Below are 41211 nucleotides of genomic sequence, written 5' to 3'. Positions count from 1 at the left end.
ACTGCCCAGGAAAAGTTGCGGTCTGGATCGGGGGAGATTCGCTTGTCTGACTATATGATCACTCTGTTCAGGAGTGGATCCTGGTGCCGCCCCGTCCCGCGCAGTGGGCGCCTCACACTGGAGACGAATGCCATGGGGAACTCCCTGCATTGGCGGACCATCACCTCGGTCCTGACCACCACCGTTCTGGCCGCCGCTCTGCTCGGCGCCTCCGCCCCACCACCAGAGCCGACGACGCCGCTCAGCCACTCCGTGTTCAGCGCCCCCGCGCCGAGAACCTCTGCACCGGCAGCGGTCCAGCTGGCGAGCGCTCCGGCGTCGTCCACGGTCTCCGTCGGATCCTCCGCGTCACCCGGCGTCGCGGTGACCACGAGCCGCTCCACGGCGAAGACGCTTCGCGCCCCCACCCCGAAGATCTCCGGCGCCGCCGCCGTGGGCGCGAAGCTCACCGCGAAGCCGGGCACCTGGACCAGCGGGACCTCGCTGAGCTACCGCTGGCATGCCGACGGCAAGGCGATCAGCGGCGGGTACCGCAGCACCTTCACCCCGACCACAACGCAGCAGGGCAAGCGGATCACGGTGCAGGTCACCGGGAAGCGCACGGGCTACGCCACGGCGTCGAAGACCTCGGCGGCCACGCTGAAGGTGGCGCGATCCTCCACCCCGAAGATCAGCGGCTCGGCGACGACCGGAAAGACCCTCTCGGCCAGCGTCGGGACCTGGACCTGGGCGACGTCGTTCTCCTACCAGTGGCGCGCCAACGGGACCTCGATCAAGGGGGCGACCAGCCGCACCTACAAGGTCGCCACTGCGCATAAGGGCAAGCGGATCTCGGTGGTGGTGACCGGAAAGAAGTCCGGGCACACCACGCTGACCCGCACCTCGGCGTCGACCGCGGCGGTGAAGTCGCCCGCACCGGTGAAGAAGCCGACCCGGGTGACGATCACGTCCTCGACCTTCAACTGCCCGAAGGGCTACCCGGTCAAGGGCAACGCGGACTCCGGGATCTACCACGTGCCCAGCGGAGTGTTCTACTCCCGGACCAAGCCCGAGGAGTGCTTCGCGACGACGTCGGCCGCCAGGAGCGCCGGGTACCGCGCGTCCAAGCGCTGACCCACCCCTCCTGGGTGGTTGCGGTATCCGGTCGGAACGTCACCGCCGGATACCGCAACCGCCCAGGAAGAACGTCAGCGGGCGCGGGGGACCAGGCGTTCCAGCTGGGTCACGTGCTTGGGCTCGAGCTCCGCGAGGTTCGGAACCTCCAGGAGCTTCATCGTGCGCTCGACCTGATCCGCCAGGATCTCGATGGTGCGGTCCACCCCGGCCCGGCCTCCGGCCATCAGGCCGTAGAGATAGGCCCGCCCGATCAGGGTGAACTTCGCGCCCAGTGCCATCGAGGCCACGATGTCCGCGCCGTTCATGATTCCGGTGTCGATGGTGACCTCAAGGTCCTCACCGACCTCGCGCACCACCTCGGGCAGCAGATGGAACGGCACCGGCGCTCGGTCCAGCTGCCGGCCTCCGTGATTGGAGAGCACGATCCCGTCCACCCCGAGGCTGGCGAGCTTCTTCGCGTCCTCGACGTTCTGCACGCCCTTGACCACGAGCTTGCCCGGGAAGAGGTCACGGATGATCTTCAGGTCATCGAAGCTGATCGAGGGATCCATCGCCTTGTCCAGCAGCTCCCCCACGGTGCCCCCGGTCGAGGACAGCGAGGCGAACTCCAGCGGTGGGGTGGTCAGGAAGTCATACCACCACCAGGGCCGCGGGATCGCGTTGACCACGGTGCCCAGGCTCAGCTGCGGCGGGATCGAGAACCCGTTGCGCTTGTCCCGCAGCCGGGCCCCGGCCACCGGGGTGTCCACGGTGAAGAAGAGGGTGTCGAACCCGGCCTTGCCGGCCCGCTCGGTCAGCGCATAGGAGATCTCGCGGTCCTTCATCACGTAGAGCTGGAACCAGTTGCGCCCGTGCGGATTCGCCTCCTTGACCGCTTCGATGGACGTGGTGCCCAGCGTGGAGAGGGTGAACGGGATTCCGGCCGCCCCGGCCGCGGTGGCCCCGGCGATCTCGCCCTCGGTCTGCATCAGCCGGGTGAACCCGGTCGGGGCGATCCCGAAGGGAAGCGCGGAGCGTCCGCCGAAGATCTCGCACGAGGTGTCGACCTCGGAGACGTCGCGCAGGATCGAGGGGTTGAACTCGATGTCCTGGAACGCCTCCCGGGCGCGGGTCAGCGAGAATTCGCCCTCTGCGGCGCCGTCGGTGTAGTCGAACGCGGCCTTCGGGGTGCGCCGCTTGGCGATCTTGTGCAGGTCCTCGATGGTCAGCGCCGAGGAGAGCCGGCGGCGGGAGGCGTTGAAGTCGAACTTCTTGAACTTCATCAGCGGCGCGATGTCGCGCGGCTTGGGCAGTTGACGCTGAACCATGTGATGCTCCTAGACCGGTGACTTCTTCGACTGGGGAATTTCAGAACTGTGCAATTTCAGAACTGCAGAAATTCAGGACTGTGGACGGTACGTGATGGGGGAATGCGTGCGGCGGATCAGCTCGCGCAGGTCCTCGAGGCTGCCCGAGAGCGTCCCTGCGGTGCGCGCCTGGATGAGCAGGTTTCCGATGGCGGTGGCCTCCACGGGCCCGGCCACCACAGGATATCCGCTGCGATCAGCGGTGGCCTGGCAGAGCAGCGCGTTCAGCGACCCTCCACCGACCATATGGACCACGTCGACCCGCCGATCAGCCAGCTCACCGGCGGTCCGCAGCGCCGCGGCGAACCCATGAGCGATGGACTCCACGATGCTGCGCACCAGCTCCGCCTTGCCCGCAGGGATCGGGGCGTCCTGCTCGGCGCAGAGCTGCGCGATCCGCGCCGGCATGTCCCCGGGTGCCACGAACCGCTCATCCTGGACATCGAAGACGACGACGGCCGGGCTCACCTGGGCCGCGGCGTCGAGCAGCCCGACCAGGTCCTGCGCGCGGCCCTCTTCGCGCTCCCAGGTGCGCAGCGTCTCGGAGAGCAGCCAGGTACCCATGACGTTGGTGAGGAACCGGGTGCGCCCGTCGACTCCGCCCTCGTTGGTGAAGTTCGCCGCGCGGGAGGCGTCGGTGACCACCGGGGTCTCGAGCTCCAGCCCGACGAGCCCCCAGGTGCCGCAGGAGATGTAGGCGGCATCGGGGGTGGAGAGCGGGGTGCCCACGATCGCGCTGGCGGTGTCGTGTGAGCCGACCAGGGTGACCGGCAGCCGGTGCCCGCCCAGCAGCGGGGCCAGCTCGGACCGGGTGCGGCCCAGCGTGGCGCCCGGGGCGGCCACCGGGGCGAAGAGGTCCTGGTCCAGGCCGAGCGTGGAGATCAGCTCGGTGTCCCAGGCCTTGGTGCGCACGTCGAGCAGACCGGTGGTCGAGGCGTTGGTGACCTCGGTGAGCTGCTCGCCGGTGAGCCAGTAGCCCAGGAGGTCGGGCACCAGCAGCAGCCGATCTGCATGCGGGGCCAGGCCCTCCTGGGCCAGCTGATAGAGCGTGTTGAAGGCCAGGAACTGCAGGCCGTTCCGCCGGTAGAGCTCCTCGAAGGGGACTCTCCCGTGGACCTTCTCCACGCCGGCCGCGGTGCGTTCGTCCCGGTAGTGGAACGGGGTGCCCAGCAGCTGCATCCGGTGCGGATCGGCGCCGGTGAGCAGACCGTAGTCCACCGCCCAGGAGTCGATCGCCACCGAGGCCAGCTCGCCGTCGGTCTCGCGCACTGCGGCGCCGAGCCCGGCGAGGGCCTGTTCATAGAGTCCCACGAGGTTCCAGTGCAGCCCGTCGGGCATGGGGACCACGCCGTTGGAGAAGCGCGCGGCCTCGTGGAACTCGAGCGTGTCCGGCCCGACCCGGCCGAGCACCACGCGCCCGGAGGAGGCGCCGAGGTCGACGGCGGCATGCGTCGTCGTCCTCGGCGCTGCGGTTCTCCGCGTTCCCGTGCTCGTCGTCTGGGTCATCAGCGCAGGAACGCGGCGGCCACGCCGGCGTCGACGGGCACGTGCAGTCCGGTGGTGTGCGAGAGCTCGGGTCCGACCAGGGCGAACACCGCGTTGGCCACATTGCGGGGCAGCACCTCGCGCTTGAGGATCGTGCGCTGGGCGTAGAACGCGCCCAGGTCCTTCTCGTCGATGCCGTAGGTGGCCGCGCGGTTGGCGCCCCAGCCGGAGGCGAAGATGCCCGAGCCCTGGACGACCCCGTCGGGGTTGATCCCGTTGACCCGGATCTGGTGGGCGCCGAGCTCGGCGGCGAGCAGCCGCACCTGGTGGGCCTGGTCGGCCTTGGTCGCGGAGTAGGCGATGTTGTTCGGCCCCGCGAAGACGCTGTTCTTCGAGGAGATGTAGATGACGTCTCCGCCGAGGCCCTGGTCGATGAGCACCCGGGCGGCGGCCTTGGAGACCAGGAAGGAGCCCTTGGCCATCACGTTGTGCTGGAGGTCCCAGTCCTTGGCGGTGGTCTCCAGCAGCGACTTCGACAGGCTGAGCCCGGCGTTGTTGATCACGATGTCCAGGCCGCCGAAGGCCAGCAGGGTCTCGTCGATGGCCTTGGCCACGGCGTCCTCGTCGGAGACGTCCACGGCGATGCCCACGGCCTTGTCTTCTCCGCCGATCTCCGCTGCGGCCTCCTGCGCCTTGGCAAGGTTCAGGTCCGCGATGGCGACGACGGCGCCCTCCTCGGCGAGCCGCTCCGCGATGGCCTTGCCGATGCCCGAGGCGGCCCCGGTGACCAGGGCGATCCGGGTGGCCAGCGGTTTCGGCGCCGGCATGCGCTGCAGCTTGGCCTCCTCCAGCGCCCAGTACTCGATGCGGAACTTCTCCGCCTCATCGATCGGGGCGTAGGTGGAGAGGCCCTCGGCGCCGCGCATCACGTTGATCGCGTTGAGGTAGAACTCTCCGGCGACCCGGGCGGTCTGCTTGTCCTTGCCGAAGCTGAACATCCCGACGCCGGGAATCAGCACGATGGCCGGGTCGGCGCCGCGAAGGGCCGGGCTGTCGGCGGTGGCGTGACGGTCGTAGTAGGCCTGGTAGTCCCGGCGGTAGGCCTCATGCAGCTCGCGCAGCCGGGAGATCGAGTCCTCGACGGTGGCGTCGGCGGGAAGGTCGAGCACCAGCGGCTTGACCTTGGTGCGCAGGAAATGGTCCGGACACGAGGTGCCCATCTCGGCGAGCCGGGGGTGCTCGGCGTGGCCGAGGAACTCCAGCACGGCGTCGTCGTCGGTGAAGTGCCCGACCTGGGGCTTGTCCGCGCTGGCGATGGACCGGATGGTCGGGATCAGCGCGGCGGCCTTGGCCCGGCGCTCGGTCGCGGGCAGCGCCGCGTAGCCCTCGAGGGCCGGGCCGAAGGGCTCGGCGCGGGAGTGCTGCGCGATGTAGTCGGCGGCGGTGTCGATGATCCACAGCGAGTTCTGCTGGGACTCCTCGGAGGTCTCGCCCCAGGCGGTGATGCCGTGGCCGCCGAGGATGCAGCCGATGGCCTGCGGGTTCGCCTCCTTGATCTCGGCGATGTCCAGGCCGAGCTGGAAGCCGGGGCGGCGCCACGGCACCCAGACGACCTTTTCGCCGAAGATCCTGGTGGTCAGCTCAGGGCCCTCCGCGGCGGTGGCGATCGCGATGCCGGAGTCCGGGTGCAGGTGGTCCACGTGGGCGGCCTCGACCAGTCCGTGCATGGCGGTGTCGATGCTCGGAGCGGCCCCGCCCTTGCCGTGCAGGCAGTAGTCGAAGGCGGCGACCATCTCATCCTCGCGCTCGACTCCCGGGTAGACGTTCTTCAACGCACGCATCCGGTCCAGCCGCAGGGTTGCGAGGCCGGTCTCCTTCAGGGTCCCGAGATCGCCGCCGGAGCCCTTGACCCAGAGCAGCTCGACCTCTTCCCCGGTGACGGGGTCCTTCTCGGTGCCCTTGGCGGAGGTGTTGCCGCCGGCGTAGTTGGTGTTCTTCGGGTCCGCGCCGAGGCTGTTGGACCGGGTGATCAGGTCGTTGACCGTGGGGTTCATGGGGGTCTCCTTCACCAGCTGAGCTGGGTTCCGCCGACGCGGTCGGCCTCGATCGTCTCTTGGTAGCCGGATTCGGCGTAGGCGCGCATCGGCGACGCCGGGAGTCCGCGGGACTCGCGCCAGGCGGCCAGATCAGGTCGCACGTCGGTGTAGAAGGCGTCCATGAAGACCTCGTGGGCGCCGAGCACGTCACCGGCCTGCTGGGCGGCGGCGAGCGCCTCGGTGTCGACCATCAGCGCGCGGGCGGTCATCTCCTGGACGTTGAGCACGCTGCGGATCTGGCCGGGGATCTTCTTCTCCACGTTGTGGCACTGGTCCAGCATGAAGGCGACGCCCGAGTCGGCGGCGTAGCCTCCGCCGCGCACGACCTCGAACATGATCCGGAAGAGCTGGAACGGATCGGCCGAGCCCACGATGAGGTCGTCGTCGGCGTAGAACCGGGAGTTGAAGTCGAAGGAGCCGAGCCGTCCGAGCCGCAGCAGCTGCGCCACGATGAACTCGACGTTGGTGCTCGGCGCGTGGTGCCCGGTGTCCAGGCAGACCATCGCCTTCTCACCCAGCGCCTGCACCTGCACCAGCGCAGTGCCCCAGTCGGGGACATCGGTGTGATAGAAGGCCGGCTCGAAGATCTTGTACTCCAGCACCAGGCGCTGATCGTCCTTGAGCTCGGCGTAGATCGTGGCCAGGGACTCGGCGAGTCGGTCCTGGCGGGAGCGCATATCGGCCTGCCCGGGGTAGTTCGAACCGTCGGCGAGCCAGATCTTCAGGTCCTGAGAGCCGGTGGCGTCCATGATCTGCAGGCATTCGAGGTGGTGATCGATGGCTTTGCGCCGGATGGCCGGGTCGTGGTGGGTGAGACCGCCGAGCTTATAGTCGTCGTCCTGGAAGGTGTTGGAGTTGATGGTGCCGATCTGCACGCCCTGCTCGGCGGCATAGGCGGTGAGTCCGGCGTAGTCCTCGACCTTGTCCCAGGGGATGTGCAGCGCGACCTTCGGCGCCAGGCCGGTGAACCGGTGCACCGCCGCGGCGTCGGCGATCTTCTCCTGAACGGTGCGCGGGGTTCCGGCGGAGCCGAAGACCTTGAAGCGGGTCCCGGAGTTGCCGTAGGCCCAGGAGGGGACCTCGATGGCCTGGTGGTCCAGCTGGTGGGAGATCTGCTCGAAAGTAGGCATGGTTCCTCTAGTTCTGCGGGGTCTGGGTGGTGGACGGCTCGACGGTGGCCAGCTGGTCCTCCAGGTGGAAGACCTCCTGGAGCTCGAGGAAGCCGGTGTCCGGCCGTGCCCCCTCGAGATCGACGAAGAATTCACCCATCTGCTCCTGCCAGGCGGCGTTGATGTCTTCGGCGTCCATCGCGGCCTGCGCGACGGCGAGGGACTCGACCTCCACGTAGCCGATAAGCAGCCCGTCCTCGCGCAGGAACAGCGAGTAGTTGTGCCACCCCGAGCGCTTCAGCGCCTGCAGCATCTCGGGCCAGACGGACCGGTGCCGGGCGGTGTATTCCTCCAGGCGCTCGGGCTTGACCTGGAGCTGGAAACAGACTCGTTGCACGGGATTCCTCTCGGCCGATCGGCCAGCATCGCGGGAGTATTAAATCGTTTCAATCACTACGTATGATGGTATGACTCTCGTCACAAAGTGTCAATCGTCGCCCCGGAGCTGAAAGCCCGGACCGAGGTGTGGCCCCGAATCACGGGAGGACACACCTCGGCTGGCCTCAGACCTCGAGCAGCGCGTCCACACTCGGGGTCTCGTCCCGTCGGACGCTCAGCCGGTGCTCACCGGAGCCCAGCGTCTGCGGTTCGACACCGGGGATGTCCACCACTGCCGTCACCCCGGTGGGGACCACCAGCTCCACGGCGAGGGTCGCATCCCGCAGCGTCCACCGAAGCGAGATGTCTCCGTAGGCGGTTGCGTGCACGGCAGCGGCATGGGTCAGCCCACCCCCCGGGCGCGGCGCGACGAGCACTTCGCGGTAGCCGGGCGCCAGCGGAGAGAGCCCGGCGATGACCCGGTGCATCCAGTCAGCCACCGAACCCAGCGCGTAGTGGTTGAAGGAGGTCATCTCACCGGAGTTGACGCTTCCATCGGGCAGCATCGAGTCCCAGCGCTCCCAGATGGTGGTCCCGCCCTGCTTCACGGTGTAGAGCCAGGATGGACATTCCTCTTCCAGCAGCAGTCCATAGGCGGTCTCGAGGTGTCCGGTGGCGGTGAGCGCATCAGCGACGATCGGGGTTCCCACGAATCCGGTGGAGATCCGGTTGCCGCTGCCGCGCACGAGGGCCGCCAACCGGTCACCGGCCTGGTCGCGCAGCTCGGCGGGCAGCAGATCAAAGACGATCGCGAGCGCGTACGCGGTCTGCGAATCCGAGGTCATCGCCCCGGATTCCTGGACGTGCTCGGTCACGAACGCCTGCACGATCTCATCCGCGAGCGCCGAGTAGCGCTCGGCATCCTCGTGGCGCTCCAACGCTTCGGCGGTGCGCGCCAGCGTCCTTGTGGACCAGGCGAAATAGGCGGTTGCCACCAGGGCGGACTCCGTCTTGCCCGCGGCAGGATCCGTGGGCGGTGCGTCAGGATCCAACCAGTCCCCCAGCTGTTTGCCCGAGTTCCACAGGTGGCTTTCTCCGGAGAGCCTGTCGAGGAGATCGACCCAGGCCTTGGCGCTGGGGTACTGCTGCTCCAGGATGCCGAGGTCCCCGAATCGTTCGTAGAGCGTCCAGGGCACCAGCACGGCGGCATCGCCCCAGGCCGCCCCGGGCTGAATTGGGGTCCACTGCTCGCCGCCCGGGATGACGGGGACGTACCACGGCACGGTGCCGTCCTGAAGCTGCTCTTCGGCGAGATCGCTCAGCCAGGAGCTCAGCATTCCGGCGCAGTCATAGAGGAACGAGGCCGTGGGCGCGAAGACCTGGATGTCTCCGGTCCACCCCAGCCGCTCGTCCCGCTGCGGGCAGTCGGTGGGCACGTCGACAAAGTTCCCGCGCATGCTCCAGCGGACGTTCTCGTGAAGCTGGTTCAACAGGGGGTTGGAGGACTCGAACCATCCCGTGCGCTGCATATCGGTGTGATAGACCCGAGCGACGACGGGCGAGTCGGCTCCCGCGTCGAGCTCCCCCGGCCACCCTTCGATCTCGGCGTAGCGGAACCCGTGATAGGTGAACCTCGGCTCCCATTCACGCGCGGGACCTCCATCGAGGACCAGGGTGTCTGTGGCGGATGCCTGCCGCAGCGGACGCAGAGCGAGCGTCCCATGCTGGAGCACTTCGGAGTGCCGCATCGTGATCGTGGCCCCTGCCGGCGCCTCGACTCGAAGCCGGAGTCGGCCCACCAGGTTCTGGCCGAAGTCCAGCAGATGGCGCCCGTTCGACAGGCGCGTCACGGTCTCGGGAGTGCGCTCCTCGGTGCACCTGATCGGATCACCCTGTGGGGCCACGAGCGTCGCCGGGTCGCGCTGGCCCAGCCGAACTGGACTCCAGGTGGAGTCGTCGAACCCAGGAGATGACCACCCGGGCTGTTCGTCGGCGGCCACGTAGGTCTCGCCCTCGTAGAGGCCGGTGAAGCGGATCGGTCCGAAGCAGGCGGTCCATCGCTCGTCGGTGCCGATGACCTCTCGAGTCCCGTCGGTGTAGGTCACCTCCAGCTGCGCCAGCAGAGACAGGTCCTCGCCGTAGAGATTGCGGTAGCCTCCGCCGAAGCCGAGGCGTCCGCGATACCAGCCGTCGGCCATCCAGGCGCCCAGAGCGTTGGCGCCGGCACGCAGATGTTCGGTGACGTCGTAGGTCTGATAGCGGAGCCGGCGGTCATAGACGGTCCAGCCGGGAGCCAGGATGTCGTCTCCCACCCGGACACCGTTGATCTCGGCCTCATAGACTCCGTGGGCCGTGGCGTAGAGCCGCGCGGAAGAGATGTCGCTGCGCAGCGTGAAGTCCCGACGCAGCAGCGGCGGCCGCCGATCGGTGTCGGGATCTTCCGACCAGGGTGCGCCGACCGGCGTCGCCGACCAGTCCGCGACGTCCAGAAGACCGGTTTCGAGGACGGCCTCCTCACTCCATGTCGAGTCCGCGCCATCCTCGCCGAAGACTCGCACACGCACCGTCGCGCGCGCACGCGACTCCAAGGGGCGTCCGGGCCAAGGCACAAGCACCTGCTCGGCGGAGTCGACCGCGTAGATCTCGCGCTCCTGACCCCGACAGATCTCCAGCTCATAGCGACGCTGTCTCCAGCCGGGCTGGGCAGAGGTCTTCCAGGAGAGGCGCGGCGTGCGCTCTCCGATTCCCAGCGGCTCTCTGTGGTGCTCAACCCTCACCGCTCCATCGATGTGCGTCATCCCTTGACCGCTCCTCCAACCATTCCTTTTTGAATTCTTTGGTTCATGACCAGGTAGAGCGCCAATGTCCCCACCACGGTGAGACTGATCGCGGCGAAGAGCGGCCCATAGTCGGTGGCGCCGAAGCGGCCGCTGAAGTTCAGCAGCCCCACCTGGATCGTGCGCAGATCGTCGCTCTGCGTGAACGTGAGCGCGATGAGCAGGTCATTCCACAAGAAGAAGAACTGCACCAAGGCAACGGTGAGGACGCCGCTGCGCACCATCGGCAGGCCGACCAGGAAGAAGGTCCTGATGATCCCGGCGCCGTCCAGGACAGAGGCCTCAAAGACCTCGCGGGGGACGGACCTGAAGTACATGGTCATCATGAACGTCGTCAGGGGCAGCCCGATCGCCGTGTAGGTGAGGATCAGGGGCCAGAGCGTTCCGGTGAGACCGGTCTGGAAGTACGCGGTGAACAGCGGCAGCAGGATCATCTGCGGAGGCACCATGATGCCGACCAGGAAGAGCAACAGTGCGGAGTTGCGTCCCTTCCAGACCATGACCTCCAGCGCGAAGCCGGCCGCCGCCCCGAGGATGACGATGAGGATCAGCGCCGGTACGACGGCGACCAGGCTGTTGACCGCGTACTGTCCGAGGTTTCCTGTGGTGAGCGCCTCGGCGTAGTTCTCCAGCGAGAAGCTGGAGGGCAGGGACCACACGGGCTCCTCCAGGAACTCCCGGTTGGTCTTGAACGAGCTGAGCACCATCCAAAGCATGGGATAGATCACCAGGAAGAGCATGATGCCCACAGTGATCTGCAGCGGGAGCTTCTTCAGACGCAGGCTCAGCGGAGGCCGCGAGGTGGTGGGCCGCTTCGGCTCGGCGCCTTGCGCGGCGCGGGTTGTGGTCGTGGTCATGGCAGGCTACTTTCCGAGGTCGCGACGGACGGAGCGGAAGATGACGAGAGTCACGAGCAGACACAGGATCGAGAGCATCAGCGCGATCGTGCTGCCGTACCCGTAGGCACCGTTGGTGAACGAGGTCTGGAACATGTAGAGCGTGAGCGGGCTCGTAGTGGTCCCCGGACCGCCTCCAGTGAGGGCGATGATGCTGTCGAAGACCTTGAGTGTGCCGTTGACGCTGAAGATGATCGCGGAGATCAGGACCGGCAGTGACATCGGAATCACCATGAAGCGGATCATCTTCCAGCCCCCGGCACCATCGATGCGTGAGGACTCGATGACCTCTTCGGGGATGTCGATCAGGCCCGAATACAGCAGCACGGCGTAGAAGCCCATCGAACGCCAGATGTCCATGAGCGCGACGACGAAGAACGCCGTCCCGGGACTGCCGAACCAGTCGATGGAGTCCATGCCGATGACATTGAGGAACTCGTTGACGATGCCCTGACGGGGCGCGATGGCGAAGAGCTGCTGGAACAGGAGCGCCACAGCGACCGTGGGCAGCACGATCGGGAAGAAGAAGAGCGTGCGGATCAGCGCGGAGGCCCGCTTGAGGTGAAAGAAATACAGCACCGCGAGGCCGTAGCCGACGACGACCTGCCCCACCGTCACCACCGCCGCGTACTTCACGGTGAACCAGAGCGCGTCGATCGCTCGATCATCGGTGAAGAAGGTCTGGAAGTTCGACAATCCGGTGAACTCAAAGCCGATGATGGCGTTGCCTTCGAAGAAGGTATAACCGGTGGACCAGAGGATGGGGATGAGCATGATCGCTGAATACACCAGCAGCGCGGGACCCAGGAGGAAGAGGATCGCCCGGCGATCCCCGAGGACTTTCTGCATCAGTTGTCTTCCGATCGGTGGTGTGGACAGGACCTGGGCCCGGCCCGGCGACTGCCGAGCCGGGCTCAGATCAAGTGAGCTCAGAGGTCGTTCTGGACCAGCTCCATGAACTCTTCGGGAGTGATGGCTCCGGTCACGAGCTGCGCGGCGTTCTGCTGGCTCGTGGTCGTGGCGGCAGTGGAGAAGAGCGCCTCGAACCAGAGCACTGTCTCATCGGTGGACCCGATGCGCTCCTGCACGGTCTCGACGAGCGGCTCCACCTCGACGTCCTCGTTGGGCACGAATCCTGAGACGCGGTTGGCCTCTTCCAGCGCGGTAGAGCCGTAGTTCTCGCTGATGCAGCTGATCCACTCGGAGGTGGCGTCATCGTAGGTGTTCGCATTCACGGCCACCGACAGGCCGACGTTGGCGGCAATCTGATCGCTGGTGCCCTCGCCGCCCTCGACGTTCGGGAAGGGCATGAAACCGATGGCGTCCTCGCCGATCTGGTTGCGCTCCTCGTCTGCGAAGTCGCCCAGCGCCCAGCTGCCCATGTAGAACATCGCGGCATTGCCATTGAGGAACTCGTTGGTCGAGGTGTCCATATCGATCGAGCCGACGCCCTGGCCGAAGTAGCCGGCCTCGCCGAGTTCAGCAACGGCTGCGGCCGCCTCCACGTACTCCGGGTCGGTCAGTGAAGCCTCTCCGGATTCGACGCGCTCGAGCGCATCAGGGCCGATGGTGCGGAAGAGGTAGTTGCCCACCATGCGGGTCAGCGGCCAGCCCTGCTCCCCCGAGGCAGAGAACGGCTGGACCCCGGCGGCGTCCAGCGTCTCGGCGGCTCCGACCAGGTCCTCCCAGGTCTCGGGCACCTCGATGCCGTTCTCCTCGAAGACGTCCTGGTTGTACCAGATTCCCTCGATGTTGTACTCGAAGGGCATCGTCCGGAAGCCTCCGTAGAGCGCCTCGATGGTGGAGATGGCAGCAGGTTCGACGTTCTCGATCGCGCCGTTCTCCTCGAGCGCCTCCTCGAGATCGAGGACATCTCCGGCGTCGGCGAGTGTGCGCGTCAGGGCCGGCGCGTTGCCGGCGACGAAGAGGTCGGGCAGACCTCCCTGCCCTGAGAGCAGCTGCAGCTGCTGGTCGACGTTGGTCTGCGGCACGGTCTCGACGTTGAGCGCACTCGCCTCGTTCTGTTCAGAGCACTGATCCCCGGCAAGAGACTCCAGCACCGCGGGAAGTTCGTTGTTCTCGGTGTTGATCAGCGCGCTGAAGTCGGACGACTCGCCTCCGGCTTCGCCGTCGCCACCTCCTCCGCCGCCGCAGCTGGTCAGGATGAGTGCTGCGGCGCCGGTGATGGCGACGGCAGCCAGGCTGTTCCGATGGGTCGATGTAGGACGCACCGTTCCTCCTTGAAGGTGAGAGTATCTGCGAATGGACCGAAATTGAAGCGTTTCAATTTCTTGTCGAGATTGATCCTAGGGCAGTAACACAGATCACACAAGACGGCAGAGGGGCGGTCTTGAAGTCTTTCGAAACAACAAAAAACCGGGGCAGATCGCGCCTGTGGTCAGCCGCCGGTGCTCTGTCTCACGACAAGTGAGGGATCGAGGACGATGCGTCGGTGCACATGGTCCACGCCTCGGATCTCCTCGAGCAGAAGCTCCACGGCGGCCTCCCCCATGCTTTCGCCATGCATGCGCACGCTGGTCAGCGGAACCGAACCGCCCCAGGCATTCACGTTGTAGTCACAGCCCATCACCGCGAGATCCTCGGGAACACTCAGCCCCTCGGCGGAGACCTGTTGGATCATGGCCATGCCGAGCATGTCGGTCACCGCGATGACGCCGTCTGGTCGCTGATCTGCCGGGAGCTCCAGAAGGCGACGCCCGGCGGCGACTCCGCCTGCCGCGTTGAGGTCATCCACGTGGATCTCCGTCAGTGAGGCTGAACCGGCCTCGGCGATCGCGCGGTGCACTCCCACCCGCCGGTCGCGCACGGGCTGATACTCGTCTTTGCCTGCGACGAACGCCAGGTGGCGGTGCCCCCTGCTGAGCATGTGCTGCACCGCCAGATAGCCGGCCTTCTCGTTGTCGATGAGGACCGAGCAGTGGTCGTTCTCGGTCCAGTTGTAGTTGAGCACGACGACGGGCGTGCCGAGCTTGCGCACTCTGGCCATGGCCGCCCGCGGATCCTGCATCGGAGCCAGGAGGATCCCCGCGACACGAGCTGAGTTGAACGCGTCCAGGTGACGCTCCTGGAGGTCCTCGTCGTTGTCGCTGTGACCGACCTGGAGGATGAGTCCCTCGCGCTGCGCGCGGAGCTGAGCCCCTTGAGCCATGTCCACGAACAGGCTGTTGCCGATATCGATCGCGACAAAGCCGACGGTGCGGTTCTTGCGCCCCGCAAGGCTGCTGGCATTGGAGTTGGGCACGAAGCCGAGCTCTTCGATCGCCTGCTGAACCCGCTCTCGAGTACCGGGGCGTACTCGGTCAGGATGGTTGAGGACATGCGAGACCGTGCCGATCGAGACCCCGGCGCGCTCGGCGACCTTGGTGAGGCTCGGCCCGGTCCTGCGCTGCTGCTTGTTCACCTCGGGATCCATGTCAGTCGAGTCTAGTTCGGGACCAGGGCGAAACGGCTCGGAACCAGTGACATCGAGGACCCTCTGCCCGGAACAGCATCAGAAGCTTCTCGGCATCGCGTGATGCGGCTCAGGCATTGGGTGCGCCAGCGGTTCCTGCCGCCTCCGCAGCCGCGAGCCGGGCGTCCAACCAGCGGGATCCGAATGCGGCCCCGGCACCGATCATGATGATCCAGCCGATCTGCGCCCAGGCGGCGAGCGGCGCCCAGAGCAGCCCGAATGTGGCCATCGCTCCGACGCCGACGGCGGTGATCCCGGCCAGCATCGCCGTTCCGCGCGGTCGCGTGGCCGTGGACCAGCGCGAGTAGGCACCCACGCCGCCGCCCAGCGCCCCGGCGAGCGCCGCCACCGGGACCATCGCCACCGCATAGCTGCCGGCTGCGCGGAGCAGGTCTCCGCCCTCGAGGAATCCCTGGATGACGTCGACGGGCAGCGCGACGAGCAGAACCAGCGCCGCGCCCAGCGCGGCACCCGCCGCGCAGAAGAGAACTCGGCGGCCGGGAGCTGGGGGCTGAAGTGGTTCATCCATGGCCCTCATGATGCCTGAACCCGCGATGTATTCTGAATCGCATGGCATTGGCTCAGGTACGCGACGTGGCGGCACGAGCCGGCGTCTCCCCCGCGACCGTCTCCAATGCGCTGAATCATCCGGACAAGGTCTCCGAGGCGACTCGGGAGCGCGTCCAGGAGGCCATCGCCGAGCTCGGCTACGTGCGCAACGACGCCGCCCGCCAGCTCCGGCAGCAGCAGAACCTCGCCGTGGGCATGATCGTGCTCGACATCGGCAACCCCTTCTTCGCCGACGTCGCCCGTGGAGCGGAGAACAGCCTCGAGCTGCTCCACCGCCCGCTGCTGCTGGGAAACTCCAGCCAGAGCTCGCAGCGCGAGCTGACCCAGCTGCGACTCTTCGAGGAGCAGCGCGTGGCCGGGATCCTGGTGACCCCGGTGGGTGACATCATCGAACGGCTCCGCCAGATCCAGCAGCGCGGAATCGCCGTGGTCATCGTCGACCGCGACGCCGGCGCCGACGCGATCCCCTCGGTCTCCACCGATGACGTGCTCGGCGGCCGCCTGGCCACCGATCACCTGCTGAAACTGGGGCGACGTCGGATCGCGGTGGTCGGCGGGCCCCGCCGCATCCGGCAGGTGGCCCACCGCCACCAGGGCGCGCTGGCGGCGGCGGAAGAGTTCGACGACGCGCAGGTGCGCCTCGTCGACACCGGGGCCATGGACTCAGCATCCGGTCGGGAGGCCACCCGGGCCCTGCTCGAGCTTCCCGAGGCGCAGCGCCCCGACGCCATCTTCGCCACCAACGACCTGGTCGCCCTCGGCGCCCTGCAGGAACTCTCCCGCGCGGGAGTCCGAGTGCCTGAGGACATTGCGCTCATCGGGTACGACGACATCGCCTTCGCCGCCTCGGCCACCGTGCCGATCAGCTCCGTCCGGCAGCCCGCCGAGGAGATGGGGGTCCGCGCTGCCGAGCTGCTGGTCGCGGCGATCGAGGACCCCGCGGCCCCGGTGGAGCACCAGGTGTTCACCCCGTCGCTGGTCAGCCGGGAGTCCACCCTGGGCCGCTGAGGCTTCGCCGCCCACCCTTGTATAACAAGTGATCAACTTGTACGATCACCACATGTCCTACGCCCCAGACGCCATTCGGCACATCACCCTCTCCGCCGCCACGCTGCCGCTGGCCGGCCCGATCTCCGACGCCAAGGTCTTCACCGGGCGACAGAAGCCCATGACCGAGGTGGAGATGCTCTTCGCAGAGATCACCACGGAACAGGGCTTCGAGGGACTCGGATTCTCCTACTCCAAGCGCGCCGGAGGACCTGCGCAGTACGCCCACGCCAAAGAGGTGGCCCAGCTGGCCGTCGGCGAGGACCCCAGCGACATCGCGAAGCTGTATGACAAGCTGCTCTGGGCCGGCGCCTCCGTGGGCCGCTCGGGAGTCGCCACCCAGGCGCTGGCGGCGATCGACATCGCTCTGTATGACCTCAAGGCACGCCGGGCGGGCCTGCCGCTGGCCAAGCTGCTGGGGTCACACCGCGACTCGGTACGCACCTACAACACCTCCGGCGGGTTCCTCCAAGCCTCCATCGAGGAGATCCAGCACAACGCCTCCCGTTCCCTTCAGGCAGGCATCGGCGGAATCAAGATCAAGGTGGGACTCCCCGACACCCGCGAAGACCTCCGCCGGGTCACCGCGATCCGCGAACACCTCGGCCCCGATGTGCCGCTGATGGTCGACGCCAACCAGCAGTGGGACCGCGCCACCGCCCTGCGCATGGGCCGGCGGCTCGAAGAGTTCGACCTGGTCTGGATCGAGGAGCCGCTGGACGCCTACGACGTCGAAGGCCACGCCACCCTCACCGCCGCCCTGGACACCCCGATCGCCACCGGCGAGATGCTCGCCTCGGTCGCAGAGCACGAGAAGCTCATCGCCGGGCGCGCCTGCGACATCCTGCAGCCCGACGCCCCCCGCGTCGGCGGAATCACGCAGTTTCTCCGGCTCGCCACCCTCGCCCATCAGGCAGGCCTCGCGCTGGCACCGCATTTCGCCATGGAGATCCACCTGCACCTCGCCGCGGCCTACCCCACCGAACCCTGGGTGGAGCACTTTGACTGGCTCGACCAGCTCTTCGAGCAGCGGCTGGAGATCGCTGACGGACGGATGCTCGTCCCGCAGCGCCCGGGACTCGGGATCTCGCTCAGTCCTCGGGCCCGGGCACTGACCCACGCCACCGCCGAGTTCGGCCGCGCCTGAGGATCCCAGGCCCTAGGCTGGTCGGTGACGAAAGCAGGCCATGAACCGCACCGAGAACCTCACCGCACAGCTGCGCCAGCAGATCCTCGATGACACGCTGACCCTCGGCACCAAGCTGCCCAGCGAATCCGAGCTGATCAATGCCCACGGCGTGAGCCGCACGGTGGTGCGCGAGGCGCTCACTCAGCTGCGCGCCGAGGGCCTGATCCACACCCGGCGCGGCACCGGCAGCTTCGTGCTGGCCGCCCCAGCCGAGACGCAGACTTCACCGACCCCCACTCCCCGGACCGCCCAGGACCGGGCGCTGCTCATCGAATACCGGATGGCCATCGAATGCGAGGCGGCCGCACTGGCCGCCTCCCGGCGCACGGAGCACCAGCTCGCCGCCATGACTGCGGCACTTCAGGCCTTCGCGGCCGCCGTCGAACATCCCGCCACGGCCGTGGAGCAGGACTTCGCGTTCCATCACGCCCTGGCCGACGCCGCGGGGAACCCGCACCTGATCGAGGCGGTGAGCCGTCTGGGCCCCACCATGATCTCCATGCCGCGGACCCGTTTGGAAGCCAGCGCCGCCAGGCATCAGCTGGCCGCCCTGGAACACCGGGCGATCCTCGATGCCGTCCGTGAGGCCGATCCGGCGGCGGCATCGGCGGCGATGCGCGTGCACCTGGCGGCCTCGCGCCGACGAGTGCTCGGGCTCAGCTGACCTGTCCACCCGCTCCGCCTGCCGGTCGAGCACCGGGCCGCCCTGCTCGTTGAGCACCGCACGATCCCCATCGGGCATCGCGGCCGCCTGTACTTGAGCTGGTGTGACCCCCATGACACGATGATGCTCAAACGCTCATCTAGACCAGCTACTGATACTCGGAGTGCATTGTGTTCACTTTGGACCAGACCCGCAGCTTCGTCGCCGTGGCCGAAGAGCTGCATTTCGGGCGGGCGGCGGAACGCCTCAACATGACCCAGCCGCCCCTGAGCCGTCAGATCCAGAAGCTCGAGAAGTCCGTCGGGGTGCGCCTGATCGAGCGGGACAACCGCAAAGTCGCGCTCACCACGGCCGGTCGGGCCTTTCTCGCCGACGCCCGCAAGCTGCTCATCGCCGCCGATCAGGCCCCGCTGACCGCTCGCCGGATCGCCCGCGGGCGCGCCGGAGTGCTGCGCATCGGCTTCACCGCCACCTCCGCGGTGAGCATCCTGGGACAGGTGCTCAGCACCGCCGCCGAACACCTCCCCCAGGTCGACGTCGATCTGCGCGAGATGGTCACCCGAGAACAGCTGGCCGCGCTGAACAGCGGCGGCATCGACCTCGGCCTGGCTCGTCCACCCATCGACCCGGACCATTTCGAGTCCAAGCTCGTCCAGACCGAATCACTGCGCCTGGCTGTGCCCACCGACCACCCGCTCACCCAGCTGGGCCGCCCGGTGGAGGCAGCAGATCTGCGCGAGACTCCGCTGATCATGCATTCGCCCCTGAAGGCCCGCTACTTCTATGACCTCGCGATCCGGCATATGCCGATCCAGCATGGGAACGTGGTCCACACGGTGAGCCAGATCCTGACCATGGTCTCGCTGGTGGGCGCCGGACGCGGCGTCGCGTTCGTGCCCGAGTCCGCCGCCCGGCTGGGGATAGCCGGCGTCACCCATCTGGAGCTCGCCGAACAGGCCCGCGACGTCGTGGAGCTGCATGCGATCTGGCGTCGGAATCACCGCAATCCGGCCCTGACGAGTCTGCTCGAGGTCCTCGGCGACACGCCGCTGCGATCGGCGCCCAGCCCGGCCTAGTTCGATGCGTATAGAGCATCAATCCATACGAAACAAAGCTTAGACGGGCATCACTGCAGGAACTTACAGTGGAAATGACTATGCCCCGAGCTGCCGCTCAGTGGCACCGCAGCGCTGAGAGTTCGCCTCCTGGAGAGGCACGCCCTCCGACCCACAACCTAGGAAGGTCTCCGTGGCCAAGTACACCCCGCATGAACTGGCGGACCAGCTCAAAGAGGGACTGCTCTCTTTCCCCGTCACCGCCTTCACCGCCGACCTGCAGGTGGACGAGGAGTCCTACCGCCGGCACCTGAACTGGCAGGCCCGCCAGGGAGTCGCCGGACTCTTCGCCGCCGGCGGCACCGGTGAGGGATTCAGCCTCTCCCCCGAGGAGAACGCCCTGGTCGCGCGGATGGCCGTGGAGGAGGCCGGCGACGTCGTCCCGGTGCTCGGATCCGCAGGCGGCGCCACCTATCTCGCGGTGGCCAACGCCCGCGCGGCCCAGGCAGCCGGCTGCGAGGGTCTGCTGCTGCTGCCGCCCTACCTGACCGAATGCGACCAGCTGGGCCTGGAGGCCCATGTGGACGCCGTCTGCTCGGCGGTGGACATCGGAGTGATCGTCTACAACCGCGCCAACGCGATCTACCGGGCCGACACGGTCAGCCGGCTCGCCGCCAAGCATGAGAACTTCATCGGGTTCAAGGACGCGACCGGAGACATCGAGGCCGTCACCCGAGTGGTCGCGACCGCCGGAGACCGGCTCTTCTACCTGGGCGGGCTCCCCACGGCAGAGACCTTCGCGCTGCCGATGCTGCAGCTGGGCATGAGCACCTACTCCTCAGCCATGTACAACTTCGTCCCGGAGTTCGCCCTGGAGTTTTACGCCGATGTGCGCCGTCAGGACCGCGTCGCGGTGACCGAGAAGCTCAACCGCTTCGTACTGCCCTACCTGGAGATCCGTGACCGGATGAAGGGCTACGGCGTGTCCATCGTCAAGGGCGGACTCAAGGCCGTGGGCCGCGACGCCGGACCGGTGCGTCCGCCGCTGCAGGACATGACCGCCCAAGACATCCAAGACCTCTCCGATCTGATCGACGCAGCCGGGATCCGGCCGGCAGAAGCACCGGCTCTGGCCAGTGCCTGAAAGGAACTCCATCATGACCACAGAGACCCTCGAGACCCAGAAACTGACCGGAGCCTCGATCATCGCCGGGGAGAGCGTGCCCGGCGCAGGTCGAACCGTCAACGGCTTCAACCCCGCCACCAACGAGGTGCTTGAGCCCGGCTATTCGCTGATCGATGAGGCCCAGCTCGCCCGTGCGACCGCAGCGGCCGCCGAGGCCTTCGACTCCTTCTCCCAGCTGGACCCGGAGACCCACGCGAGGTTCCTGGAGAAGGTCGCCGAGAACATCGAGGCGGCGGCCGAGCCGCTGACGATGCGGGTCATGGCCGAGACCGGCCTGCCCCAGGCCCGGGTGCAGGGCGAACGGGGCCGCACCGTGAACCAGCTGCGGCTCTTCGCCTCGGTGGTGCGCCAGGGCGACTTCCGCGGCACCCGCTGGGACACCGCAGACCCCGAGCGAAAGCCGCTGCCCAAGCCCGACGTGCGCCAGCGCATGATCCCGCTGGGCCCGGTGGCGGTCTTCGGCGCCTCGAACTTCCCGCTGGCGTTCTCCGTGGCCGGCGGGGACACCGCCTCGGCCCTGGCCGCGGGCTGCCCGGTCGTCTTCAAGGCGCACAACGCCCACCCCGGCACCTCCGAGATCGTCGGGACGGCCATCACCGCCGCGGTCAGGGAGATCGGTCTGCACCCCGGCGTCTTCTCGCTGATCTACGGGCCCGGCGCCTCCATCGGCCAGGCGCTGGCCAGCGACCCCGCGATCAAGGCTGTGGGCTTCACCGGCTCCCGCGGAGCCGGCGTCTCGCTCATGCAGGCCGCCGCCGCCCGAGAGGTGCCGATCCCCGTCTACGCGGAGATGAGCAGCATCAACCCGGTGTTCTTCTTCGAGCGCCTGCTCGAGGACACCGTCACCGCCGGCGAGGACGCCGTCGCGGGCCTGGCCAAGGCCTATCTCGGCTCCGTGACCGGGTCCTCCGGTCAGCTCTGCACCGCCCCCGGCCTGGTCTTCGTGCCCAGCGGCGCCAGCGGAGACGCCTTCCTGGCAGCCGTGGGCGAGGCCGCGAAGCCGGCCGCCGGCCAGACCATGCTGACCAAGTCCATCGCCGCCTCCTGGAACGAGGGCGTCCAGCAGCTCGCCGCCCAGTCCGGTGTGGAGCTGGTGGGCCGCGGCACCGACGGTGAGAGCGAGAACGCCCCGGCCCCGGTGATCTACCAGGCCGCGTCCGCGCAGTTCCGGGACAACCCTGTCCTGCATGAGGAGATCTTCGGCGCCGCCTCCCTGGTGGTGCGCTATGACTCGCCGGAGGATCTGATCTCGGCGGCGAAGAAGCTCGAAGGTCAGCTCACCGCGACGCTGCACCTGAGCGAGGCTGACCATGAGCAGGCCGCGCCGCTGATCCCGGTCCTTGAGGGCAAGGTCGGCCGGATCCTGGCCAACGGCTGGCCCACCGGCGTGGAGGTCAACCACTCGATGGTCCATGGCGGGCCCTTCCCCGCGACCTCGGATTCCCGCACCACCTCGGTGGGGACCCGCGCGATCGAGCGGTTCCTGCGACCGGTGGCCTACCAGAACCTGCCGGAGTCCCTGCTGCCCCAGCCGGTCCAGGCCGAAAACCCGTGGAAGCTGAACCGGCGCGTCAACGGCACCATCTCACTCACCGACTGAGCCCTGCTGCTGGTTCAGCCCGAGTCTGCACCCGAACACGACGTCGGCCCCGGTCCTTGAACAGGATCGGGGCCGACGTCGTGCTGTGTGCGCTGCCTGCCGCGCGGCCGGGACGCATGTCCTGCGGATCAGCCTTCCTGCACCACTGCCACGCCACCGCCCGGCACGGTCAGTCGGCCGCGGGTCTTGGCCCCGGTGAGCAGCTCGACGCCCTTCACCTTGAGGGTCGCGTCCTGTCCGGTGTGGTTCAGCACGAAGAGGAAGCTCTGGGCATCCTCGCCTTCCCCGGTCCACCGACGCACCGCGTCCACCCCCACCCCAGCATCGACCTGTTCCGGCGCAACACCTGCTTCGATGAGCACCTCCTGGACCAGCCCGTGCAGCGCCTGCGCGTCTGGTCGGGTGCCGATGTACCAGGCCACACCCTCCCCGACCTCGCGACGCGTCACGGCGGGCCAGCCGGCCAGCGTGAACTCACCGGTCGGCGCGATGCTGGGAGGCACCGACCCTGTTGTCGACCCCATGTCATCACGATGACTCAGCGACGCGAACCGGCGGATCACCTCTGCGGAGGTGCCGCTCTCCGCGGCGAGGTGGATCTTTTCGCTCCACATCTCCGCCCGGCTGCCGTCGTCCAGGCGGAGCGCCTCCTCGGCCTGCAGCGGCCAGAACTCCTCGACACGGATGCCCAGCAGCTCCCGGAAGGCGCCGGGGTAGCCGCCGAGCCGGACCGCGTCGTGCTCGTCGACGATCCCGCTGAAGCAGGTCACCAGCACCGAGGCGCCGGCCCGTGCCGCGGCCTCGATGTTCGCCGCATCGGCGTCGGTGACCAGATACAGCGTGGGCACTACGATGACCCGGTAGCGGCTGAGATCCGCCGAGGGGTGGACGACGTCGACGCTCACCCCGGACTCCCACAGGCCGCGATACCAGTGCAGCAGCTCCTGGGGATAGGAGAGGTCGTTGATCGGGTGCGAGTCCAGCTCGGCACCCCACCAGGCTTCATAGTCGAATAGCAGCGCCACCTCCGCGTGAACCTGGGAGCCCTGCACCGGGGCGAGCCGGCGCAGCGTCTCGCCCAGCGACACCGTGGAGCGGAAGACGTCGCTGTCGGTGCCGGCGTGGGGCACCATCGCGGAGTGATACTTCTCCGCTCCGGCCCGGGACTGGCGCCACTGGAAGAACATCACGGCATCCGCGCCGCGGGCCACATGGCCCAGCGAGTCACGCAGCATCTCGGCGGGTGCCTTGGTGTGGTTACGCGGCTGCCAGTTCACCGCGGAGGTGGAGTGCTCCATCAGCATCCAGGGCTTCCCACCGGCGACGCCGCGGGTCAGGTCCGCGCTGAAGGCCAGCTCGATGTGCCGGTCGGGATCATCGGCCACGGTGTAGTGATCGGTGGCGATCACGTCCATCTCCTGCGCCCAGGAGAAGTAGTCCATGTGTTTGGTCCGGGTGCTGCACATGAAGTTCGTCGTCACCGGCACTCCGGGGGTGAACTCACGCAGGATCGCCTTGATCTCGCGGAAGTAGTCCAGCAGCTCGTCGGAGGAGTAGCGGTGGAAGTCCAGCTGCTGGGTCGGGTTCACGAACATCGGGGCCGTGCGCGGCGGGAGGATCTCTTCGAAGCTGGAGTAGCGCTGGGACCAGAACGCGGTGCCCCAGGCCCGGTTGAGCTCTTCGACGCTGCCGTAGCGGGTGCTGAGCCAGGAGCGGAAGGCGGCTGCGGCGTCGTCGGAGAAGTCGTGGGCGTTGTGGCAGCCCAGCTCGTTGTCCACATGCCACAGTGCCAGCGCCGGATGGGTGGCGTAGCGCTGCGCCACCGCCCAGGTCATCCGAAGCGCGTACTCGCGGAAGACCGGGTTGGAGACCGAATAGGCCTGCCGGGCTCCGGGCCAGAGCGTGGTCCCGTCGGCGGTCTCGGGCAGGATCTGGGGGTGTTGGTGGGTCAGCCAGGGCGGTGGGGAGGCGGTGGCGGTGGCCAGGGCGACGCGGACCCCGGCGGCGTGGAGCCGGTCCATGGTCTCGTCGAGCCAGCCCCAGTCGTATTCGCCCTCGCGGGGTTCGAGCATGGCCCAGGAGAAGATCCCGACGCTGACCAGGTTCACACCGGCCTGGGTCATCAGCTCGACGTCTTCGACCCGGGTGGCCTGGGGCCACTGCTCCGGGTTGTAGTCGCCGCCGTAGCCGAGCCCGGGCACCTTGCCGGGCCAGCCCTGGGAGGTGCCGTGCCGGGTGGCGCTATCCTGGGGGGCGCTATCCTGGGGGGCGCCGTCCTGGGTGGACGGCCGGGCGTGCTGGTCCTGGGTCATGCGTGGCCTTTCGTCAGGCGTGCGGGGTACGGGGGTTATCGCGTAGCTCCTGCGGGCTGTTCGGCGCTGTGCTCGTCACAGGGTCTCTCCGGGGATGCTCAGCGTCGTCTGCGGGGTGCCGACCGGGGTCAGCGCCGGGAGCAGCTCCTCGAAGACCGCGTCGAAGACCATCTGGTGACCATCGCTGCGCTCGAAGCTGCTGCCGGTGGTGATCAGTGCGAGGTCGTGCGCGGGCAGGCACAGCACGATCTGTCCGCCGATGCCCCAGGCGAGGAACCCCTGGTGGCGGGTGCGCCAGAACTGGTAGCCGTAGCCCTGCCGGTTCTCGAGGCAGGGGAAGTTCTCATCCGCAGTGGGCGCCTGCCATCCGGTGGCCGCCGCCATGAACTCCGCCGAGAGGACCTGTCTCTCTCCGGATCGACCACCTGCCAGACAGAGCTGAGCGAAGCGGGCGAGATCACGGGCGGTGCAGAACAGCGCCGAACCGCCATGGGTGACCCCCTGTGGGTTCTCGGGGACCGGTTCCCAGCTCGGGCGTCCCCCGCGCTGTGCGGCGGTGAGGCCCAACGGGCTGCGCCGCGCCTCGAGGACCGGCTGACCGGGCACGGTGCGCGCTTCGGCGCCGAAACCGAGCGGCGCCAGGATCCGCTGCAGCAGGAAGTTCTCCAGCCGGTCTCCGCTGAGCTTCTCGACCAGTGCCGCGAGCACCACCGAGGCGGAGGTGTCGTAGGCGAACTGGGTGCCGGGCGGCTGGGCCGGCTCCACCGAGAAGAAGCTCCGCACCCAGTCGGTGTCATCGGTCTGGGTGAAGCTGGTGATCCGATGCGCGGTGCGCATGGTCAGCAGGTCCTCCACGGTCATGGCCGTGATCCAGGGGTGCACCGTGGGAGGCAGCTTCTCCGGGAAGTGCTCTGCCACGCGGTCGGTGAGCCGGAGTCGCCCGTCGTCGATCAGCGCGCCGACCGCGAGCGCGGTGAAGGACTTCGCCACGGAGTAGAGCCGGTGGGGTTCGGTGACGCTGTGGCCCGGCCGGTACCGTTCGACCACGAGCTCCCCGTGATGCACCAGCAGCAGCGCGTGCAGCTCCGGCTGCTCCGCCTCGATGCGCTGCACCAGCCGTGCCAGCGCTGACGTCACCTCGGATCCAGACTCCCGGGCGGGGCGAGGGGTGGAGAAGAGGGGGGAGCCAGCCATCGCCGCCCTTTCAGCCGATCATGCGGACAGAGCCACCGGAACACGATTCATAAATCGTTTTACAGGCTAGTGTGACGGCGCTCACCGGTCAACGCGCGTCTTCGCGTCGACCGGTGAGCGCTCCGCCACAGGGCAGTCGCAGCTCAGTCGCAGGCCAGTCGCAGCTCAGCCGACCTGCAGCTGCACCACCGACCAGGACAGCGCCGGCAGGCTCAGCCGCACCCCGGTCCCCTCCCCGGCGCGATCCTCGGAGGACTCCTCGCTGCCCAGCAGCCGGACGCTCTCCAGCGGCACCAGGCCCACCGCCTCCTGGCTCTCCAGGTCATTGGCGGTGTGCCGGTCACCGCCCTCGGGGATGGTCAGCACCTCCGCGCGCAGCACCTCGCTGGCGGTGAACCCGCGCAGGTCCAGGGTCACGTCGGCGGCATCCTCGAGCCCGCGGTTCGCGATGAACAGGGTCAGTGCCCCGGTCTCAGCGTCGTAGGTGGCGGCCGCGTCGATCACGTCGACGTCACCGTGCCGGGCTGTGGGCTGCTGGTCGGCGTCGACGACCAGGCGCAGGATCTCTCCGGTGGCCAGCTCGGCGATCCGCGCGAAGGGCCAGAAGATCGTCTGCCGCCAGGCGGGTCCGTTCTCCTCCGAGCGGATGGGCGCGATCACGTTGACCAGCTGCGCCTGGTTGGCGATCCGCACCCGGTCGCCGTGGCGCAGCAGCGAGTGCATCAGGGTGCCGACGACGACGGCGTCCGTGACCGAGTACCGGTCCTCGATCAGTCGCGGGTGGCTCTTCCACTCCTTGGCCACCTGATCCGGCTGGTCCTCGGTGTCGAGGCCCTGCTGATACCAGACGTTCCATTCGTCGAAGGAGATGTCGATCTGCTTGGTGTGCTTACCGGCGGCCTTCACCGCGTCGATGGTCGCGACCACCCCGTCGATGAAGCCGTCCATGTTCACCGCCTCGGCCAGGAACGAGGCGGCGTCGCCGTCGTGCTCCTGGTAGTAGGCGTGCATCGAGATGTAGTCGACCTCGTCGTAGGTGTGGGTGAGCACGGTCTGCTCCCAGGTGCCGAAGGTCGGCATCTGCTTCCCCGAGGAGCCCACGGCGACCAGTTCGATGTCGGGGTCCACCAGCTTCATGGCCTTCGCGGCCTCCTGAGCGAGCCGGCCGTACTCCTCGGCGGTCTTGTGCCCGATCTGCCACGGGCCGTCGAGCTCGTTGCCCAGGCACCACAGCTTGATGCCGAAGGGCTCCTCGCTGGTCCCTGCGGCGGCGGCATGTTCGCGGCGCAGGTCGGACCAGTAGGTGCCGGAGGGGTGATTGGCGTATTCGACCAGCGCCCGGGCCTCGTCCACGCCACGGGTGCCCAGGTTGATGGCCTCCATGACCTCCATGTCTGCCCGCTTCGCCCATTCGACGAACTCATGCAGGCCGAAGGCGTTGGTCTCGATGGTGTGCCAGGCGCCGTCGATCCGGACCGGCCGGTCCTCGCGCGGACCCACCCCGTCCTCCCAGTTGTAGCCCGAGACGAAGTTGCCGCCGGGGTAGCGCACGACAGTGGCGCCGAGCTCCTTGGCCAGCGCCATCACATCTTTGCGGAATCCCTGGTCATCGGCCTCGGGGTGGCCGGGCTCGTAGATGCCGGTGTAGACGCAGCGGCCCATGTGCTCCACGAAGGAGCCGAAGAGTCGCGGGGAGACATCGGCGATGGTGAAGTCACGGTCGACGATGATGCGGGCGTGGGACATGGTGCTCCTTGTGTTCGGGATGTGCGCCTGCTGTGGCGCGGATGTTGGACTGCGCTGCCGCTGAGGGTCTGCTCTTGAGGCCGATCGGGTCACTGGCCGCCGAAGCCGGTGGTCGCCACCCCCTTGACGATCTGGCGCTGGTAGAAGAGGAAGACGATGACCAGCGGCAGCGCGGCGAGCACCGCCTGCGCCATGACCTGGGAGTACTGCACGCCGTAGGCGCTGAGCACGGTCTGCAGCCCGACCGGCAGCGTCATCAGGGTGGTGTCGTTGATGATCAGGAAGGGCCAGAGGAAGTTGTTCCAGGCCTGGATGAACACGAAGATCGAGACTGCTCCGAGGATCGGACGCGAGAGTGGCAGCACCACTGAGAAGAACACCCGCAGCCGGCCGGCGCCGTCGACGCGCGCCGCGTCTTCGAGCTCCACGGGGACGGCGTCGAAGAACTTCTTCAGGATGAAGATGATCGGTGCCATCACGATCTGCGGGAGGATCAGCCCCCAGTAGGTGTCCACCATGTTGAAGGTCAACATCTGGTAATACAGCGGGATGATCAGCGCCTGTGGGGGCACGATGATCGAGGCGATGACCGCCAGGAAGATCCAGCGGCTGCCCTTGAAGTCGAGCCGGGAGAACGCATAGGCGGCCAGTGCCGAGATCGAGACCGTGATGAGCGTGATCACCGCGGACGTCCACAGGCTGTTGAGCGCCCAGACGTAGACGTTGCCCTCGGCGAGGATCGCTTCGTAGGCCTGGGTGGTGACCCCGTTGGGGCCGATGAGCTTCAGACCCCCGGAGGCGGCGTCGGTCTCGGTCTTGAAGGATGTCACGACGGCCCAGAGCATCGGCAGAAGCCAGAGCAGCGCCATGAAGGCCAGAGCGAGGAAGGCCAGGATTCGCGCTGGGCCCAGCGGCTTCTCCCCCGGCATCCGGTTGGTGCGCCTGACCTTGGTGACATCAACCGGCGCGACGTCGACCTGCGGGTCGTCGGTCCTCGTGGCGGTGGCTGTGGAACTCATGAGTTTCCCTTTCGACTCCGAAGCACGACCATCTGGAAGATGCCGACGATGAGGATCAGCACGAAGAAGATGTACGAGATGGCAGAGGCGTAGCCGAATCGGTACCCGACGAAGCCCGCCTCAAAGATGTACTGGACGATGGGACGGGAGGTCTCCGAGGAGCCGCCCTGCATCATCTGATAGGCCTGGTCGAAGAGCTTCAGCGAGGCCAGCATCTGCAGCACCAGAATCACTCCGGTGACCGGTCCCAGCTGAGGGATGGTGATCGAGACCAGCTGACGCCAGCGGCCCGCGCCGTCCACGGCCGCAGCTTCGTACTGCAGATCGGGGATGTTCTGCAGCGCCGCGAGGTAGAGCAGGAAGTTGAACCCCACGGTCCACCAGACCGTAGCGATGGCGATCGAGATCAGATCGACGTGCGCAGTCTGCAGCCAGGCGATCGGCTCGAGGCCGACGGCAGAGAGGATCTCGTTCGCCGCGCCGATCTGTGGATTGAAGATCCACACCCAGATCTGCGAGATCACGGTGGAGGCGAGCAGGAAGGGCATGAAGAAGGACAACCGCCAGAGCCACTGTCCTGGGAGTCCGGTATTGACCAGCAGCGCCATGATCAGGGCCAGCAGCACCAGTGGCACCGTGGTGATGACCGTGAACCAGACGGTGTTCCCTATGGAGGTCCACATGACCGGATCGGAGAGCGCCTCGGAATAGTTCTCGAGTCCGATGAAGCTGCCACCCGCTCCGGTGAGCGATTGGTCGGTCAGAGAGAGGTAGATTCCGTGGATCAGCGGCCAGATCACGAAGAGCAGGAAGGCCGCCATGAACGGGCCCAGGAAGGCCCAGGCGACCAGCTGTCCACGTCGGCTCGCCTGCCCCCGGGTGGGTGAGGTGCGGCGCCCCTTGGAGTCCTCTCCTGGAACCGTACTGGGCTCGGGACCCGCAGCGCTGCGACTTGCCATCACGTCGGTCATGACCGTCCTCCCTGAGGATTGGCGGGATTGGGCTGGGCGAGAAGGTTGTTGACGTAGCTGCGGAACTCCTCCAGGGCCTGGTCGTACCCGCTTCCGGAGGTGATCGCACTGCCGACGATCTGACCGAACTGCTGGACGAAGTTGGACCCTGAACCGGTGAACCAGGCCACCGGGTCATAGACCAGATAATCCGCCGCCTCCGCGTACTCCGCCTGCGGAGTGAGCTCCGCGTAGTCCTCGTTCTCAGTCACGGGAAGGTAGGCGGGGATATGCCCGGCGCCGGCCCAGGTGATCGAGTTCTTCAACAGCTCTGCGACCACGGTGTACGTGTCGCGGCGCATCTGTTCATCAGGGTTGGCCTGGTGCGGCAGGACGAACGAGTGTGAGTCCGCGTAGACAGCCTCGTCTCCGAAGATCGGAGGGATCATGGTCGCACCCAACGGGACCCCGGCCTCCTTCATCGGAGGGAGCTCCCAGACGCCTGTGAAGTGCATCCCTGTCCGCTGCGCGGCGAATTCAGCGACGGCGGCGTCGATGGTCCCGCGTTGAGAGGCGACCTCACCATCGACGAGTCGGTGCATGAACTCCAGCACCGCGACGAACGCGTCGCCGTCCACCTCGACAGATCCTCCCTGGGGGAATGTCATCTGTTGCCCGTGCTGACAGTAGAGCGTGTAGAAGAGCCGCCACATCTGGTTTCCGTCCCCGATGAACCCGTAGGAGAGTCCGTAGGTGCCGGTGACGCCGGCGATCTCCCGACCCATCTCGAGGAAGTCCTCCGGATTGTCGGGCCGCATGAGCTGCCCGTCGGAGTTCAACACTCCGGCTTCCTCACAGATCTCGGTGTTGTACAGCGTGATGAAGGGGTGCGCGTCCAGTGCGACGCTGTAGAGCTCTCCGTCCACCACGCTGGAGTTCCAGACGGGATCAGTGAACGTGGACTCCGAGACCCCGAGTTCATTCAGCTGGTTCAGGTCCCAGGGATCGAGAAGTCCACCGGGGACGTAGCCCGGCACCCGCGAGGAGTGCATGACTGCCAGATCCGGAGCCCGCCCACCCGCACCCGCCATGGCCAGCTTGGTGTAATACGGGGCGCCCCAGGCCAGCACGGTGGGTCGCACGTGAAAACCACCGTGTGCCGCGTTGACGCGGTCGATCATGCCTTGCATCGTGATGCCATCGCCACCGCTGAGCAGGTGCCAGAACTGGATCGAGTTCGCCGTGCTGCCCTGTGCCGGTGCACAGCTCGAGAGCGCCGCGAGGCCTGCGGCGGCCAGCCCTCCGGTCAGGATGCCTCGTCGGTTGATGTGTTTGTCGATCATGACTCACCACTCACGGACGTACGTGGATTCAAGCCCCGCCATCCGGAGCCCGCATCTTTTACATCGATGTAAAGATTGCGCCCATCCTACACAGATGTGGTGCGCATCACACTAGTTCTGTGAGTTTTTTCCTGAGAAACCGGCAGGGGGGCCCATGGTGCTGGTCCGGGCGAGCAGCTCGTAGGGGATCTCTTCGGCCCGCGGGGGCAGCGTGCGATCCCGCATCCGAGAGGTCAGCAGGTCAAGCGCCGCATTGGCGTAGTCCTGGTGGTCGAAGGCGATCGTGGTCAGCGGTGTTCCGGCGAAGCGGGCGTGTTCGACGTCGTCGAAGCCGCAGACCAGGACGTCCTCGGGCAGGCGAGCGCCCCAGCTGCGCAGCTCATGCATGGCGCCCAGCGCGATGGAGTCCGTGAAGGCCAGGATCGCGTCGAACTCCGCCCCCTGCTCAAGGATCTGTCGCATTCCTGCGGCACCGCCGGCGATCGTCCACTCCGGCACCTCGACCTGCAGCTCTGGACGCGCTGGAAGCTCCGCCTCGGCGAGGCCGGCGAGGTATCCGCGCAGCCGCTGCCCCTGGGTGGCCTTGTCCAGGCCCGGACCGGACTCTGCGCCGCCGAGGGCGACGATGCGTCGGGCGCCGCGGGCGACGAGATGGCGCACGGCATCGCGGGCCGCGGCGCGGGAGTTGATGAAGACCCGGTCGGTGCGATGCTGCTCCACCTCCCCGATCAGCACGACGGGCGGCAGATGATCCAGGTGCTCGACCACGCTGTCCTGCAGCCGCACTGGATTCAGGATCATGCCGTCGATGAGATGGGTGCGGGCCCGGGTGACCAGGTCATGCTCACGGCCCGGCTCCGCGGCGGTCTCCTCGACCTGCACCACCAGCCCGCGCGCGTGGGCGGCCTCGACCACGGCGTGGGTCATGCTCGCCGAGAAGGCGGCGCGCAGGTCCGGCAGGGCGAGCCCGATGACCCCGGAGCGACCGTTGCGCAGACCGCGAGCACTGAGATTGGGCACGAAGTCCAGCTCGCGCATCGCCTGCTCCACGCGGAGCCGGGTCGGCTCCCGGACCTGCACGGTCCCGGTCAGCACGTTGGAGACCGTCTTGGGCGACACGCCCGCGCGCTCAGCGACGTCGCGCATGGTGGGCCGGGAGCTGGGCTGGGTCATGACCCTAAGCCTAGGCCGACCCCACAGGACCCCGGGAAGGACCCCGGGCAGGAACGCGGCATGGGCCCGCGACAAGACCCCCGAAAGGGGCACTCATCGAGGATCCAGCGGCACCGCGCTCGGACGATCTGCGCGCGAGCTGATGGTCACCGATGCTCCGGTCTCCGCGGCGCTGAGCACCCCGGCCATCACCTCCAACACATGCAGCCCCAGGGCCCCCTGGGCACGGCCCAGCCCGGGGTTCCCGTCGAAGGCGCCTGACCACAGCAGGTCGGCCAGCCCGTAGCCGCGGGCCGCCTGGACGTAGCCGCCGGCGGCCTCCAGGGTCTGGAAATGGCCGCGGTCGCGGGTGATCTGCACGTCCCCGGCGAAGTGGTTCGGGTCCGGGACCGCCATCGAACCTTCGGTGCCGTGGACCTCGATCGGTGGCGCCTGGCTGGCGGTGCCGTCGAAGCTCATCACCAGGGTGGAAATGGCCCCGGACTCGTGGATCAGCGCCCCGGTGATGTGGCTCGGGGTGCTCACGCTCAGCTTCTCTCCGGCTCGGGGACCTGACCCGATCTCGCGCTCGGTGCGCAGCGCGCTGGCGGCGCCGATGACAGAGGTCACCGGACCCAGCAGCGTGACCAGGCTGGTGACGTAGTAGGGGCCCATGTCCAGCAGAGGCCCGCCGCCGGGCTGGTAGTAGAAGTCCGGGTTGGGGTGCCAGCTCTCATGACCGGCGGTGACCATGGTGGCCACCGCGCTCATCGGGGTGCCGATCTGTCCCGCATCCACGGCCGCTCGTGCGGTCTGCACCCCGGTGCCCAGCACCGTGTCCGGGGCGCTGCCCATGACCATTCCGGCCGCCTCGGCGGCAGCGAGCATCTGCTGGCCCTCGGCCACGGTCGCGGCGAAGGGCTTCTCCACATACACGCCCTTGCCGGCGGCGATGGCGGCCAGCGAGGTCTCCGCGTGGGCCCGCGGAATGGTGAGGTTGATGACGGCTTCCACCTCCGGGGAGGCCAGCAGCTCATCGACGCGCATGCCCTGGGCGCCGCCCGCTGCGGCGACCTCACGGGCGCGTTCGAGGTCGAGGTCCGCGACGGCGACCAGGCTCAGGTCCTGGAGCCGATTCAGCGTCTCCAGGTACTGGCCGCTGATGTTGCCGGCCCCGATGAGCCCGACGTTGAGCGTGCGCTGAGGTTCTTCAGCTGATCCCTGCGGTGACCCTGCCCCGGCGCTCATCGGCTGGCCCAGAGCATGCCGCGCTCGATCATGGTGCGCACGTTCGGGTCCTCCAACACCTCGACGCGGTGCCCGGGGGTCGAGACGAAGACTCGCCCCTGGCCCCAGCGCCGGGTCCAGATCGCCGGGTTCACGTGCGGCTTCTCCCAGTCGTCGAAGTCCCGCTTCGGCAGGGTCGTGGTGGCGAGCACGTCGATGAGCTGGTCATGGAGCACCCAGTACTGCTCGGTGACCAGGTCGAAGCTCTCGATCCCGGCGGTGATCGGGTGATCCGCGGCCTCAGGCACGATGTCGATGCGATGCGGGGTGTAGTAGTCGGACTGCTCGCCGGTCCGCTCGTCGGGGTGGACCGCCGGGTGGTGGGCGAACTGTCCGCCGATCAGCTGCAGGTATCCGTCGCTGGCCCGATAGGAGTCGGCGATGCCCCCGTGCCATCCGGCCAGTCCGGTGCCACCAGCGACCGCCGTGCGCAGGCCTTCGAGCTGGTCCTTCTCGATGGTGGACATGGTCATGCACTGCACGATCAGATCCACAGACTCCATGGTCGCGGCATCGGCATAGACCTCGGGGGTTTCATGGATCACCACCTGGTAGCCGTTGGCCTCCAGGAAGGGCCGGAACATCTCGGTGGCCTCCACGGGCTGGTGCCCGTCCCAGCCGCCGCGGACGATGAGTGCCGTCTTGGTCATGGTGTTCTCAGTCTCCTGAATCTCTGCGGTCTACGGCGGTGTATCGGCTCTCGTGGTGGGCGCTGGCCTCCACGGCGTGGAGCACGCGCTGGACGGACAATGCGTCGGCGAAATCGGGGCGCGGAGCGGTGCCCGCCTCGAGGGCCGCGACGACGTCGGCCACCTGGTGCACGAAGAGGTCCCCATAGCCCAGGCCGTGACCCACCGGCCACCAGTGATCGGTGTAGGGGTGCACTGCGTCGGTGACCTGGATGGTGCGAAAGCCCTGCGCCGCCTGGTCGTCGCGGGCGTCGAAGTACTCGAGGGTGTTCATCGACTCGAAGTCGAAGGCGATGGAGCCCAGGCTCCCGTTGATCTCCAGCCGGTTGGCGTTGCGGCGTCCCTGAGCGAAGCGGGTCGCCTCGAAGATGCCGATGGCTCCGCCGTCGAAACGGGCGGTGAAGGCCGCGGCGTCGTCGACCGTCACGGGACCACGCGGCGCGCCGGCCTCCGCGCTGCCACCGAGACCCTCTGCGGTGCCTGCCAGCGGTCGGGTCTCCACGAAGGTGTGCAGCATCGCCGAGACGCCCTCGATGAGCTGTCCGGACACCCACTGGGCGGCGTCCACCGAATGTGCCCCGATGTCCCCGAGGGCTCCGCTTCCGGCCTTGTCCTTGTCCAGCCGCCAGTTCAGCGGGGTGTCGGCGTCGCTGAGCCAGTCCTGCAGGTACTGGGCGCGCACGTGCCGGATCTCTCCGAGCCGACCCTCCTCGACGAAGCGCTTCGCGAGCGCCAGCGCGGGGGTGCGGCGGTAGCTGAATCCGCAGAAGGTGCGGACCCCCCGGGCCGCGGCGTGTTCGGCGGCCGCCGTCATCGCTTCGGCCTCGGCCACCGAATTCGCCAGCGGTTTTTCGCACAGCACGTGCTTGCCTGCGGCCAGAGCCGCCAGCGCGATCTCGGCATGGGTGTGGCCCGGGGTGCAGATGTCGACGACGTCGATGTCCTCGCGTTCGACGGCGCGGCGCCAGTCGGTCTCGATCTCTGCGATCTGCAGGCGGTCGGCCGCGGCGCGGGTGCGCGCCTCGTCGCGCCCGACGAGCAGGGCGATCTCAGGGGCGTCGCCGAGATCGAAGAATCGCGGCGCGGTCCGCCAGGCGTGGGTGTGGGCGACCCCCATGAAGGCGTGCCCGATGATGGCCACCCGCAGGGGTCGTCCGGCGGACGTGGGCGTGGGCTGGTGAACTTCGGGGGACTCGGTCAATCTGACTCCTCGGCGGCAGCAGGAATGTGATCCGCGTCAACCTTACGCCTTGTGTCGCAAAACACATCACCGCGCAACTAATTCCGGTTTGGCGTGGCGGTGTCGGCGCTCCCGCCAGTGCCGTCCCTCCAGACCAGTCCCCCGGTCCCGGCCGTCGGTCCAGTCCAGCCGGTCCAGCTCAGCCGATGTCGCGCAGGGCGGAGCCGTCGCCCAGGCTCTGCGCGGAGATCACGCTGAGCGTGCCGTTGGTCTCCAGCACGACGGCGCCGATGCTGCTCAGGTCCCCGGAGCCGCTGCTGCGGATGGCCTGGTGCACCTCGGAGGCCGAGAGCCGGTTGCGACGCAGCTGCTCCTGCTGCATCTCTCCCTGCCAGAACACCACGGCAGGCCGTGCCGTGATGAGGGTCCGGAACCTCGGCGCCCGCGCAGAGATCCAGGCGAGGATGAACTGCAGTCCCGCGAGCAGGACCAGCGCCAGCGCACCCTCAGACAAGGACACGTCACTGCTGAGCAGAATGGTCGCCAACACGGAGCCCAGCGCCACGGTGACGATGAAGTCGAAGGCATTGAGCTGACTCAGCGTCCGCTTCCCGGAGAGTCGGATCACCAGGATCAGCACGGCGTAGGCGGCCATGCCGATCAGCAGCACCCGGCCCAGATCTGACCATGTATCGAACCACATGTGTGTCTCGCTCTCCGGCGCCGGCGGCGCCCCGGTTGGGTGGGGCCTCGGCCTCGGTGATGTCCTAGTTGCGCGGCTCCCGCGGCTCCGCGCCGAAGAGCAGGTCGTTCAGGAACGCGTTGCGGAACGTCCCCTTGGGATCCAGTTCCTGCGCCAGCCGGGTGAAGTCGCCCACCCGCGGGTAGAAGCTCGCGATGTCGGTGGTGGCGAAGCGCTTGCCCCAGTGTGGCCTGGCTCCGAGCGGGAGCAGCTGCTCCTCGAGGCGCGGCAGCAGCGCGGCGACCTCCTCCTCGCGCTGCAGCCAGGTGAAGTGGAACCCGACGGTCTCTCGACCGGAGGCGCCGCTCATCCACTGGTCGTCGGCCGCCATCGTCCGGATCTCGCTGATCAGCAGCAGCGGTTCGATCTCGGAGCTGAGGGCGCGCATCCGGCGGAGTCCCTCCACCGCATTCTCCCGGGGGAGCAGGTATTCGGTCTGCAGCTCATCTCCGTTGCTGGGGGTGAAGTCCAGCCGGAAGTGCGGCAGGCGCTGGTCCCAGCTGCCCCACCGGCCACCCTGCTCGGTGGCGAACTCCGGCGGACCTCCGGCGAGGCCGATGTCCTCGCGCCGTGCGGTGACGCCGAGCACCTCGGCCGGGGGCTCCTGCGTGGACTTCATCCAGACCAGCCCGAAGTCCTCCCCGACCCAGCGGGTGAAGAGGCTGACGCTGTAGGCCGCGCCGGTGAGCTCCTCGAAGTTCTCCAGCACGCCGCCCCAGCTGACGCCGTCGTAGATGTCCTGGCGGACCTCGAAGCTGGGAACCACGTCGAGGGTCAGTGTGGTGACCACCCCGAGGGCGCCGAGGCTGACCACTGCGCCGTCGAAGTCTGCGTCGCCGCGGCGGAAGGTGCGCAGGCTGCCGTCGGCGAGGACCATGTCCAGGCTGCGCACGGAGGAGGCCAGCGGCGGGTTGCGGTCTCCGGAGCCGTGGGTGCCGGTGGCCACCGACCCGGCCACGGTGATGTGCGGCAGCGAGGCCATGTTCGGCAGTGCCCAGCCTTCGGCCTGCAGCGCCGCGGCGAGATCCCCGTAGCGGGTGGCCGCGTCGAAGGTGACGGTGCCGGCCTCGGCATCGAGGGTGAAGACCTGCGGCATGGCAGTGAGCTCGATCAGGGTGCCGGTGGTGTCGGCCACGGAGCTGAAGCTGTGCCGGCTGCCCAGCGCCTTGACCTGTTCGGACTCCGCGACCAGTCGGGCCAGCTCGTCGATCGAGCGGGGCCGTTCCAGCCGGGTGCTGGAGTAGGTGAGGTTCCCGGCCCAGTTGGCCTGCGACTCCTGGGCGGGGCTTCGCAGCCAGCTCACCGCGGGACGTCCCGCGACGCTGACCTCGGCGGTGATCACGCGACCGTCGTGGTCGGTGGGCTCCTCGAGGTTCTCCGTGGCGGAGGTGACCATCACCCGGTAGGGCGGGGCCGCGCTGAGCGCGATGGACGTGGGCTGCCGGACCGGAACGTCGATGCGTTCGAGCAGCTCGCCGGAGGGTGAGTAGCGGTGCAGGCAGGAGGCGCCCCAGACGGCGGACCAGAGGCAGTCCTCGACGTCGACGGTCATCCCGTCGGGGCCGCCCTCGCTGATGTGGATGAAATCCTCGCCGGCGTCGAGCGCACCGGTGGCGATGTCCACCCGGTAGCGGCGGATCCACCCGGTGGGGGTGTCGGCGAGGTACATGGTGGCGCCGTCGGCGCTGAAGGCCGGGCCGTTGGGGATGGCCAGGTCGTCGAGCACGATGTGGATGGACCCATCGGGGTCCAGGCGCAGCAGGAAGCCCTGTCCGGCGTCGCCGTCGTAGGCCATGGCGCCGGCCCAGAAGCGGCCGTGCGGGTCGGCCACGGCGTCGTTCATCCGCAGCGGCACCGAGGAGCGGTCGGCGGCGGGTTCGCCCAGGGTCTCCACGATCTGCAGCTCACCGGTGGCGGAGCGTTCCAGCAGGGCCAGTCCCTTGCCCAGGGCGGCCACCCAGCGTCCGTCGGGAGCTGAGCTGTGCTGACGCACCGGGGCCACTGCGCCGAGCGGCGCGTCCAGGCTGCCCTGCAGGGTCAGTCCCGAGCTGGGCTCGGCCGTGGTGGAGTACAGGGTGCCGTCCAGGATGTCGACGAGCACGAAGGGGTGCTGGGCGGTGCCGGGCTGCTCGGCGTCCAGGACCGGGCTGACGCCGGTCTCCAGGAAGCGGGCGCCCTCGCCCAGGAAGAGTCGCCGCTCGTCCACGGGGGCCCATGCGCTGCGTATCACCGATGTCTGACCAGTTGGAAGTGTATTCACCCGCTCATCCTTTCAGACCGGCCCGGTCTCCGGGCGGATGCCGCGAGATGTGAGTCACACGACTGAGGGGATGGCCTGTGCGGCCATCCCCTCAGTTCAGCGTGGTGCGGTCGAGAACCCTGGTTCCTCGCGGATCAGCCCAGTGCGCTCTCCATCTCCGGGATCATGGCCTCGGCGGCCTCCTCCGGAGTCATGTTCTCGAAGAAGACCTCTGACTCGTAGCGGTAGAGGATCTCCTGCAGGGCGGAGAAGCCCAGAGCGGGGACCGGTTCGACAGACTGCGCCTCCACCTCGGACTCGATGTCCAGGATGAAGTCCGCGGTCTTCTGGTCCGCCTCACCGGCGTCCTCCAGGACGTATTCCCGGATGGAGGCGTTGGCCGGAAGCCCGCGGTCGAAGCCGTTGAAGTCTGCGGCCTCCTCGGAGTTCACGAACCAGTCGATGAAGGTCTTGACCTCCTCGGGGTGCTCGGTGTCGCCCGAGGCGGACATCAGCATCGAGGATTTGTACCACATGCCCGATTCCATGGGGTCTCCGCTGTCGGTCGGGAAGCGCAGCAGTTCGAGGTCAGCGCCGGAGGCCTCGGCGAGGCCGCCGAGCTGGTTGGTCCACCAGGAGGCCATGGCGGCGGTGCCGGTGCCCATCATGGACTGGTCCGGACCCGCACTCTGGTTCTCCGCCAGCTCAGAGGGTGAGGGCATGCCGCCGTTGACCAGATCGAGGTGGTACTGGAAATATTCCGCGGCCTGGGACTCGTCGAATCCGAGTCCGCCGTCTTCGGTGGTGAAGTTCGTTCCCTGCTGGCGCAGCCAGACCTGGAAGGAGCCTGGCTCGTTCGGGTTGTTCGTGCCGTAGACGCCGTCGCCGCTCTCGCTGATCTCTGCGGTGATCTCGGCGAAGTCCTCCCAGGTCCAGGTGGTGTCGTCGGGCATCTCCACGCCCGCTTCTTCGAAGATCGCCGGGTTGGTGACCATCGCCAAGGAGTTGATGCCGGTGGTGATGCCGTAGAGCCCGTCCTCAGTCCGTCCGTTGTCCACGGCGCCCTCGTCGAACTCGGAGGTGTCGACGTCGGAGAGCTCCAGCAGGCTGCCGCGGTCGGCGTATTCACGCAGGTACTTGTCGTCCATCTGGATGATGTCGGGGGCGTCGCCGCCGGCGGACTGGGTGGCCAGGGAATCCCAGTAGCCGCCCCATTCGCCGAACTGACCCTCCACGGTGATGCCCTCGTGCGTCTCGTTGAAGAGGTCGATGGCCTCCTGCGTGGCCTGATGACGAGCGTCGGAGCCCCACCAGCTGAAGGACAGGGTGACGTCGCCGCCGTCCTCGCCCCCGTCGTCGCCGCCGGCGTCTCCGCCGCAGGAGGTCAGGGCCAGGGCGCCGACCAGAGTAGCGGCGGCCAGCTTCGTGTATCGGAAGGAGTGCGTCATGGTGTCCTCTTCATTGAGTGAAACGGTGCGAATGCGGCGCCAGCCCTCGTTGACGGTCCGTGCTGAATCAGGTCACTGGGATAGCGGTTGCCCTGACTGTATGGCTGTGACGCAAGACACGTCAACGCAGATCAGGGCTTCCCCGTGACCGCTTCGACATGCAGTGATACCGCACACGTATCACTTCTGCTCAAGTGATGCGCAGGGCAGGTTTCCCAAGAAGACCGGAGGCGACATCTGCGAGGGCGAGGTCCAGGGTCTGGATGCCGAAGCGAGCGCCGAAGCTCTCCTGGGACTCGGCCACCAGCCGTGGGATGCCGGTGTCGGTGGCCAGTCGGTGACTGGTCACGTTGGACACGATCAGCTGGAGCTGGTGGTTCTGCCCCGGCGTGACACCGTGGGTGAGGTCCAGGCTGTAGGGCGTCTTCCACAGAAAACCCTGATCGACGCCGTCGAGCACGACCTTGGCCACGGCCCCCACGGGTGGGAGCACCTTCGCGCTGAAGGAGGCCTCCATGAGCCCGGCCCCCTCCGGGTCCTCGAGTTCATGGGCAAGCGCCGGCCCGAGGTCCAAGGTGACGCGCCGCGCGGTGGAAGGGATCTGCAGCTCGGCCGAGTAGGTGGCCGTTCCGGAATACAGGCGTCGCGCCGGATCCTGCTCCCATCGGTGTGGCAGCTCGATAGCCTGCGACTGGGTCTGATCATCGAAGCGGACCAGCCAGTCACCGATGCTCAGCGTCCGCTCTGCGGCGTCCTGCTCTGCGGCGTCGAGCGTCTGCCCGTCGGCGCCGGGGGCGACCGTGAGTCGGGTGCGGTCGCCGTGTTCGATGAGCACCGCGGCCTCGTAGGCCTGCAGCGTGAGTCGGTCGATGCCCCGGACACGGCGGACCGCGGAGACCTCGCCGGTGGTGGGGTCCCAGCGTTCCAGGAACTGTTCCGACTCATCCTCGGACCCTCGCACCTGATCGAGCCGTGCGCGCAGCTGCAGCCCGACCTCCGCAGTCTCCTGTCCGGTATTGGCGATGAAGTGGATCCGGACCCCGCCATAGGCGCGGGTGGTCACGGCCACCGTCTGGTTGTCATCGCTCGGCGTGCTTCCCGGCTGAGCGGCTCCCGTCGCCGCGCCGGAGTGGATCAGCACCGGCGCCTCGACCGAGCTCGGCAGGAGCTCCGGGACGACGGCGGGGTCGGTCACCACGGTGCCGAGCCCGGCGGTGCCGCCGAGGTCCAGCACCACTCCCCCGGCCTGCTCCACGCGGCGCAGCCAGGCGCGGGTGGCTGCGGGCACGTCGCTGGCCCGGGGCAGCACCACCAGGGGGAAGGTGGCGGGATCGAGGAGCGCGACGGCGTCGTCGTCGAACAGATCGAAGTCCAGGCCGGCGGTGCGGATGGCGTGGGGCAGCGCATCGCCGATGTGCAGCCGACACTCTTTATAGAGGTCCACCCGTCCGGCCGCGGCGAAGCCTGCGGAGATGTCCCGGGCGGGGAGGTAGATCCCGACCTGGGAGAGCCGGCGACCCTGGCGCATCAGCCAGGAGAGCCGGTGCAGGGTTCTCCACAGCTCCGGGGCCGCCTCCCACCAGGCGTTGCGCCCATCCAGCGCGGCGGAGGCGTAGAAGACCCGGCCGAGCTCCGCGACACCCCCGGGGGCCTCAGGCTCCGGCCGCGGCGAGGTGGGCCAGCCGTGGCCCACGAACTGGTTGATCCCCATCAGCAGGTGGTCGTGGGCCTCGCCGAGGAGGTCCAGCGGGGTGGAGCGGAAGGAGGGGGAATGGTTCCAGGTCCAGGTCTCGGAGGAGATGACGTCTTTGCCGTAGAGCTGCCCGGCGGAGCTGGCCCAGCGGCAGGCGGTGATCACGTCCCA

General features: G+C 68.0%; 32 protein-coding genes (1 of these 32 cut by a window edge). 7 read left to right on the top strand and 25 right to left on the bottom strand.

Going from position 1 to position 41211, the window contains the following annotated elements; genetic code table 11:
* Positions 1-132 precede the first annotated feature (132 nt).
* Positions 133-1113, top strand: a complete 981-nt coding sequence (locus ACHAA4_RS13880; protein WP_435774767.1) for a sunset domain-containing protein — start codon at positions 133-135, stop codon at positions 1111-1113.
* Positions 1114-1187: 74 nt separating this feature from the next.
* On the opposite strand, the gene ACHAA4_RS13875 is transcribed toward ACHAA4_RS13880, so the two are convergent.
* The 11 genes from ACHAA4_RS13875 to ACHAA4_RS13825 all read right to left on the bottom strand — a co-directional run bounded on the left by ACHAA4_RS13875 (position 1188) and on the right by ACHAA4_RS13825 (position 15264).
* Complete coding sequence (locus ACHAA4_RS13875) at positions 1188-2423, bottom strand: alpha-hydroxy acid oxidase (protein ID WP_435774766.1); 1236 nt, start codon at positions 2421-2423, stop codon at positions 1188-1190.
* Between the two features lie 72 nt (positions 2424-2495).
* The gene (locus ACHAA4_RS13870; protein ID WP_435774765.1) at positions 2496-3968 is read right to left on the bottom strand and encodes a rhamnulokinase; all 1473 of its coding nucleotides are present in this window, start codon (positions 3966-3968) and stop codon (positions 2496-2498) included.
* Entirely contained in the window at positions 3968-6001 is a 2034-nt protein-coding gene (locus ACHAA4_RS13865) for a bifunctional aldolase/short-chain dehydrogenase (RefSeq protein WP_435774764.1), read from the bottom strand. The genes ACHAA4_RS13870 and ACHAA4_RS13865 overlap by 1 nt, the downstream gene beginning before the upstream one ends.
* 11 nt (positions 6002-6012) lie before the next feature.
* Positions 6013-7173 carry an L-rhamnose isomerase gene (gene rhaI / locus ACHAA4_RS13860; protein WP_435774763.1) on the bottom strand — a complete coding sequence of 387 codons (1161 nt, stop codon included), beginning with the start codon at positions 7171-7173 and terminating at the stop codon, positions 6013-6015.
* A gap of 7 nt (positions 7174-7180) precedes the next feature.
* On the bottom strand, positions 7181-7549 hold the full coding sequence (locus ACHAA4_RS13855) for an L-rhamnose mutarotase (protein WP_435774762.1): 369 nt from the start codon (positions 7547-7549) through the stop codon (positions 7181-7183).
* Positions 7550-7715: 166 nt separating this feature from the next.
* Complete coding sequence (locus tag ACHAA4_RS13850; RefSeq protein WP_435774761.1) at positions 7716-10328, bottom strand: family 78 glycoside hydrolase catalytic domain; 2613 nt, start codon at positions 10326-10328, stop codon at positions 7716-7718.
* Positions 10325-11224 (bottom strand): carbohydrate ABC transporter permease, encoded by a 900-nt coding sequence (locus ACHAA4_RS13845; RefSeq protein ID WP_435774760.1) that lies wholly within the window; start codon positions 11222-11224, stop codon positions 10325-10327. The genes ACHAA4_RS13850 and ACHAA4_RS13845 overlap by 4 nt, the downstream gene beginning before the upstream one ends.
* A gap of 6 nt (positions 11225-11230) precedes the next feature.
* Positions 11231-12112 carry a carbohydrate ABC transporter permease gene (locus ACHAA4_RS13840; RefSeq protein ID WP_435774759.1) on the bottom strand — a complete coding sequence of 294 codons (882 nt, stop codon included), beginning with the start codon at positions 12110-12112 and terminating at the stop codon, positions 11231-11233.
* A gap of 80 nt (positions 12113-12192) precedes the next feature.
* Positions 12193-13494 (bottom strand): ABC transporter substrate-binding protein, encoded by a 1302-nt coding sequence (locus ACHAA4_RS13835; protein ID WP_435774758.1) that lies wholly within the window; start codon positions 13492-13494, stop codon positions 12193-12195.
* Between the two features lie 167 nt (positions 13495-13661).
* Positions 13662-14696 (bottom strand): LacI family DNA-binding transcriptional regulator, encoded by a 1035-nt coding sequence (locus ACHAA4_RS13830; RefSeq protein ID WP_435774757.1) that lies wholly within the window; start codon positions 14694-14696, stop codon positions 13662-13664.
* A 109-nt stretch (positions 14697-14805) separates the two neighbouring features.
* Positions 14806-15264, bottom strand: a complete 459-nt coding sequence (locus tag ACHAA4_RS13825) for a hypothetical protein (protein WP_435774756.1) — start codon at positions 15262-15264, stop codon at positions 14806-14808.
* A 41-nt stretch (positions 15265-15305) separates the two neighbouring features.
* Between ACHAA4_RS13825 and ACHAA4_RS13820 the strand changes: the two genes are divergently transcribed.
* From ACHAA4_RS13820 to ACHAA4_RS13795, 6 genes are all read left to right on the top strand, one after another.
* Positions 15306-16313: a LacI family DNA-binding transcriptional regulator gene (locus tag ACHAA4_RS13820; protein WP_435774755.1), complete on the top strand. Its 1008-nt coding sequence runs from the start codon at positions 15306-15308 to the stop codon at positions 16311-16313.
* Positions 16314-16365: 52 nt separating this feature from the next.
* The gene (locus ACHAA4_RS13815) at positions 16366-17499 is read left to right on the top strand and encodes an L-talarate/galactarate dehydratase (RefSeq protein WP_435774754.1); all 1134 of its coding nucleotides are present in this window, start codon (positions 16366-16368) and stop codon (positions 17497-17499) included.
* A 40-nt stretch (positions 17500-17539) separates the two neighbouring features.
* Positions 17540-18205, top strand: a complete 666-nt coding sequence (locus tag ACHAA4_RS13810) for a FadR/GntR family transcriptional regulator (protein ID WP_435774753.1) — start codon at positions 17540-17542, stop codon at positions 18203-18205.
* Positions 18206-18375: 170 nt separating this feature from the next.
* On the top strand, positions 18376-19281 hold the full coding sequence (locus tag ACHAA4_RS13805) for a LysR family transcriptional regulator (RefSeq protein ID WP_435774752.1): 906 nt from the start codon (positions 18376-18378) through the stop codon (positions 19279-19281).
* A 172-nt stretch (positions 19282-19453) separates the two neighbouring features.
* A complete protein-coding gene (locus ACHAA4_RS13800; protein WP_435774751.1) occupies positions 19454-20404 on the top strand; it encodes a 5-dehydro-4-deoxyglucarate dehydratase in 951 nt (316 codons plus the stop codon).
* A gap of 13 nt (positions 20405-20417) precedes the next feature.
* The gene (locus tag ACHAA4_RS13795) at positions 20418-22046 is read left to right on the top strand and encodes an aldehyde dehydrogenase (NADP(+)) (RefSeq protein ID WP_435774750.1); all 1629 of its coding nucleotides are present in this window, start codon (positions 20418-20420) and stop codon (positions 22044-22046) included.
* Between the two features lie 128 nt (positions 22047-22174).
* Here ACHAA4_RS13795 and ACHAA4_RS13790 read toward each other — a convergent pair whose 3' ends face one another.
* The 14 genes from ACHAA4_RS13790 to ACHAA4_RS13725 form a co-directional block, all read right to left on the bottom strand.
* Positions 22175-24358, bottom strand: coding sequence for a beta-galactosidase (locus ACHAA4_RS13790; protein WP_435774749.1), 2184 nt, complete (start codon positions 24356-24358; stop codon positions 22175-22177).
* 75 nt (positions 24359-24433) lie between these two features.
* A complete protein-coding gene (locus ACHAA4_RS13785) occupies positions 24434-25552 on the bottom strand; it encodes a serine hydrolase domain-containing protein (protein ID WP_435774748.1) in 1119 nt (372 codons plus the stop codon).
* A gap of 165 nt (positions 25553-25717) precedes the next feature.
* Positions 25718-27298, bottom strand: coding sequence for an arabinosylfuranosidase ArfA (gene arfA / locus ACHAA4_RS13780; protein ID WP_435774747.1), 1581 nt, complete (start codon positions 27296-27298; stop codon positions 25718-25720).
* 89 nt (positions 27299-27387) lie between these two features.
* Complete coding sequence (locus ACHAA4_RS13775) at positions 27388-28317, bottom strand: carbohydrate ABC transporter permease (protein WP_435774746.1); 930 nt, start codon at positions 28315-28317, stop codon at positions 27388-27390.
* Complete coding sequence (locus tag ACHAA4_RS13770) at positions 28314-29288, bottom strand: carbohydrate ABC transporter permease (RefSeq protein ID WP_435774745.1); 975 nt, start codon at positions 29286-29288, stop codon at positions 28314-28316. Before ACHAA4_RS13770 ends, ACHAA4_RS13775 begins: the two co-directional genes overlap by 4 nt.
* Complete coding sequence (locus ACHAA4_RS13765) at positions 29285-30610, bottom strand: extracellular solute-binding protein (RefSeq protein ID WP_435774744.1); 1326 nt, start codon at positions 30608-30610, stop codon at positions 29285-29287. Before ACHAA4_RS13765 ends, ACHAA4_RS13770 begins: the two co-directional genes overlap by 4 nt.
* A 111-nt stretch (positions 30611-30721) precedes the next feature.
* Entirely contained in the window at positions 30722-31783 is a 1062-nt protein-coding gene (locus ACHAA4_RS13760; RefSeq protein ID WP_435774743.1) for a LacI family DNA-binding transcriptional regulator, read from the bottom strand.
* 93 nt (positions 31784-31876) lie between these two features.
* Complete coding sequence (locus ACHAA4_RS13755; protein ID WP_435774742.1) at positions 31877-33010, bottom strand: Gfo/Idh/MocA family protein; 1134 nt, start codon at positions 33008-33010, stop codon at positions 31877-31879.
* Positions 33007-33699 carry a ThuA domain-containing protein gene (locus ACHAA4_RS13750; protein ID WP_435774741.1) on the bottom strand — a complete coding sequence of 231 codons (693 nt, stop codon included), beginning with the start codon at positions 33697-33699 and terminating at the stop codon, positions 33007-33009. The genes ACHAA4_RS13755 and ACHAA4_RS13750 overlap by 4 nt, the downstream gene beginning before the upstream one ends.
* Before the next feature lie 7 nt (positions 33700-33706).
* Positions 33707-34939, bottom strand: coding sequence for a Gfo/Idh/MocA family protein (locus ACHAA4_RS13745; protein WP_435774740.1), 1233 nt, complete (start codon positions 34937-34939; stop codon positions 33707-33709).
* Between the two features lie 178 nt (positions 34940-35117).
* Positions 35118-35621, bottom strand: coding sequence for a DUF421 domain-containing protein (locus ACHAA4_RS13740; RefSeq protein WP_435774739.1), 504 nt, complete (start codon positions 35619-35621; stop codon positions 35118-35120).
* Between the two features lie 64 nt (positions 35622-35685).
* Positions 35686-37920: an SMP-30/gluconolactonase/LRE family protein gene (locus ACHAA4_RS13735; RefSeq protein WP_435774738.1), complete on the bottom strand. Its 2235-nt coding sequence runs from the start codon at positions 37918-37920 to the stop codon at positions 35686-35688.
* Positions 37921-38054: 134 nt separating this feature from the next.
* Positions 38055-39347, bottom strand: a complete 1293-nt coding sequence (locus ACHAA4_RS13730; protein ID WP_435774737.1) for an ABC transporter substrate-binding protein — start codon at positions 39345-39347, stop codon at positions 38055-38057.
* 190 nt (positions 39348-39537) lie between these two features.
* Positions 39538-41211, bottom strand: partial view of a glycosyl hydrolase gene (locus ACHAA4_RS13725; protein ID WP_435774736.1) — the 3' portion only. The gene runs 1023 nt beyond the window's last position; 1674 of the gene's 2697 nt are visible here — the last part of the coding sequence; the start codon falls outside the window, past its right edge — the gene reads right to left on this strand; the stop codon is at positions 39538-39540.

This window comes from Nesterenkonia maliinae (genome assembly GCF_051262655.1).
Lineage (GTDB): Bacteria > Actinomycetota > Actinomycetes > Actinomycetales > Micrococcaceae > Nesterenkonia.
Note: the sequence above shows the minus strand (reverse complement) of the source record. Positions and strands in the feature narration are given on the sequence as shown.

Excerpts from the sequence above, each read along its gene's own strand:
- ACHAA4_RS13880 (WP_435774767.1), top strand. The coding sequence starts at position 133 with ATGGGGAACTCCCTGCATTGGCGGACCATCACCTCGGTCCTGACCACC.
- ACHAA4_RS13875 (WP_435774766.1), bottom strand. The coding sequence starts at position 2,423 with ATGGTTCAGCGTCAACTGCCCAAGCCGCGCGACATCGCGCCGCTGATG.
- ACHAA4_RS13870 (WP_435774765.1), bottom strand. The coding sequence starts at position 3,968 with ATGACCCAGACGACGAGCACGGGAACGCGGAGAACCGCAGCGCCGAGG.
- ACHAA4_RS13865 (WP_435774764.1), bottom strand. The coding sequence starts at position 6,001 with ATGAACCCCACGGTCAACGACCTGATCACCCGGTCCAACAGCCTCGGC.
- rhaI (WP_435774763.1), bottom strand. The coding sequence starts at position 7,173 with ATGCCTACTTTCGAGCAGATCTCCCACCAGCTGGACCACCAGGCCATC.
- ACHAA4_RS13850 (WP_435774761.1), bottom strand. The coding sequence starts at position 10,328 with ATGACGCACATCGATGGAGCGGTGAGGGTTGAGCACCACAGAGAGCCG.
- ACHAA4_RS13845 (WP_435774760.1), bottom strand. The coding sequence starts at position 11,224 with ATGACCACGACCACAACCCGCGCCGCGCAAGGCGCCGAGCCGAAGCGG.
- ACHAA4_RS13840 (WP_435774759.1), bottom strand. The coding sequence starts at position 12,112 with ATGCAGAAAGTCCTCGGGGATCGCCGGGCGATCCTCTTCCTCCTGGGT.
- ACHAA4_RS13830 (WP_435774757.1), bottom strand. The coding sequence starts at position 14,696 with ATGGATCCCGAGGTGAACAAGCAGCAGCGCAGGACCGGGCCGAGCCTC.
- ACHAA4_RS13825 (WP_435774756.1), bottom strand. The coding sequence starts at position 15,264 with ATGGATGAACCACTTCAGCCCCCAGCTCCCGGCCGCCGAGTTCTCTTC.
- ACHAA4_RS13820 (WP_435774755.1), top strand. The coding sequence starts at position 15,306 with ATGGCATTGGCTCAGGTACGCGACGTGGCGGCACGAGCCGGCGTCTCC.
- ACHAA4_RS13815 (WP_435774754.1), top strand. The coding sequence starts at position 16,366 with ATGTCCTACGCCCCAGACGCCATTCGGCACATCACCCTCTCCGCCGCC.
- ACHAA4_RS13810 (WP_435774753.1), top strand. The coding sequence starts at position 17,540 with ATGAACCGCACCGAGAACCTCACCGCACAGCTGCGCCAGCAGATCCTC.
- ACHAA4_RS13795 (WP_435774750.1), top strand. The coding sequence starts at position 20,418 with ATGACCACAGAGACCCTCGAGACCCAGAAACTGACCGGAGCCTCGATC.
- ACHAA4_RS13790 (WP_435774749.1), bottom strand. The coding sequence starts at position 24,358 with ATGACCCAGGACCAGCACGCCCGGCCGTCCACCCAGGACGGCGCCCCC.
- ACHAA4_RS13785 (WP_435774748.1), bottom strand. The coding sequence starts at position 25,552 with ATGGCTGGCTCCCCCCTCTTCTCCACCCCTCGCCCCGCCCGGGAGTCT.
- arfA (WP_435774747.1), bottom strand. The coding sequence starts at position 27,298 with ATGTCCCACGCCCGCATCATCGTCGACCGTGACTTCACCATCGCCGAT.
- ACHAA4_RS13775 (WP_435774746.1), bottom strand. The coding sequence starts at position 28,317 with ATGAGTTCCACAGCCACCGCCACGAGGACCGACGACCCGCAGGTCGAC.
- ACHAA4_RS13770 (WP_435774745.1), bottom strand. The coding sequence starts at position 29,288 with ATGACCGACGTGATGGCAAGTCGCAGCGCTGCGGGTCCCGAGCCCAGT.
- ACHAA4_RS13765 (WP_435774744.1), bottom strand. The coding sequence starts at position 30,610 with ATGATCGACAAACACATCAACCGACGAGGCATCCTGACCGGAGGGCTG.
- ACHAA4_RS13760 (WP_435774743.1), bottom strand. The coding sequence starts at position 31,783 with ATGACCCAGCCCAGCTCCCGGCCCACCATGCGCGACGTCGCTGAGCGC.
- ACHAA4_RS13755 (WP_435774742.1), bottom strand. The coding sequence starts at position 33,010 with ATGAGCGCCGGGGCAGGGTCACCGCAGGGATCAGCTGAAGAACCTCAG.
- ACHAA4_RS13750 (WP_435774741.1), bottom strand. The coding sequence starts at position 33,699 with ATGACCAAGACGGCACTCATCGTCCGCGGCGGCTGGGACGGGCACCAG.
- ACHAA4_RS13740 (WP_435774739.1), bottom strand. The coding sequence starts at position 35,621 with ATGTGGTTCGATACATGGTCAGATCTGGGCCGGGTGCTGCTGATCGGC.
- ACHAA4_RS13730 (WP_435774737.1), bottom strand. The coding sequence starts at position 39,347 with ATGACGCACTCCTTCCGATACACGAAGCTGGCCGCCGCTACTCTGGTC.